Source organism: Nocardia inohanensis NBRC 100128, from assembly GCF_001612945.1.
Taxonomy (GTDB): Bacteria; Actinomycetota; Actinomycetes; order Mycobacteriales; family Mycobacteriaceae; genus Nocardia; species Nocardia inohanensis.
In genome coordinates this window covers 57672-114266 of sequence record NZ_BDBK01000015.1, presented here as the reverse complement: position 1 = coordinate 114266, position 56595 = coordinate 57672, and the positions used below count along the sequence as shown (strand labels likewise).

Genomic DNA, 56595 nt, shown 5'->3' with positions numbered 1-56595 from the left:
GCTGGTCACCCAGGACGGGCACCTGTTCCACGAGACCATTCGCGCCAATCTGCTGCTGGCGCAGCCGGAAGCGACCGAGGACGAGATCTGGGACGCGCTGCGGCGGGCCCGCCTCTACGACCTGATCAGCACCCTGCCCGACGGGCTGGACACCGTGGTCGGCGAGCGCGGGTACCGGCTCTCCGGCGGTGAACGGCAGCGGCTCACCATCGCCCGACTGCTGCTCAAGCAGCCGCGCGTGGTGATCCTGGACGAGGCGACCGCATCGCTGGACTCCACCTCCGAGGCGGCCGTGCAGGAAGCCCTGGCCGAAGCCCTCGACGGGCGCACCGCACTGGTGATCGCGCACCGGTTGTCCACCATTCGCAATGCCGATCAGATCGTGGTGCTCGAGCACGGGCGCATTGTGGAGCGCGGCGACCACACCCAGCTGCTTGCCGCGGGTGGCCGCTACGCCGAGTTGTATCGGACCCAGTTCGCCGACGTCAGCGAGCCCGCGGCGGCCTGAGCCCCGATCCCCGGACCCGACACGGAATTTGCCGAACCGGCAAAAGAAGTGTCGGGTTTTCCCGTGCACTCGCTAGCGTCGAGGGCATGGGAGCACAGACGCATGAGCACGGACAGCATTCGCACGGGCATTCTCATGGGCACGGGCATTCCCATGGACACGGGCACTCCGGCGGGCACGGTCACACCCAAGACGGGATCGACTGGACCCAGCTGCTGGACAATCTGCGTCGCGACGATGCCATGGCCGCGGCCACCAACGCCGAGATCGCCCGGCGCTTGATCGCGCTGCCGAACGGGAGCGGCGGCCGGCCCACCGTCGTGGACGCCGGCGCCGGAGCCGGTGGACAGAGCGCCGCGTTCGCCGCGGAACTCGCCGCGCGAGGCGGCGGACGGTTGATCATCGTGGATGCCACTCCCGAATTGCTGGACGTGGCAAGGGAAGCCGCCGAACGCGCCCTGGACGGGAACGACAGCGTGCGCATCGAGGCCATCCAGGCCGATGCCGCCGCACCCGACCTGGCCGAGCGGCTGCCCGCCGCCGACCTGGTGTGGGCCTCGCGCATGGTCCACCACCTGCCCGATCAGCAGGCGGGCACCGCCGGACTGGCCGGTCTGGTGCGCCCCGGCGGCTGGCTCGCCCTCGCCGAAGGCGGCCTGCCGATCCGTTGCCTGCCTTGGGAACTCGGCATCGGCCGCCCCGGCCTGCAAGACCGCTTGCTCGCCGCCCGCGACGCCGGTTTCGCCCAGATGCGCGCCGATATCGACGGCAGCATCCCCATGCCCTACGGCTGGAACATCGCCCTCACCCGCGCCGGCCTCACCGACGTCACCTCCTTCAGCGTCCTCACCGACCACCCCGCCCCGCCCGCCCCCGAGGTCCGCGAGAGCGTCATCGCCTGGCTGGGCTTCCTCCGCGACCGCGCCCTCGACCTCGACGAAACCGACAAGACCACCCTCGACGCCCTCCTCGACGCGAACGCCGACACCTTCATCGGCAACCGCGACGACATCTACATGCTCGGCGCCACAACCGTTTTCATCGGCCGACGCTGATCGTCGCGGATACGAGGCGCGCTCGCAAGGCCCGAGGAGGCTCCGAGGCGAAGTCCTCAGCAGGTCCGAGGGGGTTCGGGGGCGAAGCCCCTGAGAGTTTCGAGAGTTGATACTCCCCTCGTAATCGGGCCGTGCTCCAACCGTCACCGTGTTGTGGCCGCAGGGGCCGATCTGGCGGTCCGAAATATCCTGCTATACGGCATAATTCGTCTTCCCCGGGCAAAACCCTAGTCATGTCGTTTCATTCGCCGGGGGAGGAGTTTTCGGTGACCCGTACCAAGGAACAGCGGCACAAGCCCGCCGTCCGCGTCGACGATATCGAGCGGATGTTCGGTGCCCGGCGTAAACAGCCGGCCGACGTCCCACCACTGCGCTTGCAGGTGAACGGTGGGACGCAGCGCACCGGAAAATCTTGGTCGGTACCGAAAACCATTACCGCCGAAGCGGTTTCCGGAAAACTCGTCGTCGATTTCACCAATGCGCACTGCACGCGCCGGGAGATCGACCTGCGCGTCGAAGCCGGCGCGGGCGCGATCGTGGTGATCGTCCCGCGCGGCTGGCGCGTCGACCTGGCCAATGTGCGCAACGAACACGGTGGCACGGTGTCGAATCGGGTGAAGCTGCCGCGCTTCCCGGGCGCGCCGATGATTCACGTCGAAGGCGCGGTCGAGACCGGAACGGTCAAGGCGCGCTATGCGTATCGCTCGCCGCTGGAGTGGTTGCGCCGTTCCCGTTGAGCTCGCGCTCCACACTGCGCGTGGTGCCCTGCGCCACCGCGACCACCACCGCTTCGCCGTCCGCGCGCTCGGCGAAGATCTCGCAGCGGCAGACGGCCTGGCGACGGGTGGCATCGACCACGGTGGCTTCGGCGCGCAATCGCACGCCGTCGGCCGGGCGCAGGTAGGTGATGCTGAAACCGCCGGTGAGTACGTTCGCGCCCAGCACTGTTCCGGCCGCGTAGGTGAGCACATTGTCGGCGGCGTAGGCCAGCACGCCGCCGTGCACCAGGCCGAATTGCTGGCCCAGTTCGGGGCGGATCGGAATCTCCAGGGTGGCGCGGCCGTCGCCGAATGCGGTGAGCTCCGCGCCCACCAATTGGCTGAACGGTTGCGCCGCAAGCACTTTCCGCGCCAGGTCGAGGTTCAGTTCCAGCATCGCTATTTGCCCTTCTGTTCGTTTTCGGGCATGCGCAAGGCTTGCCAGGCCGCATCGGCCAATTGCGGAGCTACTTCACTGGGGGCCTTCACGAATTCCCCACCCAGCCAATGCCGGGCATATACCTGCGCCGGGCCGAGCCACAGCGCGTAGAGCAAATCGAAATCGAGTTCCCGGACCGCGCCGTAACCGGCGTGGGTGCGCCACCAGCGTGCGACGCCGCGCATGAATTCGCGGTTGGTATCGCTGTCGCGCACGCCGGGGGGCCGGGCCGAGGTGAGAACCTTTGCGCGGTATTGATTCTCGGTCACCCAGCGCAGATGTTCGGTCACCCCCGCCCGCACACCGTCCTCCGCCCCGGTGCTGTCGCCCACCGCGGCCCAGAAGTGCCGCTGATAGTCCTCGAGGGCGTTCACCCACACCTGCCGGTACAGGTCCGCCTTGTCCGGGAAGTGGTGATACAACGCGCCGACGCTCGCCCCCGCCGCATCGCGGATCTGCGTGAGTGTGGCATCGAGCGCCCCCTGCTCGGCGAACTGCCGCTCGGCCGCCAACAGCAACCGATCTCGAATCTTCATAACCAGAATTTAGTTCTGTTTCATGGACCGCGCAAGACATTCATGCAGACCATGCGGTATGACGGAGGGGTGGCGCGCTGGCTGTTGCACGTCGACCTCGACCAATTCCAGGCCGCGGTCGAGTTCCGGCGGCATCCCGAGCTGCGGGGCGAGCCGGTCATCGTGGGCGGCAATGGAGATCCGGGAGAGCCCCGGAAAGTGGTGTCGTGCGCGTCCTATCCGGCACGGGCGCACGGGGTGCGGGCCGGGATGCCCCTGCGAACGGCGGCGCGGATCTGTCCGGACGGGGTGTTCCTGCCGCAGGATCTGGCCACTTACGCGGAGGCGTCCGAGGAGATCATGGATGTGCTGCGGGGATTCACCGACCGGGTCGAGGTGCTCGGCTTCGACGAGGCGTTCCTGGCGGTCGATACCGACGACCCGGAGGCGCTCGCACGCGAAATCCGCAGCGCCATCGAGGAATTACAGCTGACCTGCTCGATCGGCATCGGCGACAACAAGACCCGCGCCAAGCTGGCCACCGGATTCGCCAAAGCCGTGGGGAAGGCCGGGGACGCGGACGCCCCCGAATCGGAAGAGCAGGGCACGGGGATCTTCCGGCTCACCGCCGGCAACTGGACCCAGCTGATGGCGCACCGCCCGACCAGCGCGCTGTGGGGAATCGGCCCGCGCATCGCGAAACGGATGAGCGCCCTCGGCATCGACACCGTCGCCCAATTGGCCGCCGCCGATCGCGACCGGCTGGCCGCCGAATTCGGCCCGAATACCGGCCCTTATCTCTGGGTACTCGGCCACGGTGCGGGCGACACCGATATCGCCGAACCCCGAGAACCCGTGGGCCACAGCCGCTCCGAGACCTTCCCCACCGACCTGACCGAACTCGCCGACCTCGACGCCGCCCTCACCCGCCTCGCCACCCAGGTCGCCGAAGACACCTTCGCCGGCGGCCGCGCCATCGGCCGGGTCGGCGTCACCGTCCGCACCAAAACCTTCTACACCCGCACCAAACAGCGAAAACTCCCCCACCCGAGCACTTCCACCGACGAAATCGTGCGGACCGCCCTCGAGGTCCTGCACACCTTCGACCTGGACCGCCCCATCCGCCTGCTCGGGGTCCGAGTCGAATTTGCGATGCTGTGAACACGTACACGACGGAAGGCACCCTCTCGATGAGCAGTTACGAGAACATCCAGTTCGAGCACGACGGGCCGATCGCACGGATCACGCTGAACCGGCCGGCGGCGGCCAACGGGATCGATCAGGCGCTGGCGGAGGAGCTGGTGCGGGCCGCCGAATACTGCTCGGAGGACCCGGCTGTGAAAGTGGTCGTGCTGACCGGGGCGGGGAAGTTCTTCTCGGCCGGCGGGGATGTGCGGGCGATGGCGGCGGCCGAGGATGCCGGGAAGTTCATCGAGAAGCTGGCGGACACGCTGCATCACGCGGTGTCGGCGCTGGCGCGGATGGATGCGCTGCTCATCGTGGGTGTGAACGGCACGGCGGCGGGGGCGGGCATGAGCTTGGCCGTCGCCGGTGATCTGGTGGTGGCGGCGGAATCGGCCAAATTCACCATGGCGTACACCAAGATCGCGCTGAGCCCGGACGGCGGGGCGTCGTACTACCTGCCGCGGGTCATCGGGTTGCGCAAGACCCAGGAGCTCATGCTCACCAACCGGACGCTGACGGCGGCCGAGGCGCTGGAGTGGGGTTTGCTGCATCGGGTGGTGGGCGATGCGGAGCTCACCGGCGCGGTCGAGGCGCTGGCGCAGGAGTTCTCGGCCGGGCCCAAGGCGTCCAATGCGGCGGTGAAGAAGCTGCTGCTGGTGTCGTCGCAGCACACGCTGGAGGAGCAACTGGCGACGGAGGCGGCGTTCATCACCCGCAATGCCGAATCCGCCGATGGGGCCGAGGGTATCGGCGCGTTCGTCGAGAAGCGGGCGCCGAAGTTCGCCTGAGCCGTCTTCGTCATTCCGGCGCGCTTTTGGCCGGAATCCACACGGTTCGCTGGGGTGTGGATCCCGGCTGAAACCATGCCGGGATGGCGGGGTTAGTTCTTCAGGAACTCCAGGATGTCCGAATTCACCTGCGCCGCATGGCTGATATAGAGGCCGTGCCCCGCGTCCGGGTACTCCTTCAGGACCGCGTGCGGGGCCAGTTTCACCGCTTCCCGGCTGGACACCTCGATCGGGATGGACTGGTCGGGGAGGCCGTGCAGCAGCAGCATCGGCACGGTGACGGCGGCGACGTCGGCCCGGTGATCGGTGGTGAACAGCGCGCGCTGCATGACATCGACCGCATACGGCGAGGCCGACAGGCAGCGCTTCATCTCCTCGTCGATGACCGCCGCGGAGACATTCACGCCCAGATGGGTGGCGAAGTAGCCCTGCGCGCGATCGGCGAACCACTTCGGCCGATCGGCGCGCAGCTGCGCGTTCGACGCCTCCAGCAACTCGATCGGCACCCCCACCGGATTGTCCGCGGTCCGGCACATGAACGGAATCGCCGGCGCCAGTAGGGCGATGCGCTGCACCCGGTCCTGTCCGTGCCGGTTCAGGTACCGCACCACTTCACCGCCGCCCGCCGAATGCGCGACCAGGATGACCTCGCGCAGGTCCAGGTGTTCGATCAACTCCGCCAGATCGTCGGCGCGGGTGTCGATGTCGTAGCCGTTCGAGGCGCGATCGGAGCGGCCGTGCCCGCGGCGATCCACCATGACGCAGCGGTAGCCGTGCTCCAGGAAGAACGGCACCTGGTACTCCCACATATCGCTGTAGAGCGACCAGCCCGCCACGAACACGATCGGGGTGCCGGTGCCGTAGTCCTGGTAGGCGAGGACGGTGTTGTCGGTGGTCTGGAAGGTCGGCATATCTGCTGCGCTCCTTGCTGTTTCGCTGTTGAGACCAACCTTCGCAGCGTTCGGGAACGAAAGCGATTACCCGTCGGGTAATGCCCCGCGCGCACCCCCATTACCGCAGGAAGACCACCCTGCCGCGAGCGCGAGTCATATGCTCGAACAATGGAGTTCCAGGCGATGGTGGCCCACGAAACCGACAAAGGCATCAGCCTGATCCGGGAGACGGTCGGCGACGACTTCCTCGGACCCGGCAGCGTGACGATCAAGGTGCACTTCACGAGCGCCAACTACAAGGACGGGCTCGGGATCACCCCCGGCGGCGGCGTTATTCGCGGCTATCCGCTGATTCCCGGCATCGACATCACCGGTGAGGTCTTCGCCTCCGACGATCCGGAGTTCGTGCCGGGCGAGCTGGTGGTGGCGCACGGTTACGACATCGGCGTCGCGCACCACGGCGGGTTCGCCGAGTACGCGCGGGTGCCGGCCGAATGGGTGGTGAAGCTGGACGGCCTGACTCCGCGGGAGGCGGCGGCGCTGGGTACCGCCGGTTTCACCGCCGCGATGAGCGTGCAGGCGCTGCTCGATCAGAACCTGACGCCGGAGGCCGGACCGGTGCTGGTCACCGGCGCGACCGGCGGCGTCGGCACGGTGGCCATCGACATACTGGCCGGGCTGGGCTTCGAAGTGGTCGCCTCCACCGGCAAGCTCGGAGCGACCGAACTGCTCACCACCCTCGGCGCGAGTTCGGTCATCGGCCGGCTGCCCGGCGAGGGTGAGAAGCTGCGCCCGCTCGGCAAGGCGCAGTGGGCCGCGGCCGTCGACAGCGTGGGCGGCGAATCACTCGCGCACATCCTGTCTGCGATCAAATACGGTGGTGCGGTGGCGGTTTCGGGCCTGACCGGTGGTCCCGCCGTGCCCACCACGGTAATGCCGTTCATCCTGCGCGGGGTTTCGCTGCTCGGCATCGACTCCGCGCATTTCCCGATCGCCGCGCGCCGCGAGCTGTGGGCCCGGCTCGCCAAAGACCTCAAGCCCCAGCATCTCTCGCTGCTGGAGAATTATGCGCCCATCACCGAAGCCGAATCGGTGCTGCGTTCCATCCTGGACGGGACACACTCCGGCCGCACCGTGCTCGGCGTGGCCGGAGAGTTCTGACCGGGCGGCGACGCTGCCCGGCGCCAGGGTCTAACCGACGGTCGCGCGAACCAGGTTGTGGTCGGATACTCCGGCCACATCCTCGACCACCGTGTCGCGCACCGAGATTCCGCGCACCACCACGTGGTCGATGTACTGCGACTTCGAGTCGCCGGTGCGCGGCCGGGTCGGAATGGCTTCGGACACTTCGGCAACCGTGAATCCCGGACCGAGCCCGGCGGCCACCATCCGGCGGTCAGCGTTGAAATCGCCCAGGATGACCGCCTTTTCGCCGTTTCCGGCCAGTTCCGCCAGCCGGGCGAACTGCGGGTCGCGGCGGCCGTCACCGGTGACGTGGGTGGCGGTGATCAGCACACCGTCCACCTCGATCGTGAGCGAACCATTGCCGTGATCGTTCGCGAAGACCTCGGCCAGGACCTCCCGGGATTCCCCGGCCACCACGAGCACCAGCTGTTCGGTGCCATCGGTGAGGGCTGCGGCGAGTGAGGGGACCGGGCGGCGGGGCTTCGGGACGCGCGGATATCGCAGGACGTGAAAGGCCCGGTCCGGCAGCGCCTGCCGGAGACTGGCCAGCTGATCACCGCTGACCTCCTGCAAGGCGATCACCCGTTCGGTTCGCTGTGCGATAGCGGATGTCACCGCCTTGATCCGGTCGGACTCGCTGGGCCAACGCTCCGCGACTTCACTCTGCCAATTGTTGGCGTGGGTGCGGTGCAGGACATTCCAGGTGGCAACGGTCAGCACGGGTCACACCCTACGAGATGACGAAGGGCAGTGCATGTTTCACATGAAACGAAATATGCACGGCCCGTTCGCTATTCAGTTGCTACTGTCGACTTCCTCAGGCGCTGGCCGCGAAGGCCGGGCGGTCGAGGTGTTCCTCGATGACCGGTTCGATGGCGTAGGCCAGGATTTCGGCCACGTCGGCGACGGGGCGGACATCCAGCGCGGCCAGGACTTCGGCGGGGACCTCGTCCAGGTCGGGTTCGTTGCGGGCCGGGATGAAGACGGTCTTCAGGCCGGCGCGCTGGGCGGCGAGCAGCTTCTGCTTGACGCCTCCGATGGGCAGTACGCGACCGTTCAAGGTGACCTCGCCGGTCATACCGACATCCGCCCGGACCTGGCGGCCCAGGGCCAGCGAAACCAGGGCGGTGACCATGGTGACGCCTGCCGACGGGCCGTCCTTGGGGACCGCGCCGGCCGGGAAGTGGATGTGGATATTGCGGTCGAGGACCTTGGGCTCGATACCGATCTCCTCCAGGTGCGAACGCACGTAGGTGAGGGCGATCTGGGCCGATTCCTTCATGACGTCGCCCAACTGACCGGTGAGGGTCAGCGAACGGTCGCCTTCGGCGGCATTGGCCTCGATGTAGAGGACATCACCACCCGCGCCGGTGACGGCCAGGCCGGTCGCCACACCCGGGACGGCGGTGCGTTCCACCCCGTCGGGGGTGAAGCGCGGACGGCCCAGGAACTCCTTCAGGTTGTCCAACCCGATGGTCAGCGCGCCCGGCTCGGCTTCCGGCGGCACCTGCGCGCCCTCCGACAGTTTGGTCGCCGCCTTGCGCAGCGCCTTCGCCACCAGACGCTCCATCTGCCGCACGCCGGCTTCCCGGGTGTAGTTGGCGGCGATCTCGCGCAGCGCCTCCTCGGTGATCGAAACCTCCTCGGCGGTCAGGGCATTGCGCTCCAACTGCCGCGGCACCAGGAAGTCGCGGGCGATGGCGACCTTGTCGGCCTCGGTGTAGCCGTCGACGGTGATCAGTTCCATCCGGTCCAGCAGCGGGCCGGGGATGGTGTCCATGACATTCGCGGTGGCGATGAACAGCACATCCGACAGGTCCAGATCCAGGTCCAGGTAGTGGTCGCGGAAGGTGTGGTTCTGCGCCGGGTCCAGGACCTCCAGCAGGGCCGCCGCGGGATCGCCGCGGAAGTCCGAGCCGACCTTGTCGATCTCGTCCAGCAGCACAACGGGATTCATCGATCCCGCTTCCTTCATGGCGCGCACGATGCGGCCGGGCAGCGCGCCGACGTAGGTGCGCCGGTGCCCGCGGATCTCCGCCTCGTCGCGCACGCCGCCCAGGGCGACGCGAACGAACTTGCGGCCCAGGGCCCGTGCGACCGATTCACCCAGCGAGGTCTTGCCCACACCGGGCGGGCCGACCAGCACCAGCACCGCGCCGGAGCCGCGTCCGCCGACCACCTCGAGTCCGCGCGCGGCGCGCCGGGAACGGACGGCCAGGTACTCGACCATGCGGTCCTTGACCTCGTCCAGGCCGTGGTGATCGGCGTCCAGCACCGCGCGGGCGGCCGAAACATCGGTGCTGTCGGTGGTTTTCACCGTCCACGGCAGTTCCAGCACGGTGTCCAGCCAGGTCCGGATCCAACCGGATTCCGGGCTCTGATCGCTGGCACGTTCCAGCCGGCCGACCTCACGCAGCGCGTTTTCCCGAATGTCCGCGGGCAGGTCGGCGTTCTCGACGCGGGTCCGGTAGTCCTCGGCCCCGTCGGGTTCGTCCTCCCCCAGCTCCTTGCGAATCGCGTTGAGCTGCTGGCGCAGCAGGAATTCCCGCTGCTGCTTCTCCATGCCCTCGCGGACGTCCTCGCTGATCTTCTCGCTGACCTCGGTCTCGGCGATGTGCTGTTTGGTCCACTCGATGAGCTTGGTCAAACGGGTGGTGACCTCGGGAGTCTCGAGGACCTCCCGCTTCTGCTCGTTGCTCAGGTAGGGCGCCCACCCGGCGGCGTCGGCCAGCCCCGACGGATCGGTCATCTGGTTGACCGCGTCGATGACCTGCCAGGCCTCCCGGCGCTGCAATACCGAGATCACCAGCTTCTTGTATTCGTCGGCCAATTCGCGAGTCCGGCCGTCGGCGGCCGGTTCCTCGACGGGTTCGGCCTCGACCCACAGCGCGGCCCCGGGCCCGGTCACGCCGTGCCCGATCTTCACGCGGGCCTCCGCCTTCAATACGGCGGCGGGAGCCCCGCCGCGCATCCGGCCGACCTGTTCGATGGTCGCGACCACGCCGTAGGAGGCGTAGCCCTCGTCGAGGCGAGGCGCGACCAACACCTGGTTGACCTTGGCGGCACGCGCGGCATCGATAGCGGCCTGCGCGGATTCATCCAGCTCGATCGGCACGACCATGCCCGGGAGCACGATCGGATCGGTCAGGAACAGGACCGGCAGGTTCTGAGGTGTAGTCACGTCTTCGACCCCTTCCAAGGTTGAGCGTTACCCAGTCAACCCCCACCCCCGCCCCGTTGTTCCGCGGTCTTGTTCACCGGCAGCGAACACCCTCTCACCTGCGGAAATATTCAGGCGTGGGCGGTTTTACCGCCGTCTATGACCAGTTGTGCGCCGGTCAGGTAGGGGTGTTCGGGGGAGGCCAGGGTGAGGGCGAAGGCGGCTATTTCCTCGGGGGTGGCCAACCGGCCCAGGCCGGGGACATTGGAGCCGGCCCACTGTTTGAGGAAGACCTGACGGGCTTCGGCGGGGATGGATTCCAAGCCCGCCGCCCGCCAGACCAGTTCGGTGTCCGTGGTGCCGGGGATGAGGGTGTTCACCCGGATGTTGTCGGCCGCGTAGTCGAGGGCGGCGGATTGGACGAGGCCGACCAGAGCGCGCTTGCTGGCGGTGTAGGCGGCGCGGCCCGCGTCGGTGGCGAGGGCATTGCTCGACGAGGTGACCACGATGGTGCCGCCGCCGGCGCGGATCATGTGGGGGACTTGGTATTTCATGGCCAGGAACGAGCCGCGCAGGTTGGTGGCCAGGACTCGGTCGAAGTCTGCGGTGGCGTACTCGTGGAGTTTCTTCTGGATGGTGATGCCGGCGTTGTTGAAGGCGACGTCGAGGCCGTTGTAGCGGTGGACGGCGGCATCGACGAAATCGCGGACGTCGGATTCGATCTGGACGTCGGCGCGCATGTAGGTGGCTTCGCCGCCCGCGGCGCGGATTTCGGATTCGACTGCGCGGCCCAGGTTTTCACGACGACCGCAGAACGCTACCCGGGCGCCTTCGGCGGCGAATTGACGGGCCGCGGCCGCGCCGATGCCTGAGGTCGCGCCGGTGATGAGCACGACCTTGTGCTCGAAACGGCGACGGCCGGAGCTGGGGCGGGGCGGGTTGGAGTCCGCGCCGAGGGCGATGCCGCCCGCCAATCCGGCTGCGGCACCGGCTGCCAGGCCGCCCGCGGTCCAGCCGAGCAGGGCGCGGCGGCTGGGCTTCCGGTGGTCGGCGGTGGGCGGGCTGTCGATGTCGTTGCTCATGGCTTTCACTGTCGTGGCCGAGCGCGGCTGGTGGATCCGACCGCCGGCTGCACTTCGCGGCCTCGAGGTGGAGGCGTCTCCTACTCGGGGAGGAGATGACGGGTGGGCGCGACGGGCATCATGTGATTCGTGGAGTCATCGGGAATGAGCCGTGGGATCGAATGGCTGCTCGGCGCCCGATCGATACCGGCGCGACTGCTGGTGCTCGTCACCCTCGCCGCCGGATGCCTGGCGCTGCTGACCCGTACCGCCGATCCGATCGACTGGGCGATCGCGCTGACCTCGGTGCTGGTGACGGTCGGCGGGATCCGCTATCCGCTGCTCACCTCGCTGGCCGCCACCGGAGTGCTGCTGCTGGGCTTCGAATTCGGGCACACCGGGCCGGTGGTGGCGAAGGTGGGCGCGGCCATCGCGCTCACCGAACTCGCCGCGCGGACGAGTGGGCGCGCGCCGTGGTTCGCCGCCGTGGCGCTCGCCGGGGCCTATCTGACGCACCCCGGCGACAGCCTCGCGGCGACCGGGTACCGGGCGCTGGTGATGGCCGGATTGCCGCTGCTCATCGGGCATTTGCTGGGCACCGCACGGGCGAATGCCGCACGGGCCGAAGCACAGGCCCGGGAGATCGCGCAGCGGCGGGCATCCGAGGTCGCGGCCGCGCGGGCGGTGGAGCGCACGGCGATCGCGCGCGAATTGCACGATCTCATCGCCCATCACGTGTCCTCGACCGTGCTGCGGGTGGGGATCGCACGGCATGCGCTGCCCGATGCACCGGGTGAGGTGCTGCAAGTGCTCGACGAAATTCACTCCAGCGGACGGCAGACGCTGGTCGATCTGCGGAAGCTGGTGACGATCCTGCGGGATCCGAACGGCAATGACGAATCCTTCATCGCGCCTGCCGATTTGGCGGAGGCGCTCGATACGGCCACGGAGCGGGCGCGCGGGCTGGGTGTCGGCGTCGAGGCCGATATCGATCCGGATATCGCGGAAGTGGACGCCTTGACGGCATTGACCCTGCTCAGGCTGGCGCAGGAGGGGTTGGCCAACACCAGCAAGCACGCGGGCCCCGGTGCACGAGCGCGGCTCGAAGTGCGGATGTCCGAGGGCACTGTGAATTTCACCCTTCGTGATCGCGGTGGTCGAACGCGCGGCCATGAAAGCTCGTGGCACGGAGTGGGTTTGATCGGTCTGCGGGAGCGGGTCGAATTGCTGGGCGGGAGCTTCTCGGCCGGATCGTCCGAGGGCGGCTGGCTGATCACCGCGCACCTTCCGATGCGATCGCGGGTGGCGGCATGATCAGGGTGCTGGTGGTCGACGATCAGCAGCTGGTCCGGGCCGGATTGCGCATGCTGTGCCAGACCGCGGCCGATCTCGAGGTGGTCGGCGAGGCCGCGACCGGCGGCGATGCCGTGCGCATGGACGCCCTACTGCTGCCCGACGTGGTACTGATGGATCTGCGTATGCCCGGCATGGACGGGATCCGGGCTACCGAGCGGATTCTGGCCGCTCGCCCCGCCGCCCGGGTGGTGGTGCTGACCACCTTCGACGATGACGATCACCTCTATCCGGCGCTGGCCGCGGGCGCGTGCGGATTCCTGCTGAAGGACGCCTCGCCCGAGGACCTGCTGTCCGGGATACGCCGGGCCGCCGCCGGTGACCATCCCTTCTCACCGGAAGTGCTACGGCGCGTGGTGCATTCGGCCGTCACCGCGCGAGCCACCGATGAAACCCACTCCCCCACAGCACCGCCCGGGCTCACCGTGCGCGAACGAGAAGTGCTCGGACTGGTCTCGGCGGGTCTGTCGAACACCGAGATCGCCGATCGCCTGCACGTCGGCGTCACTACCGTGAAGACGCACATCACCAATCTGATGGCCAAGACCGGCGCTTCGAACCGCGTCCGTCTCGCCGTACTGGGGCTCGGCCGGGTATTGCCGTAGACGCTCGGTAGGGGTTACTGTCGGTCTCACTTTTCCAATCTGATTGGAAATCTGATTGAAAGTCCGGCAAAGGAGCTGGTCGTGGGCAACAGCCGGGGCAAACGGTCGCGGGCCGATATTCTCGCGGCGGCCGTGGAACTGTTCGGTGACAAGCGGTACGAAGAGGTCTCGCTGGAGGAGATCACCACCAGGGCGGGGACGGCTGTCGGGTCGGTGAACTACTACTTCGGCGGCAAGCGCGGGGTGTATCTGGAAGCCGTCGCGGCCGTTTTCGACGGATTCTGGGAGCAATTGCAGGATCTGCGCGGGCCCGTGCTCGGGCGATTGCAGCGCGGGATCGACATCGTGCTCGATTCGGCCGAGCAGCAGCCGCAGGTGTTTCTGAGCCTGATGGTCAATGTGCCCGACGAGGAGATCCGGGGTCTGCGGGATCGGTATCGCAATCGCATGATCAGCGCGTTCGTCATGGAAGCCGTGGAGGGGCCGCCGTCGCCGGTGCTCGATGCCGCCATGAGTTCGGGACTGGCCGCGATCGAGGATCTGATCGCGCGCTGGGTGCGCGACGGGCTGCTCGACCGGGAGCAATTGCGCGGGCTGATCACTGCCGCCTTTCCGGCGTTCATTCTGGCCGCGCTGCAACAAGATTCGGCACTGCGGCCATCCAAGCGGATGATCGCCGCCCTCTCCGGCAACGGCGATTCGAAGGATTCGTGATGACCGAACATCCCAGCGCGCGGGGGCGCGCCGACAATGCACTGGCCGCCGGACCGCTCGGGCAGGCCATCGACTGGGCGATCGGGCCGCGCGGACTGCGTGACCTGCGGCAATTGCGCAAGAGCGTGGACGGCCGGGTCGTCGTTGTTACCGGTGCTTCTTATGGGGTGGGTGAGGCGACCGCGCGCTTGTTCGCCGCCGCCGGGGCGACGGTGATCCTCGGTGCGCGCTCCATCGGACAACTCGAACAGGTGGCCTCCGAGATCCGCGCCGAGGGCGGTAAAGCTGTTGCACTGCAACTGGATCTGGCAGATGAGCAATCGATTGCGGACTTCGCGGAGCAGATCACCGAGGAGTACGGAGCGCCGGAAGTCCTTGTGCACAATGCCGGTAAGTCATTGCGGCGTTCGATACACCTGTCGTACAACCGCCCGAAAGACTTGGTGTCCACCACAAGTGCGAACTATCTCGGACCGATGCGATTGACACTCGCACTGCTGCCGGGCATGCGGTCGGCGGGCCACGGGCACATCGTGAACATGAGCACGGTGGGCGTTATGTTTCCCGTGGTTCCGAAGTGGGGTTTCTATTTGTCGTCCAAAGCGGCCTTCGACTGGTGGATTCGAGCGGTCGCCATGGAGGCTCGGACCGATGGGGTCACGCTGACCAGCATTTACGCCGGTCTCATGCACACCAGGATGAGTGCGCCGAGCCGGTGGATGGGGGCGCTACCCGGGCAGAGTCCGGAGCAGGCGGCCCGGGTGATCGCGAAAGCCGTTGTGGCCAAACCTCGTACGCTCGCACCGGCCTACGGCTACCTGAGCTCGGTACTGGTGCCGCCGCTGCGCACCCCGCTGGACATCGTGATCGGCGGTATCTACCGGAAGCTGGGCGACACCCAGGTCTCCCTCGACCGGGTACGGGCCGGAGGCGACCGTGCCGAATGACATCTCGTGGCTCGATGCCGCGCGTGCCGCCGCCACCTCGGGCCTGGTGCGAATCGGGGATGTCCGCCGGATACCCGAATTCGCCGCTGCCGCATGGCAGTACGGTCCGACGCCGGCGACCCTGCTGGCCGTGAACGCGATTCGCACGCCCGCGCACCCCGCCGTCATCGATGAACTGGGCGTGCTCACCTATGGGCGATTACGCATCCGCGCCGCCGCCATCGCCGCCGCGCTGTATGCCCGCGCGGGCGGCAAACCCCGCGTGGTGGCCGTCCTGTGCCGCAATCACCGCGGGTTCGTCGAAGGGATCCTCGCCGCCTCCCAGCTCGGCAGCGAGATCGTGCTGCTCAATACCGAACTGCCGCAACAACAATTGGAACGCATCCTCGCCAGGCATCGGCCCGAGGTGCTCATCCACGATGCCGAGTACGAGGACGCGATCAGCGCGGCGAACTTCCCGGGCCTGCGCATCACCGCCTGGACCGAATCCGCCACGACGGGCGCGACCCTGGACAGCCTCGCCACCGAAACGCATCCCGCCCCACCGCCGCAGCATTCGGCGGCGCACTTCACCATGCTCACCTCCGGCACTACCGGTGTGGCCAAAGGGGTTTCGCGGCCGATCCCACGCCGGGCACTGGTCGAACTGGCGGCCACCGCCATGGCCACCATGCGCCTGTCCCGCAAGGACATCGCATTGATCGGCCCGCCGTTCTTCCACGGCTTCGGCGTCGCCGCACTGGTCGGCGCGCTCACCGTCGGCGCCACCGTACTGTGCCATCGCCGCTTCGATCCCGCGGGCGCGCTGGCCGCCATCGAAAAGCACGGTGCCACCGTCTTCTTCGGCGTTCCGGTCATGCTCCAGCGGCTCCTGGACGTACCCGAGGAGCAGCGGAAACGGTATGTCACCCGATCGCTCCGGCTGGCGGTGACCGGTGCGGCCCCCATCACCCCCACCACGGTCTCCCGCTTCATCGATGCCTTCGGGCCGATTCTGCTCAACGGCTACGGGTCCACCGAAGCGGGCATCATCAGCATCGCCGCACCCGACGATCTTCGCCGCGCCCCGAAAACCGCCGGCAGACCCGCGATCGGGGTGTCCATCCGGATCCTGCGCGCCGACCGCACCCCCGCGCGGACCGGCGAGACCGGCACCATCTTCATACGGGGCGGCATCGGATTCCACGGCTACACACCGGATCCCGCCGGCGACCCGGCCGCCAAGGAAGTCGTCGACGGCCACCTCAATACCGGCGATATGGGCCATTTCGACGCCGCCGGTCGCCTCTATATCGACGGCCGTGACGACGACATGATCGTCTCCGGCGGCGAGAACATCTATCCCGGCGAGGTCGAGAACGCGCTGGCCACCCATCCCGCCATCGCCGAGGTTGCGGTAACGGGCATCGCGCACCCCGAATACGGCCAGGTGCTGCGGGCCTACCTGGTCACCGCCGCCGGCCGGGCCGAACCCAGCGCGCAGGACCTGAAGGACCATCTGGGCGCCGCCCTGGAGCGCTACAAGATCCCCAAGGAGTTCGTCTTCCTCGACAGCCTCCCCCGCAATGCCACCGGCAAGCTGTTGAAAACCCGGCTGCCGCAGCAGAACTGAGCGGTCACGGACGATGGTCGCGGCCTTGCCCGCGGCGATGAGTTCGAGTTTGTCCTCGAGGGTTTCGATCAGGGGACTGTCGGGGGCGGCTCGGCCGTCGGGGCGCGGATCGATGCGCCAGAAGGCATTCCAGTCCGGATCGGCGAGACGGGTCAGGGGTTCGTCGGCGATGTCGTCCAGGGTCAGCACTGCCCGATCCGCCAAAGGATGGGCGCGGGCGATGAGCAGGGCGCGGGGTTCGTCGTAGAGGACGGTGACGCGCAGGGCATCGGTGGCGAAGGGGAGGCGGGTGACGACCGCGTCGACGCGGTGGTCGAGCAGGGCCGGGCGGGGATCGCCGAAATCGAGGTGACGAGTGTGGATTTCGGCGTCGGGACGCAGCCGGGCCAGCTCCCGCACGGCGGGCGTGATGATGATGTTGGTGGACCAACGGACGGTGCTCTTACCTGTGGCGATGCCTGAGCGGTATTGCGTGCTGCGGAACGGGTCTTGGACACTCGGCACGGTTCGGATCGAGAGTGGAAGTACCGCCCCGCCGACTTGCCGGGCGGAATTCCACTTCTTTCGTACAGGAGCTCCACATGCGCGTATTCGTCACCGGGGCAACCGGTTTCATCGGTGCCGCCGTCGTGCGCGAACTGCTCGACGCCGGGCATCAGGTGCTCGGGCTGGCCCGTTCCGAAGCTGCCGCCGCGTCCTTGACCGCGATGGGAGCCGAACCGCACTCCGGGTCGCTGCGCGATCCGGAGAGCTTGCGCGCCGGGGCCGCCGCGTCCGACGGCGTCGTGCACCTGGCCTTCGAGAACATCTCCGCGAACACCGACCTGGTGGCCTCGTGCGCGCTGGACCGGCAGGCCATCGAGGTGATGGGCGATGCGCTGGCGGGTTCGGATCGGCCGCTGGTGATGACCTCGGCCGCCGCGCTGCTGCCCAAGGGCCGGGTGGTCACCGAGGACGATTCTCCCGATTCCAGTCCGCTCGGTGCCCTGCGCGGTGCGTCGGAGCAGGTCGCCTCGGCGCTGACCGAGCGCGGAGTACGGGCCTCGGTGCTCCGGCTCGCACTCTCCGTGCACGACGCCGGCGATCACGGATTCGTTCCCACGCTCATCGAAACCGCCCGGGCGACAAGGGTTTCCGGACACCCTGGCGACGGCTCCAATCGCTGGACGGGCGTGCATCGACTGGGTGCAGCCCGGGCTGCTCGCCGACCTGGAGCAGGGTCATTACTTCGACAGGGGTTGACGAGTTCGGCTAACTGCATTAGCTTTATGGCTATCGCAGTTAGCTTCACTCGCTAGGAGAGAACGATGACCGAGTACGTCGAGATCGAGGGCGGCCGCATCGCATACGACGAGATCGGTGCGGGCCCGCTGGTAGTGCTGTCGCCGGGCATCGGCGACCGGCGCCAGTCCTACCGGCACCTGGCCCCGCTCCTCGCGGCGGCCGGGTACCGGGTGGTCAGCGTGGACTTGCGCGGGCACGGCGAATCCAGCATGGACTGGGCTTCGGTCACCGGACAGGCAGCCATCAGCCGGACCGATGTCGCCCATGACCTGGTCGCGGTCATCCGGCAGCTGGGCGGCCCGGCAATCCTGGTCGGACACTCGATTTCGGGCGGCGCGGCCACCATCGCGGCGGCGCAGGCCCCCGAACTGATCACCGCCATCGTGGAGATCAATCCCTTCACCCTGGTCCAGAAGTTCGACGTGGTTGCGCTGCTCACCAATGCGCGCTTCCGGCGCGGCATGGTTCCGCTGCTGAGCACCATGATCTTCAAGAGCCTGAAGCAGTGGCGGAAGTACCTCGATGTGGCCTACCCGGCCAAGCCCGCCGATTACGAGCAGTACATGAGCGAGCTCGACGCCAAGCTGCGCGAACCGGGCCGGCTGGCCGAATTCATGAAGACCGGCAAGACCGATCCCGCCGACGCGCAGGCCCAGCTGCCGAACGTCACACAGCCCGCGCTGATCATCATGGGCGCCGAGGACCCCGACTTCCCGGACCCGGAAGCCGAGGGCCAGGCCATCGTCGACGCGCTGCCGGCCGGACTGGGCAGCCTGGCGCTGGTCTCGAACGCCGGCCACTACCCGCACTCGGGCAATGCCGAGCAGACCGCCGAACTGATCCTGCCGTTCTTGAAGGAGCACGCGGTTGCCTAGGGCCGGGCTGAGCAGAACCGAGGTGGTCGCCGCCGGCGCGCGCCTGGCCGACGAGGTCGGGTTCGCCAACCTGACCCTCGGCGGGCTGGCCGAAAAGGTCGGCGTGCGTACGCCTTCGCTGTACAAGCACGTGGATGGGTTGCCCGCGCTGCGGCACGAGATCGCGATCCTGGCGACCGTGGAATTGGATCAGCGGGTGCGCGATGCCATGCACGGCAAGTCGGGCAGCGCCGCGCTCGCGGCGTTCGCGAATGCCTTCCGCGACTTCGTACTCGAACGGCCGGGCCGGTACGCGGCGACCGTGGGCGAACCCTTCAGCGGGCCGGAGGATCCGCTGTATCGAGCCAGTGCGCGGGTATTGGAGTCGATGCGGGTGGTGCTCGAGGGGTACGGGATTCCGGAAGCGGAGATGGTGCACGCGCTGCGCACCCTGCGCTGCGCCTTCCACGGCTACGCCACCTTGCAGACCGCCGATGGCTTCCAGTGGAGCGATGACGCCCCGGCCAGCTTCGACTGGATGATCGGCTTCCTCGATCGCGGACTGAGCCGCTGATCTCTGTCGTGCACATGCACAAAGCGGGTCGCGCACCCTTTGCCACCTGTCAATGGTGCGAGCTCCGCGGCTGCGGTGAGCTGAAGCCAGCCGCCCGCAGTGTGATCGGCGGCACGATCAACGGTGATTCGGAGGATGTGATGACCAAGTCTCGGGGACGGCTGGCGCTCTTGGCGCTGGCGGCCTGCGTGACCGTGGGGAGCGCGGGGGTGGCGGCCGCGGACCCGGACTACCCGGCGACCTTCCCGGCCGACCAGAACCAGTTGCCGCAGTTGCCGACCGAACCGCAGCTCTACGATCTGCTGCCGATTCCCAGCCCGGACAACGATACCTGGTACGACGATCCGGCCGACCTCGCCGCGTACGCCCCGGGTCAGATCGTGCGCAGCCGCGACGTACAGACCCGGGTGCTCGGGATTCCGTTCCCGGTCTTCACCCGGCAGCTGCTGTACCGGTCCAATGACGTCCACGACAATCCGATCGTCACCGCGACCAGCGTGATCGTGCCGGGCATTCCGTGGCAGGGCAGCGCGCGGCCGGTGCTGTCGTTCCAGGAGGCCATCGACTCCACCGATTCGGCCTGCAATCCCTCGCACACCTTGCAGACCGGGACCATGAAAGAGGCCGCGCTGGTCATCTATTGGCTGACGCAGGGCTTCGCCATCAACGTCCCGGACTTCGACGGCAAGTTCAACACCTTCAATACCTATGCCGAGGGCAAGATGGTCCTCGACAGCCTGCGCGCCATGAAAAACGATGCGTCCCTGGGGCTCACCGATTCCGGCATCGCGCTGTACGGGTACTCCGGCGGCGGCTCCGGCTCGATCCGCGCCGCCGAACTGCGCGCGACCTACGCGCCGGATGTGCGGATTCTCGGCACCAGCATCGGCGGGACGCCCGGCAACCTGCTGGAGCAGGCCAAGTACGCGACCGTGGATGAGCCGGGCCTGACCGGGACCAGCAACTTCACCATGTGGCTCGGATTCGCCGCGCTGGCAAGGGAATACCCGGAGGTGTTCAAGCCCGAGGAGATCCTGACCGAAGAGGGTCAGCAGCTGGTCCGGGACGCGCAGAGCCGATGCTATGCGACGCTCGCCCTGTCGGGGGCGTACCGGCCGCTCAGCGCGTACTACCAGCCGGGCAAGTCACTGGATTCGTCGCCGGAGATCGTGCAGGTGCTCGAGGACAACAGCCTCGGCAAGTACATTCCGGACACCCCGATCCTGTGGTGGCACGGCATGTGGGACGAGCTGATCCCGCCCGTGCGGGTGGTGCTGCCGACCGTGCAGTCGTACTGGGATCGCGGCGCGGACCTGCGCTTCGCCACCGTGCCGGTGCCCGAGCACATTACGAACGCGGTGACCGGCTGGCTGCCCGCGGTGGCCTGGACCAGCGCCCTGCTGCGCGGGCTCGCGCCGGGACCGAAGTTCTTCGCGGCCTTCACGCCGCTGCCCGCCGGGTTCCCGGGTAGCTGAGAACTCCCGTGTTGCTGCCGGAATTGGGGGGATTCCGGCCCTAACGTGGACCGCACGGCCGATCACCAGGGGTTCCCTGTGGAGAGGAGCACGTGCGTGCAACTACGTCGCGGGAACGACTGGAAACAAGCGGGGGTGGTGCTCGGCGCGGTCATCGCGCTGACCGCGATCCCCGCCGCGCTGGCGCGAATGGCGCCGGTGCGCGAGGAGAGCGTCCCGGCCGGCACCGAGATCACGCTGACGGCGGCGGGCGAGGAGCCCGACAGCGTCGGCGTTCGGATCCGGGCGGACGGCTGGCGGGCGCTGCCCACCGGCGATCCCACCTCGGCGGTGCTGAACAGCCCGGACGGCGGCGTCTTGCTGATCACCGTGGTCAACGGCGTCACCGATTTCGGCGCGGCGGCTGAATGGCGGCGCAAAGTGCTGGGGCTGCAAGCCTTCCCGGTGGCCTTCGACGGCGGCGAGATCAGCAATCGAAACGGCTTCGCCGGTCCCACCTGCCGCGGTGAGAAGTACGTCGGGGTCTGCGCCATCCTGGGCAATCACAATCTGGCGGTCTCGCTCATGCTCACCGGGGAGCGCTCGGGGGCCGCGCTGGAGAACGTCATCGAGACGTTGCGGGTGGTGGAGTCGTGAGCTGGATTCAGCCGAAATCGCTGCTGTTCTGGGTGTATTGCCTGATCGTGTGTACCGGCGCGTTCGCGCTGCTGATCCAGCTGCTGCCGGTGGCGCGGGTGACCTGGGGCGGCCTGCTGGTCGGATTCCCGTTCACCGTGGCCACTTTCGCCATGATCGCGCTGGTTCTCTACCGGCTCGACATCCTGCGCGCCCATCACGTCATCGCGAAATGGCTTGCGCTGGGCTTCGTCTGGGGTGCGGGCGCCGGCACCGGAATCGCCATGTTCGCCAATGACAAGAACATGCGCTTCATCCAGAACGTGGCCGGCGACGGCTTCGCGCAGAACTGGCAGGCCCCGATCTCGGCGTCGATCGTCGAGGAGGGCATCAAAGGGCTGGGCGTGTTCGCGGTGGCCTGGTTGAGCCGCCCGATTCTCCAGCGCCCCATGCACGGATTGCTGCTGGGCGGGTTCACCGGGCTGGGTTTCCAGGTCGTCGAGAACATCACCTATTCGGCCAATGCGGGCGTGAATTCGGCGCAGGGCGCGGCGGGTCCGGCACTGCTGGTGGGGATTCTGCGGCTGATCACCGGGCTCACCTCGCACTGGATGTTCACCGCGCTGGCGGGTATCGGCATCGTGGTGGCGCTGGCCGCCTCGGATCGTTCCACCGGACAACGGTTCTCGTGGTTCGCGGGCTTCTATCTGCTGGGTGCGGCACTGCATTTCGCCTGGGACGCACCGCAACCGGAAGAGGCCGGATTGTGGAGCATCGGACTGAAGATGCTCGTGTACATCGCGCTGTTCTCGATCGTCTACCTGCGGGTGGTGGTGCGGGACGAAAGGCGCTGGTTCCGTGCGGCTTCCGAATGGGCGGTGAGTCAGCACCTGGCCCCGCCCGGCGAGCTGGACACCCTGATCACCCGCAGCAGCCGCCGGGCCGCCCGCCACGCCCGGCCGGGTCCGGCGGGACCGGCGCGGCGGCGGCAGCGGGAACTCGTCGAGTGGGTGCAGGTCGTCGGCACCCGCCAGCAGACCGAGACCGCCGTGGCGCATCACTCCGGCCAGGGCGAATTCCGGATGACCTGAACGAAGTCGCCGCGTTCGAAGCCGGGGACGAAATGGGCCAGGACGTCGGCCTTCACATTGCCGAAGGTGGTGGCGGGGCGATCCTTGATGCCGTCGGTGAAGGCGGCCAGGATGTCGTTCTTGAAATCCGGGCGCGGATGGGCCGCCACCACCTCGGCGCGCTGCTCGTCGGAGACCTCGGCATAGCCCAGGCCCAGCACATCCAGTTCGACGCCGCGGGTGACCAGGGCGATCTCGGGAGCCATGTGCAGCGGGATCTCCGGGGTGGTGTGCAGGGCGATGCCGGTCCACACCAATTCCGCACGCGCGCCTTCGATTCCGTGCGCGTGCAGGAAGCGCCGGGCCTCGTCCGCGCCGTCGATCTCGAAGCGCTGATCGGTGCGGCGGTAGCGTTCGGTCAGGCCGAGATCGTGGAACATGGCTCCGACGTAGAGCAGTTCCGGATCGAAGGCCAGGCCCGCGCGCTCGCCGTGCAGCGCGCCCCACAGGTACACCCGCCGGGAGTGGTCGAACAGCAGTGGCGAGGCCACATCGCGCACCAGTTCGGTGGCGGCGCGGGCCAGGTCGCTGTCCGGGATCCGCACTCCCGCAATCTTCTCCGTCATCGTCTCGGCCTTTCCGATTGTCGTTGCTGAAATCAGCTTCGTCCCCGGGGGTAGGCTCCAGCCATGTCTGAACCGACGAGAAAACCACAGATCCGGACATGACGCACCGGGTGGCCTTCGTGGTGTTCGACGGTTTCACGCTGCTCGATGTGAGCGGGCCGTCCGAGGTGCTGCACCAGGCGACCCGGCGCGGGTACGCCTACGAGACGGTGCTGGTCTCGGCGCACGGCGGCGAGGTCCGGGCGGCGGATGGGCTGGCGCTCAGCGGCACCCGCACCGCCGCCGCTGCCGGTCGCGTGGATACCGTGATCGTGTCCGGTGGCGAACGCCTTGCCACGCAGCCCATCGAGGACGAATTGCTGGCTGCGGCAACGACACTCGCCGACTCCGCCGGACGGGTGGCGGCGATCTGCACGGGCGCGTTCGTGCCCGCCCGGCTCGGCTGGCTGGACGGACGCCGGGCCACCACGCATTGGCGGCACGCCCGCACTCTGGCCGCCCGGTATCCGGAGATCCGGGTGGAGCCGGACGCCATTCACATCGCCGACGGCCGCTATCTGACCTCGGCGGGGATCACCGCGGGAATCGATCTGACGCTGGCCGTCGTGGAGCGCGATCACGGGGCGGCGGTGGCCCGCGATATCGCTCGGGAACTCGTCGTCTACCTGCAACGCCCCGGCGGGCAGTCGCAGTTCTCCGCAGCCCTGTCCACCCCGCCGGCACGCAGCGAGGTGCTCCGGAACCTCACCGCCGCGGTGCTCGCCGACCTCACCGGCGATCACGGCCTCACCGCCCTGGCCGCCCGCGCCGGGCTCAGCTCCCGCCACCTGACCCGCCTGTTCCAGGCCGAATTCGGGCTCACGCCCGCGCGCTGGGTGGAACTGGTGCGCCTGGATCGCGCGAAACAGCTGATCCTGGACGGTCATTCGGTGACCGCGGCCGCCGAGCGCAGCGGGCTGGGCAGCGACGAGACGCTGCGCCGCGCCTTCGCCCGCCATCTCGACACCACCCCGACCGCCTACCGGCAGCGCTTCGCGACCACCACTCCGTCATCCCGGCATGTTCTCAGCCGGGATCCACAGCTGTGACTGTGTGGATTCCGGCCAAAAGCACGCCGGAATGACGAAGGGCGGCGCTTAGAGTGGCGGAGGACGAGCACTGCCGCACGACCCCCGAGGAGCGATGACCATGCTGGCCGCACGACTGCATCTGGGAACGAACCGCCGACTGGAACTCGACGACGTGCCGATTCCCGAACCCGGACCGGACCAGGTGCTGATCAAGGTCGAGGCCGCCGGGGTGTGCCTGTCGGATGTGCACCTCATCGACGGCACGCTCAATCCGCTGTTCCTGAAGGGCGATGTGGTGACCCTCGGACACGAGGTGGCGGGCACCGTGCACGCGCTCGGACCGGACGTCACCACCGCGCGCATCGGCGATCGAGTGCTGTTGCAGGCGGGCGAGATTCGCGGCGCGGCCGTCTTCACCCGCGGGGTGGACTACGACGGCGGCTGGGCCGAATACACCCTGGCCCGGCTCGACACCCTGGTGCCGATTCCCGACGATCTGCCGTTCGAGCAGGCGTGCTTCATTCCGGACGCGGTCTCCACGCCGTGGGCCGCGATCACCGCCACCGCCGAGGTGAAGCCCGCCGAGCCGGTGGGCGTCTGGGGTGTGGGCGGGCTGGGCGCGCACGGCGTGCAGTTGCTGCGCATGATCGGCGCGGCCCCCATCATCGCGGTCGATCCGCTGCCGGCCGCCCGCGAGCGCGCCCTGGAACTCGGCGCGGACCTGGCCTTCGATCCGGCCGATCCGGATCTGCGCCGGAAGATCTTCGCCGCCACCGGAACCGGTCTCGCCGCCGCCTTCGACTTCGCGGGCGTGGCGGCGGTGCGGGAGCAGGCCGTGGTGTGCCTGGCGCCCGCGGGCCGGCTGGTGCTGGTCGGGCTCACCAACAAGCCCATCACCATTACCGGCGGCACCGCCTTCAGCTTCTTCCAGCAGCAGTTGCGCGGGCACTACGGTTCGCAGCCCGAGCACGTCACCGAACTGGTGAAACTGCAAGGGCTGCACCGGGTCGACTTCTCCCGCTCGGTCAGCGCGGTGGTCCCGCTCGCGGACGCGGCCAAGGCCGTGCACGCGCTGGACGCCAAGGAAGGCAATCCGATCCGGATCGTGCTGAAGCCCTAGGCCAGTCGCCGCTGGAAGGCGGTGCTCGACGCCCCGTTCGCGAGATCCACGGTCTGCACCCGCAGGTCGGCCGCGGACGGGGTCAGGTCCAGCACCATGAAACCGAGATCGTTGTAGTTCTCGTACAGTGCGGAATTCGGCGTCGCCTTGGACTTGTCGCCGCCGACGGATTTGGCGGCCGCACCCGAGATGAGCTGCCGGGTGCCCTTCGAGGCCGTGTCGGGATCCAGCACCTGCAACGAATGATCGTGCCCGGACAGGATGAACTGGCACCGGCCCAGCACGTGCTGTTCGAAGAACTCCTTCACGTGAATGCCGTTGATGGGGGCGATGTTCACGCCCTCGTACTCACCGGCGTTCCCGTGCGGGCCGTTGTTGAGGTACGGGTGGTGGGTGCAGGCGATCTTCCACTTGGCGGGCGATTCGGCGATGGCCCGGTCCAGCCAGGCCGCCTGCTCGCTCATGAACTGCCCGTCGGCCGCCCAGTAGGGGGCGAACAGCGGCGGCAGGTAGGCGGCGATGGGATTCAGGTCCAGCACGAAGAATTCGACGATGGGCTGCTCGTGCGGAATCCGCACCGAGTAATAGCGGGACGGCATGAACCAGCGCGCCGAGCGCTGGTGATAGGCCACCTCGTGATCGCCGCGCAGCAGCCAGCCGCCGTCGCCGGGCAGGACCGAGCTGTTGTCGTGGTTGCCCTGCACCATGATCCAGGGGAAGTCGAGGCCGTGATTGGGGTCCTCGAACTTGGCGCTGAACTGCGCGTCGTCATCGGCCCACGGGCCCTGCTCGTACACATTGTCGCCGAGGCCCAGCGCGAACGAGATCGGTTCGCGCGCATGGAAATCGCGGATGGCGTCGGCGACCTGCCATTGCGGCCGCGCGCCGGTGCCGGCGTCACCGGTGATCAGGATGCGCAGGTCGGTGGAGCCGGGGAAGGCCGCCTTGGTGACGGCCGCGGGCACGGTATCGGCCCCGGCGGGTCCCGCGGTGGCGGCCAGGGTCGCCATCCCGGCGACGGCTCCGGCGGCGGCGGCTCCGGTGAGGAAGCCGCGACGATCCACAGTCATCCAGATCTCCTGTTCCATTCTGGTCGATTGACCAGTATTCCCGGTTCCCCCGCGCCCCGCACCACGAGGCGAATGCCGGTTCACCCTACCCACCCGACACGCCGCGTTATCCGAGGCAGCGGACCTTTTGACAGGGGTACTTTGCGGTGAGAACGTGGTGTGTCCGTTTTCTCACTCACCGGGCTCGGCCACAGGGGGACGCTGCTATGACGATATTGGGCGCGGGAGTTTTCCTCGATTGGGAGGAGCTGACCGGCCAGTCCAAGCTCGTCGTCGACCTGATCAGCTTCCCGATCTTCAGCGGCATCGCCGGTTGGCTCACCAACTGGACCGGCGTACTGATGTTGTTCTGGCCGGTCTTCTTTCGCGGCGTTCGCATTCCCGGGCTCGATATCCTCTACCCCTACCTGCCCAGACGGGTGCAGGTGCTGCCGCTGTTCTCCGGCGACGGCAAGCGCTTCGGCTTCCAGGGCTTCATTCCGGCCCGCGCCGAGAAGATGGCCAGCATCTGCGTGGACCGGGCCATCATGCGGATCGGCAGTCCGAAGGAGTTCATTCACGAACTCGATCTGGAGGGCATCGCGGATTACATCGCCGAGGTAGGCCGCAAACAGGTGCCGGCCATGGTCAACCAGATCATGCTGCGCGAGAACCCGGATATCTGGAACGCGGTCCCGCAGGCCGTGCGCACGGTGCTCTACCAGCGGGTCGAGAAGGAGCTGCCGACGCTGGCGCGTAAGGCGTTCGAGCAGCTCGGCGACAATGTCGATCAGCTCATCGACATCAAGGACTTCGTCATCCGGTACCTGCGGGAGAACCCGCACATCCTCAAGGACCTGACCACCACCATCGCCGCGCCGGAGCTGAAGTTCATGGTGCGGATCGGCCTGCTGGGCGCGCCGTTCGGTCTGCTGCTGGCGCTGTACATGCATGTGCACCAGGACATTCCGGTCATCGGCTGGCTGCCCGGCTGGTTCGTGATCCTGACCGCGACCGCCCTCATCGGCGTGCTGGTCAATGTCATCGCCGTCAAGATGGTCTTCGAGCCGGGCGATCCGCAGCCGCGCTACAAGTACCTGTGGAAGCAGGCGCTGCTGGCCAAGCGGCAGCCCGAGGCCGCGGCCGATCTCTCGCACATTCTGGCCTACCAGGTGCTGACGCTGCCGAACCTGGCCAAGGAGTTGCTCGAAGGGCCGAACGGCGACAAGACGCGGCAGTTGCTGGAGCGCCTCATCTCCGCCGAGATCCATCGGCAGCTGGGCCCGACCCACACCGTGGTGCGGACCGTTTTCGGCAAGCGCCAGTTCGACAATCTGACCATCGGGGCGACCAGCGCGGCGGTGCAATTGGCCCCGACCCTGGCCGACGACCCGGAATTCGCGGCGGCCCAGGCCAAGAAGATCGACGACTTCGCGGCGCGCAAACTCCAGCAGCTCACCCCCGGTGAGTTCATGGAGATGTTCTACGCCTCGGTCGAGCAGGACGCCTGGCTGCTCTACCTGCACGGCGCGCTGCTCGGCCTGGTCGTCGGCGCGATCCACCTGACCCTGTTCGGCTGGTAGTCTCAGAAACAAGCACGCGTGCTTGCATTCTTCGGAGGGCGCTGCGATGCTGTGGGTCACGGACGTGACAGGAGTTTCGATGGCCGATTTAGAGGCGTTGCTCGCTGATTTCACCGCCGAGTGCGAGGAATTGGATCGGCTGATCGCGGAGCTGCCCGAAACCGATTGGACCCGGGACACTCCGGCGGCAGGCTGGACCATTGCCCATCAGATCGGGCATCTCACCTGGACCGATCGGGTCGCCGTGATCGCGGCGACCGATGCCGAGGAGTTCGGCGCGCAGGTGCAGGCCGCACTGCCCAAGATGCTGACCTTCGTCGATGAAGCCGCCGAGGAAGAGGCGCGCAAGCCCCCGGCCGAATTGCTCGCCGATTGGCGGCGGGACCGGATCGCGCTGGTCGAGGCGCTGCGCGCGGTGCCGGCCGGGACCAAGCTGCCGTGGTTCGGCCCGCCGATGAGCGCCGCGTCCATGGTGACCGCGCGGCTGATGGAGACCTGGGCGCACGGGCAGGATGTGGCCGATGCGCTCGGCGTGCAGCGCGAACCGACTGCCCGGTTGCGGAACATTGCCCATCTCGGGGTGCGGACCAGGAACTTCGCGTACCTGACGCACGGCAGAGAGGTGCCCGCCGAGGAGTTCCGCATCGAGCTCACCGCGCCCGACGGCACCGTCTGGAGCTGGGGACCCGAGGCTGCCGCGCAGCGAATCACCGGTCCCGCCTTGGATTTCTGCCTGCTGGTCACCCAGCGCCGGCATCTCGGGGATCTCGCGCTGGTGGTGACCGGCGACGATGCGGCCGAATGGCTCGGTCTGGCACAGGCTTTCGCCGGCCCGCCCGGAACAGGCCGGACGGCAGGTCAGTTCGCCTGACCTGCCGCCGCTCCCGGTCCTTCGGCCTTGATCCCCAATTCCCACAGGGGTTCGGAGCGAGCGAGCGCTAACGTGGGTGCGCCGTGCCTGGTGCCGACCGGACGCCGTTGGCCGGAAGATTCGATGGCAGTCGAGTTAGCGCTCGCCGCTAGAGGCTAATTACCCAGCCTTCAAAAGCCGGAAACCTCTTGATTCCGCGCACCCCGGCCTGTGATCCTGATCTCGATCGCGGCATCTGTTACCGCACGCCACCGTAACCTGGACGGGCGTACGACTTTCAATGGTGCGGGTCGTGGGCGTCGAAAGACGCAGGGGGACCAGGGGAGAGGGAAAGGAACGCACCAATATGTCGCATCAGCTGGCGACGCAGGCGCACCGGTCGACCCGGCGCACCGCCCAGGTGCTCCGCTACAGCGCTATCGTCACCGCCGGTATGGCGAGCATCGGTCTGACCGTCGCCGCCGGCTCCTACATCGCCAATACCATGGCCGGCACCCAGAATCCGGGCAAGGTCATCACCGCCGCACCCACCGCACGGCCGCCGCTCGCCGAACCCGGCGCACCCGGCGGCGCGCCCGTCACCGACAAGCCGGTGGTGAGCGCCGAGAACGTCGGTCTCGCCGCACTCTTCACCCATTACCCGTCCGAAACCACTGTGCCGCCCGAACTTCCGGTCACCGGCGGAACCACCGCCACCGCCCCGCAGCACAGCGGATACACCGGGCAGGTCCGGCTGGGCGACACCTACGTGGGTGCGCAAGTGGTTCCGGTACAGCGCAATTCGGTCAGTGTCACCGTGGACACCAATCTCTTCGCCACGCTCGCGGATTACCTGCTGCACACCCCGCTGGGTGAGAAGCTCGGCATCGTCACCGATCCGTCCGGCAACACCCAGCTCTGCACCGAGGTGGACACCCGGCGCGGCGAGGTCACCCTCACCCTCAGCGATCCGGCCATCGGACGCTACGGGGTGCAGGTGGCGCGGCATCCCGCGCCCGCCGACGTCGCCGCTGTGTGAGACTTCGGGGTGTGTACGACTACTGCGTGATCGGCGGCGGGATCGTCGGAGTGGCCACCGCTCACCGCCTGCTCGACCGGCATCCGGGCGCGAGCCTGCTGCTGGTCGAGAAGGCGGGCGAGCCGGGGGTGCACCAGACCGGTCACAACAGCGGGGTCATTCATTCGGGCATCTATTACGAACCCGGCAGCCTGAAGGCACGGCTGTGCGTGGCCGGGGCCGAGTGGACCAAGAAATTCGCGGCAGCGCACGACATTCCGTTCCGGGAGTGCGGGAAACTGCTGGTGGCGACCGATTCCGGGGAACACGCGCGGATGCTCGCGCTCTACCAGCGGTCGGTGACCAACGGCGTCGAGGTGGAGTTGCTCGACGCCGCTGAACTGCGGCGGCGCGAGCCTCGGATCACCGGGGTGGGGGCGCTGTTCGTGCCCGCCACCGGGATCATCGACTACGGGCGGGTGACCCGGGCGCTGGCGCAGCGGGTGCGGGACGCGGGCGGGGAGATCGCGCTCGGGGCGGAGATCACCGCCATCGACGAAACCGATACCGCGGTAACCGTTTCCGGACCTACCGGGCAGTGGCGAGCGCGGAACCTGGTGGTGTGCGCGGGGTTGCAGGCCGATCGGATGGCGCGGCTCGCGGGTTTGGACATCGAACTCCGCATCGTGCCGTTCCGGGGCGAGTACTACCGGCTGCCCGCCCATCGCAAGGATCTGGTGAGCACGCTCATCTACCCGATTCCCGATCCCGAATTGCCGTTCCTCGGTGTGCATTTGAGTCCCACCATCGACGGCGAGCTGACGGTGGGGCCGAACGCCGTGCTGGGATTGGCACGCGAGGGCTATCGCAAGGGGAGCGTGAACCTCCGGGATGCGCGAGAGATCCTGGGGTTCCGGGGTTTCCACCGGGTTGCCAGGGCCAATGTCCGAACCGGCATTCGAGAAATGCGGAATTCGCTGTTCAAGCGTGGCTATCTCGCGGAATGCCGGCGCTACTGCCCCGAGCTCACCGTCTCCGATCTGCTCCCGCGCGAGGCGGGCATTCGCGCCCAGGCGGTATTGCCGGACGGCACTCTGGTCCACGATTTCCTGATCGAGCGCACACCCCGATCCGTCCATGTCTTGAATGCGCCATCTCCCGCGGCCACCTCGGCGCTCCCCATCGCCGACCACATCGTAAGTAATTTGGACAACTGACCTATTAGCCAGTATCGCGGTTATCCATGTAATAAATAGGAGTCCTGTAGTACTTTTGTTGGCAGCCGTGGGACAGGGAGCAGCCTATGGGCCATTTCAAATACGCGAGTGATGTCGGTGCGCCGGTAGAGGTCGCGTTCACGTACACGGACAACCATCAGTTCGTGCCCGACTGGGCGTTCGCGGTCGCCGAGTTCGAACCCGTCGGGGACACCGACCACGGTTCGGGCGCGACGTTCGAGGCCACCCTGCGGGTCGGCCTCTGGCATCCCACGGTCGAGTGTGAGATCACCGACTACCGCCGCAACGCGGTCATCGAATACACGCTGCGCAGACGCCGGAAGGGGAAGCCGGCGTCTGCATGCTCACCCCTGTGCGTGATCACCCTGCGTTTCGACCCGCTGGGCTACGGCCGCGCCGTGCTGACCTCGGAAACCGAGTATCGAACACCACCGGGGCTCACCGGCCGCCTGCTCTCGAAGATGCTGGCCGCGGCCGTACAATCGGCGGTGCGGCGGACCGAGTCGCAATTGCGAAGGGAGATAGAGGAATTCCACGGAACGGATCTTGTCGGCCGGATTGCGTAGGGTAATCAGCATGATCATCGTGAGCACCGACGGATCGTGCCTGCGTAACCCGGGTGGGGCGATCGGCTGGGCATGGGTGAATCACGCCGGCGGCTCGGACAGCGGCGGTGCGTCCTCGGGCACCAATCAGATCGCGGAGCTACGCGCGTTATTGGAAGCGGTACGCGCGCATCCCGGCTCCGAACCGATGCTCATCGAGAGCGACTCCCTCTATGCCATCAAGTGCGCCTCCGAGTGGATTCACGGCTGGAAGCGCAATGGCTGGAAAACCTCCTCCGGCGGACCGGTCAAGAACCTGGAGCTGATCCAGCACATCGACCGCGCCATCATTTCCCGCTCCGGCCCCGTGCGTTTCCGCTGGGTGCGCGGGCACGTGGGCAACTACTTCAACGAGCAGGCCGACCAGTTGTGCGGCCAGGCCGCGCGCGCGGTGGCCGCCGATCCGAGCCTCGCCGAACCGCCACTGGAACCGTTCGATCCGATCACCGAACCCATTCCGGTGGAGCCCGTGACCGAACCGCTGCCGGTGGTCGCCCCGCCGGAGAAGACCACCGCCGCTCATCCCGCGCCGGCCACCCCGCGCCGCCGGGCCGCCGCCAAGGCCGCCCCGGCGGCCGACGCCCTCACCCTCTTCTGAGCCCCCCTCGTCATTCCGGCATGAGTTATGCCCGCTGCCATCGGGCAGCGGGCACGGAAGCTGTTGCGGGAAGGGCTAGTTGCCCGGTTTGGGCGTGGCGGGCGCGCTGGGCTGCACGGTGGTGCCCTGGGAGGCGCCGCCGCCGGTGAAGAGACCGCGGGTGGCGGGGGAGTCGAAGGCGGAGACCTTCCACTTGCCGTCCGACTTCTCCAGGGTGGCGATGCCGGGGACGGTGAGCTGATCCGGCTGCGGATTCACCGAATTGGTGCGGGTCTGGCTCAGGATCAGCACGACCTTGGCCTTGTTGTCGTCGCCGGACTCCCAGGCGCAGTGGATCTCGTCCAGGTTGGTCTTCACCTGGACGCTGACCATCAGCTCCTTGAGCGAATCGGTGGCGGTGCCGAAGTCCTTCTCCCACTGCCCCGTGGAGAGCGCCTTCACATTGTTGAAGTAGTCGTCCAGGTGCTTGGAGTCGTAATTCGAGATGGCCTTGCCGAAGTCACAGGCCGCCGCGGTGGCCTGGTCCCGGGCCTCGATCTCGTTGCCGCGGTCGCTGGACTTCTTCCACAGCACCGCGCCACCGGCGATGGCGGCCACGACCACCACACCGGCCGCGAAGGCCGCGATCATCGGCACGGCCGAACCATTGCCGTTCTTCGCCGCGGGCGTGCTGCCCTCGGCTTTCGGGGCCGCGGCGGGCGCGGCCGCGGCCGGCGCCTCGGACTTCTTGCTCAGATCCGGCTTGGCCTCGCTCGACTCCGGTGCGGCCGGAATCTTCTCGGTCGCGGCATCACCTGAGCTGTCGGCCTCGGCCCCCGGTTGAACGGCGTCGGCCTTACCGGCCTCTTCAGTTGTCTTGTCCTGGGCGGCGTCATCCGACATTGGATCGATCCCCACGCTTTCTCGGTGCGCTGCGGACGCACCGTATCGGTTCGGTCAGCGAGTATGCCGGACCTGTCACTTGATGGGCGGCAGGGTCCGCTCGTTCGGGTCGGCACCCGCCGGCGGCAGCGCGCCATTGTCCGGCACGTCCGGTCGCGGCGCATTGCCGGAGCCGCGGATCTGCTGATCCTGCGGCGGGTTGGTGCAGTAACCGGCCCAGCGCGGCAGCGTAGCCTCGGTCGCGGCCTCGTTACGCACCTTCTTGGTCGCGTAGTCGCAGAACGCGCGCGGCCAGATGTCGACGATCGTATAGAACTCGTTGTCGTGCGCGGGCACGCCCATCGCGGAGGTACCGACCACCAGCGAGGGGAACAGCGCGCGCAGCGCCGGAACCCGCAGCTGCGCGGCCTTGGTGATGGCCGCGAAGTTGGTGACCAGGCTGGTCATCGGGTCGGCGGTCTTGTCGAGCACCGCGCCGAGGGTCTGCATCTGGCCGGGGGCCGACTCCAGGATCTTCTGGAGCTCGGCATTGGCATCGTTGAACTGCTGGAACAGCACACTCGAATTCCGGGTCAGCGTACCCAGATCCGGCTGCGCCAGGGAAGTGGTGCCGGTGATGGTCTGGAGGTTCTTGATCAGGTTGGTGGTCTGCGGCAGCAGGTTGTCCAGACCGGTGGTGGCCAGGCTGATGCCGTTGATCAGCGACCGCAGCTGGTCCTGCCCGCCGGACAGCGCGGTGTCGAGCTCGTTCAGGATGACCGAGAACTTGTCCGGATCGACCTGGGCGATGAGCTCACTGGAGTTGTCCAGCACCGACCACACCGGGGTGGGCGTGCGCACCTTGTCCTTGTCGTACCGCACCACCGAGCCGTTGCCCAGGTAGGGCGCGCTCTCGGTATTGGGCCGGAAGTCGATGTACTGCTCGCCCGCGCCGGAGAGCGCGCCCACCGAGATGACGGTGTCGGTGGGGATGCGGTATTTGGTGTCGATCTCGACGGTGGCCGCGATGGCCGATCCGCTGTTCACCAGCTCGATATCGGTGACCTTGCCGATGCGGTAGCCGCGCAGCGTCACATCGTTGCCGGCCTGTAGACCGCCGGAGCGATCGAGATCGACCGTCACCGTGTAGGTTTCGCGCAGCGGATTCACCCGCATCACGCTCACCGCCAGGTAGGACGCGCCCACCAGCAGGATGAGCACCAGCGCGGTGTTCGAGACCAGATTCTTGTGGTTCTTCGCCCAGTTCATCGGTGGCTCCCCGTCACCCGGCCGTAAATGATCTGAAGCACCTGAATGAGGCTGCCCCCGAAGTCGTTGAGGTCCTTGAGATCGAAGAACTTGCTGTTCGCCGGATCGGTGAGCAGGCCGATATCGAGCATGCTCAGGGTCGCCGCGACCGCGAGGGTATTGCCCTTGAAGGAGGCGTCCACCGAGGGGCGCAGCTCGCTCATGGCATCGAGCGCGGGCCCGAGGGTGTTCTCGGTCTGCGCCAGCGCGTTCATCAGCTTGTGCACATTGTCGAGCAGGCCGGCCAGCTGATCGGAGGTGGTGTTGGCGTAATCGCCCAGGGCCGCACTGGTGGTGGAGACCTTGGTCAGCAGTTCGCCGATGGCCTGGTTGTTCTCGGCGATGGTGCCGATCATGCCGGGCAGGCTGTCGGCCACCTGGCCGAGCTGATCATGGTTGGCCTGGATGGTGTTGGAGAGCGCGGAGAATCCGGCCAGCGTGGAGTCGATGCGCTGGCTGTTCGCGTTGAGACTGCCGATCACCCCGGTCATTTCGGTGAGCAGGTGCGCGAGCGTCTCGCCCTTGCCGCCGACGATGGAGTCCAGTTCGGAGGTGAGCTTGGACAGCGCCGCGATGCCGCCGCCGTTGAACAGCAGCGAGACCGAGAGCAGCAGCTCCTCCACGGTGGCGCCGGCCGACGTATTGGTCAGCGTGTCACCGTTTTTCAGCGTCTGCGCGCCGGGTTCGGTCTTGGGCTTGGACACCGCCACGAAGACGTCGCCGAGCGGGGTGGCCTGCCGCAGCTCCGCCGTACTGCCCACGGGCAGTTCGATATCGGTGCGAATGTTCAGGTCGACATTGGCCTTGAAGTCCTTGGTCGTGATCTTGGTGACCACGCCGACGTCCGAGCCGCCGATCTTGACCTTGGCCTGGTCCGGCAGGTTCAGCGCATTATCGAAAACCGCATGGACGGTATAGGTATCGTCGCCCGCGCCGGGCTTGGGCAGCGGCAGGCTCTCCACCGTCACGCCACAGCCCGAGGCGGTCACGGTGACCGCCGCGATGGCGGCCAGCGCGATGGCGGCACGCCGCGCCCGGGTGCCCGCCCAGAGGTCTCGAAGGGATCGGTTGCTCATCGCGTCAGCCCCAACATCGCTGCGGTGAGCCCGAAGTCGGGGCCCATGTCTTCCATCTTTCCGGTGCGGCAGCCGTCGGCCTTCATCTGGATGCGCTCGCAGAACAGGCTGACGATCTCGCCGGAGAGGGAGGTGCCGATCAGGCCGTGCAGGCGGATGAAGTTGCCCTGCCGGTTCACCGACTTGTCCAGGTTCTGCATGAGCAGCGGTGCCACGTCGACGATCTCGACCACGCCCGCGGCATTGTCACGCAACTGCTTGGTGACCGCGGTCAGGCCGGTGAGGGTGCCGTTGAGCTGATCGCTGTACTGCGAGAACGCGCCGGAGGTGTTGGCCAGGAAGGCATTCAGCTGATCCAGCGTGGCCTGCAAGCCGGGCGCCTGGTCGGCCAGCAGCCCGGACATCTGGGTCATCTTATTGCTGAAATCGCGCACCGACTGGTCGTTCTCGGCCAGCATGGTGGTGAGCTCGTTCAGCTTGATGATGATGGTCGAGACCGCGTCCTTGTTGTCGGTACCGACCTTCAAGGCGCCCGACAACGCGTTCAACGTATCGCGCATCTTCGCGCCGTTGCCGTTCATCATCGGATACAGCACCCGGCCCGACAGCGGGCCGATGCCCTCCTGCCCCTCCTGCGGCTTCAACGCGGCGGAGAAGGCGTCGATGGTCTTGATCATCGTGTCCAGCTCGACCGGCGTATGAGTCTGCTTGGTGGTCAGGTGCGACTTGTCGGGCAGCGTGTCCCCGCCGGTATAGGGCGGGGTGAGCTCGATGTGCCGGTCGGTCACGATGGACGGCGAAACCAGCGCCGCCTCTACGTTCTTCGGCAGCTTGATGCCCTTGTCCACGGTCATGTGGACCTCGACGTACTGCCCCTTCGGCACGATCTTGTCGACCTTGCCGACCTCGAGCCCGAGCACGGTGATCGGGTTGCCCTCGAACATGCCCGCGATGTTCTCGAAGTCGGCGGTGATGTGCTGGGTCTGCCCGGCCGCGTCCTTGACGCCCAGCGGCACCAGCGAACACGAGCCGACGGCCAGCGTGGCCGCGCCGATCACGGCGGCCTTGGACAAGCGAGCGAGGTTGGCGCGCTTCAGAATCGATGCTTTCAACTGCATTACTGGCACCCCTCGTTCACCTGCGCGAAGCACAACCAGTTGTCCGGGAACAGCCACGGCAGGGCGACCTCGCCGTAGTTGCCGTTGCCGAACGCGTTGTTGAAGGTGCGCACGGACACCGGCATGATCGATAACAGCCGATCCAGGTTGTCCTTGTTCTTCTGCAAGCCCTCGGCCATGGTCTGGAGCTGGGTCAGCGTCGGACCGAACTGGTCATTGTTCTCCGCGCCGATCTGCTGCAATTGCTTGCTCAGCGTGGCGATATTGTCCAGCAGGTTCTTCAGCAGTCCCTGGCGCTCCATCACCCGGCTGGCGATGGCCTCACCCTGGGTGATGACCAGCAGCACCGAGTTCCGGTTGTCGCCGAGGATCTTGGTGACCTTGTCCAGATCCTTGAGCAGCTGATCGACCGAGTCCTTGCGGTCGTTCATGGTCTTGGCCAGCGCGCCGATCGAATCCAGTGCCTGCGAGGTGAGCTGCGGGGTGTCACCGAACTGCTGGTTGATCAGGTTCAGCGACTCGGCCAGCTTCTTCGTGTCGAGGGCCTCGAACTTGGGCGTGCCCTGCTGCACCACATCGGCCAGGTTGTACGGAACGACGGTGTTGTTCTTGGGGATTCGGTTCCCCTTCAGTCCGGAGCCGTCGCCCGGGGTGAGATCGACATAGCGCGCGCCGAGCAGCGTGGCCATCTTGATGCTGGCCTTGGCGTCCGGGCCGAGCTTCAGGTCGTTGTCGACCGAGAGCGAGATCAGCACGTGATCGCCCTCCAGCTCGGCGCCGGAGACGGTGCCGACCTTGACGCCGGAGACCGAGACCTTGTCACCGGTCTTGATGCCGGCGGTCTGCACGAACTCGGCCTTGATGGTCTGCTCGCCGAGGCCGATCTGCTTGTACAGACTGGAGGCCACGAGCAGGCCGACGATCACCAGCAGGCCGAGCGCGCCGAGCCAGAGGTGACGATTGGAATCGAAGCGGGACTTCAGTTTCGCGATCATGGACGGCACACCGCCGAGTGAGAGTTGCCGCCGATCTGGTTGAACAGACCACGCGGGAAGAGGACACCGTACAGGGAGACGTCGAGCGAACAGACGTACGCGTTGGCGTACGCGCCGTTCTGGGTGAACTTGCCGACGTCGGCGAGGATGGCGGGCAGATCCACGGCGGCCCGGTCCAGCTTCGCGCCATTGGCGATCAGCAGGGTCAGGGCATCGGTGGTGGAGCTCTGCGCCAGCGTCAGCTTCGGCTGGATCAGGCCCATCATGTTGGTCAGCGCGGTGGTGGCGTCGGCGATCTGCACCGTGGACGCCTGCAACGACTGACCCTGCGCGTACAACCCGCCGATCAGCGAACGAGTCTGGGTCACCAGGGTTTCCAGCTCGTCGCCGCGCTTGGCCAGCCCCGCCATCACGCCCGAGAGGTTGGTGATGACATCCGAGAGGATGGCGTCGCGGCGCTGGAAGTCGGTGGCCAGCTGCGCGGACTGGGTGATGAAGGCGCTCAGTGAGACCCCGTCACCCTGGAGCGCCTGCACGAAGGTATTGGACAGGCTGTTCACCTGCTCCGGCTGGAGCACCTGGAACAGCGGCTGGAAACCGTTGAGCAGACCGGAGATATCGAAGGACGGCTCGGTGCGCTCGATCGGGATCGAGGCGTTGTTCTTCAGCGGCAGATGGCTGCCGCCCTTCTTGTCCGGGGCCAGCGCGATATAGCGCTGCCCGATCAGGTTCTGGTACCGGACCAGCGCCTTGGTGTCGCCGTACAGCGTCTGGTCGTTCTGCACGATGAAGGTGACGTGCGCCTGGTTCTTCTTGTCCAGCTCGATCTTCTCGACCTTGCCGACGCGCACGCCCGCCATCCGGACGTCATCGCCCTCACGCAGGCCGAGCACGTCGGTGAAGGTGGCCGAGAAGGTGTTGGTCTTGCCATCCACGGTGCGCGCCAAGGTGTTCCAGATGACCGCGGTCACCAGCACGGACACGATGGCGAAGAGCGTGAATCCGATCAGCGGCTTGCGAATGCTCACTTGGCCGCCCCCTGGGAAACTTGCAACGTTCCACCCCTCAGGATCGAGCTCAGCAGCAGGTACTCACCCGCGGTCGGACGCCGGCCCAGCAGCGCGGTGATGGCGTCGTCGCCCGAGTAGGCGATGGCGCCCGCCTGCGGCACGGTCTGCTGCCCCGCGTCCGGCCCGGCCGGCGCGGCCGGCTGCGGAACCAGATTCGGGAACAGGTTCGCCAGCGGCGTGCCCGCGAAGGGGTTGCCCGCCTGCGGGTTCTGCGCGCCCGGCTGCGCCACCTCACCGGTGGTCAGCCCCGGAATCGCGGGCAGGCCCGGAATGCTCGGCAGCCCGGTGGTCGGCAGGCCGGCCGCCGAGGCCAGCGCCTTCGGCTTGAGCGCATCCGGCAGCGTGCCGACATTGGCCTCGGCCGGGGCGGTGGCGCAGCTGGGGGCCGCGAGTTCGCCGTAGCGCGGGCAATCGGCCTGGGTGTAGGGCTTGTAGGGCGTGAAGGTCAGGCCCATGTTCCAGATCATCTGCTTCTGCGAACCCCAGTGGAAGGTGGTGGCCAGCTTGCGCACCGAGTCATTCAGGTTCGAGATGGACTGCGGGATGGCGCTCGGGTCGTCGGAGAGCGCACCGAACAGCGCGCTGGTGCCGGTGGTGACCTCCTTGCCCACGTTGGGGTTTCGCGCGAACAAGGCGTTGATCTTGTCGACCGTGGCCGAGCTGCCCGCGAGCAGCGACACCAGTTCGGCGCGGCGATCGGAGATGGTCTGCGCGGTGCGCACCGAATCCGCCAGCACGCCCATGAGTTCCGGCGCCGACTGGTTCAGCGCGTGGAAGGAGCTGGAGAAATCGGTCAGCATCACACCGAGATCGGGGATGGAGTCGTCCACCGACTGCAACCAGCGGTCCACCCGCTCCACGCTGGAGCCGGGCATGCGGCCGGAGCCGTCGAGCGCGTAGGAGAGCGTGCCCAGCACCCGGCCGAACTGGATCGGGTCGATCTTGCCGAGGATATTGCGGACCGTGGTGAGGGTGTCCTGGAGGGCGATGGTGCCCTTGGACTTGTCCTCGGAGATCTGCGAGCCCTCGCTCAGGTGCGCGCCGTCGGGTCCGTTGTAGACCAGCTCCACCGAGGTGACGGCGAAGAGGTTGGAGGGCACCACGCGGGCGGTCACGTTCGCCGGGACGCCGGAGCTGTACTCCGGCTTCATCTCGATGTGGACCTTCTGTAGCTCGCCCTTGGCGGCCACCGACACGTCCTTGACCGCGCCGACCAGCACGCCGCGGAACTTCACGTCCGCGTTCTCGGGCAGCCCGTCACCGGTGGTGGTCAGATTGGCTGTGACATTGACCTTTTCGACGAAGTAGCCCTTGTACCGGGCCATCAGGAAGCCCAGGATGATGGCGAAAACCGTCAGCCCCGCGACACCCGCGATGAGCAGCTGACGCATGGTCGGGCCACGCCCGCTCGGATCGATGATCATGGTGTGCGCCCCCTATCCCGAGATCCGGATGCCGGGGTTGACGCCCCAGATCGCCAAGGTCATGAACAGGTCCGCGAAGACGACCGCGATGATGCAGAGCTTGATCGCGCGGCCGGCCGCGACACCCACGCCCTCCGGGCCGCCCGAGGCGAAAAACCCGTAGTAGCACTGGATGAACGTGGTGATCGCGACGAAGATGATCGCCTTCAGCAGTGAGTACAGCACATCGTGCGGCACCAGGAACTGATAGAAGTAGTGCTGGAAGGTGCCTGTCGCGGTGCCGCCGATCAGCGCCACGGTCAGCGAGCAGGAGATGTAGGCCAGCGGCAGCGCGATGCAGTACAGCGGCAGGATCGCGATCATCGCCGCGATCATGCGGGTGCTCACCAGATACGGAAGCGGCCGGATGGCAACCGATTCCAGCGCGTCGATCTCCTCCGAGATGCGCATGGCGCCCAGCTGCGCGGTGAAGCGGCAGCCCGCCTGGGCCGCGAAGGCCAGCGTGGCGAGCATCGGGCCGAGCTCACGGGTGGTGGCGAAGGCCGAGATGGCGCCGGTGAGCGGGCTCAGGCCGAGCAGGTTCAGCGAGGTGTAGCCCTGGATGGCGACGGTCATGCCGCCGAACGCCGACAGGATCAGCACCACGCCGATGGTGCCGCCGCCGACCACGAGATTGCCGTTGCCCCAGGTGACATCGGAGAGCAGCCGCCAGACCTCTTTGGGGTACTGCTTGACCGCCAGCGGCATGGAGCCGATCGAGCGCAGGAAGAAGAAGACCTGGTGGCCGATCCGCGCCAGCCAGTCGCGTGGGGAGGAGGCGGCGCCCCGGAGTTTCTGGAACGGCCGCAGCAGCGGCGGAACATACGTTGCTGACACGGCTTCAGACCATCTGTGGGGGGAAGAAGGAGTTGTACAGCTGCGTGATGATCAGGTTGACACCGAAGAGCATCACGGCGGACATGACGACGGCGGTGTTCACCGCGTTGGCGACACCGCCCGGGCCGCCCTTGGCGTTCAGTCCGGCGTCGCAGGCGATGATGGCCGCGAGCAGTCCGAAGATGAGCGACTTCAACAGCGCCACAAAGAGATCCACCGTGATGGCGAACGACGCGAAGGTGCCGATGTAGGAACCGGGCGTGCCGCCCTGGGCGAAGATATTGAAGATGTAGCCGGTCAGGAAGCCGACGAAGACCACGAAGCCGCACAGCAATACCGAGACCAGCATGGCGGCGCCCAGGCGCGGGGCCACCAGGCGGCGCATGGGATCCACGCCCATCACCTTCATGGCGTCGATCTCCTCGCGAATGGTGCGGGAGCCGAGATCGGCGCAGATGGCCGAACCGACCGCGCCCGCGATCATGAGCGAGGTGACCAGGGGCGCGCCCTGCTGAATGATGCCCAGGCCATTGGCCGCGCCGATGAACGAGGTCGCGCCGACCTGTCCGGCGACCGAGCCGACCTGAATGGAGACGATGACGCCGATGGGAATGGCTACCAGCAGAGTCGGCGCGGCTGCGACATTCGCCATGAATGCGCACTGCCGGATGAACTCGGCGAAGGGGAATCGTTTCCGGAAGATCGCGATGAAAAGCTCGGCGATCGCGGCCACGCCCATCTGCATCATCCGGCCGCCGGTCTCCAGCGACCGTTTGGGATGGTCCTGCCAGTAGGCCCTGCCCCAGTCCACGGCCGATTTCATCCGCGACTCCGGTGGGCTCCCCTGCCCATCGAGGCTCTTGGTCAACTGCACTGACTACCCCTCTCGACGCCGGTTACCCGCCTCCGGCGACTGTTTGCTTGACGCACCTTACTACGGAGTTAGGAAAAACACATCACGCTCTGTGGTTCCGGTCATAGAGCCGGATCACTTTCCCTGAAACGTTGTGAACAGCCACATCACGGTTGGTTTACAAGCCAAAGAAGCAGGCAGATATCTAGAACTTGTTCTAGTTTTACGAGATTGGCAAGATTGTGAAGACCTACTCGGTAACAATTTGCAGGAATGAATTTATCGTAAATCGATAGCCGATGCGCATTATTCCCATAACTCCTATCCAAGTCGGTATCGACGCGAACGGGCCCGCGACACCCCCGCAATCCGCAGACCCCGGGCTAACGACACGAGTTGGGCAACATGTGGCAGTACAAGCTGAAGCCGGGACCGAATACTGACAGGATGAGTACCCAGCAAGTTGATAGGTAGATCAGCTTCCGACATCTGGAGGGTCATGATCAGGAAACTCGCCGGTGTGGCCGGCGTTTTCGCCGTCGCTTTGAGTACCGCGCTGGTCGGGAGCGCGGGCACCGCGAGCGCTGACGCTCCGGCGGTCATCGGCGGCGGCTCCGGCATCATCATCGACGACATGTTCGAGTGCACCGTGACCACCATCGGTCACGACGGCGCGGGCCGCCTGGTCGGTCTCACCGCCGGGCACTGCGGCGATTCGGGAGCCAAGGTGTACGCCGAGGCCTCCCGCGGCTCCGGCCAGATCGGCCGGTTCGTGTACTCCAACCACGACTTGGACTACGCGGTCATCGAATTCGACGCGAGCCGGACCATTCCGGTCAATCGCGTCGGCAATGTGACCATCACCGGGGTCGGCGGCCCGCCGGGATTCCCGATGATCGTCTGTAAGGAAGGCCGGACCACCGGCAATACCTGCGGCATCTCCTGGGGCGACGTGTTCGGTTCGAACGTCGAGACCTGGAGTCAGATGTGTGTGGTGGAGGGCGATTCCGGCGCACCGGTCGTCGTCGGCTCCACGCTGGTCGGCATGGTCAACGCCTATCTCGCCATCGCCTGCTTCGGTCCCGAGGTGGGGACCAATATGAGCAGCATCATGGCGGATATCAACGGGCGCGGTGGCGTCGGTTCGGGGTACTACCCCATCTAGACCGAGGGTGGGAGAGGCTGCGATCCGGTTGGATCGCAGCCTCTTTCATGAATACCGGCGCGTCAGAGCGCCTGGAGACAGACCACGACCTTGCGGGATTCATAGGCGTAGCCCTTGTCCCCGGAGGTGCAGTCGTCGATCGAATCGGTATCGCGCAGGATCGAGAGCACCTTGACGCCTTCGGTCGCGTTCGAGCCGGTGCAGGAGATGCGGTGCGGGTCGTCGCCGCCGAGATCCAGGCAGTCGCCGATGACCCAGTCGATATCCAGGCAGATGGCGCCGGTCTCGACGCCGTTCGTGGTCTCGTAATACGCCTGGTCGATATCGGTGGGGCACTGGGCATTCGTCTTGGCCTTGGCCACCACCTTGTAGTTGGCCTCCTTGCTGCCGCAGGTCTGCTTGTCGATGACGGCATTGTCGGTGGTGCCACCGAGCTTCACGCAATCGCCGATGTTCGCCTTGAAGTCGGTCTTGCCGCCGCCGTTGGGATTCGAGGGCCGGGTGCTCGGCTTGGCCGAGGGCTTGGCCCCGCCGCTCGGGGCCGCGGACGGCTTGCCGGACGAGGTGGGCAGTTGGCCACCGGGGGCGGCCTGCGGGTTTCCGGTGATGGTGGTACCGCAGCCGGCGAGCAGCAGGGCGGCGGCGGAGATCGCGGGGAGCGCGATCCGGGCGGAGATCCGCTGGCGCAACACAACAGTCCTAAGATTTGAGAAACGAATAGCTTTGACTTTGCGCCATGCATATCACACGTCCTCGAACCAGCGCCCAGCTCGATTCGTATAGGAGAGGGTGACCACGGCCCGCGAATCCGCCGATCCCAGTACACCGGTCCAGCTCCGGGAACCGCGGCTGGCGGTACTGCACGCGCTCGCCGCCGGGGCCGACCTGGAGCGCTACCTGGCCCGGCGGCGGCAGCGGGACGGCGATCCGTTCCTGGTGCGATTCCCGGGGCTGGGGTCGGCGGTGTTCACCGGGACGCCGGCGGGGGCGCGGGAGGTGTTCCGGGCGCCCGTGGAGTTGCTGACGCCGCCGCTGCCCAATCCCATCGAGCCGATGGTGGGGGCGGCATCGCTCATTCTGGAGGGGGGCGGGCGGCATCGCAGCGATCGGGCTCTACTCGCTCCGGCATTCCACCGGAATCGAATCAGCGCCTACGGCAAGATAATTCAGGACGCGGCCCGAGCGGAATTACAGGACGATCACGACGGGGGCGCATGGCGGCCGGGACGGCGGGTGGATGCGCGGTCCGCGGCACGCGCCATAACCATGCGGGTGATTCTGGCGGCGGTGTTCGGAATCGAGGATCCGGAAAAGCGAGCCGAATTCACCATTGCTACAACAGAATTCCTGAATTCCTACGGCACCACACTCTTTCTGATTCCGGCATTGCGGCGCGACCTGCTCGGAGTTACCGGGTGGGAACGTTTCCGCGCCGCGCGGGACCGGTTCGATCGGCTCATCGATGCGGAGGTCGCCGCGCGGCGCGCGAATACCGTTGCGGGACAAGATATTTTGAGCCTGCTACTGGAGTCCCGATACGAAGACGGCAGCGCCATGAGCGATTCCGACCTGCGCGAGCAGTTGCGGACGCTACTGGTGGCCGGGCACGAGACCACCGCGACCACGCTGGTCTGGGCGCTCTACCGGCTGCACCGCACACCACAGGCGCTGGCACGGCTGCGAAGCGAGCTGGCCGCGGCGGGTGCGTCGATCGACCCGCTGGAGCTGGCGAAACTGCCCTATCTGGACGCGGTGTGCCAGGAGACGCTGCGCCTGCATCCGCCGGTACCGCTGGTATTGCGCAGGCTCACCGGTGATTTCACCCTGCGCGGCGCGACGCTGGTGGCGGGGGACACCATGGGCATCGCGGTACAGCTGCTGCACTCCGATCCGCGGGTGTGGTCGCGGCCGCAGGACTTCGAGCCCGGGCGGTTTCTCGAACGCCGATACGGCCCATTCGAATTCGTGCCGTTCGGCGGCGGGCACCGGCGTTGCGTGGGGGCCGCGCTGGCGGACCTGGAATTGCGCATCGTGCTCGCCACGGTGCTCGAGACAGTGCGACTGGAATTGTCTCCGCGTTTCGCGCGCGGGCGGACACCGATGACGGTGCCGCACAATATCGCCACCGGCCCGCGCGCGGCGATCACCTTCGAGGTGCGCGAACCTTGATGTGACGTCCGTGATTTCGATCACAACCGGGTTTGAGGAAGTAAACACTCCGGTCTCCGCGGAGAACGTGGGGGTGCAGAGGAATCGCCGACGCCATCGGCATATTCGCAGCGCACACATAGCCCGCTGACGGTGTTGTGACACATCGCACACCAGGGAGTCGGTATGCATAACTGCCAGAACAGGATTGGACCACCTCGCACCGCACTGTAGAAAGGGATGCGGAAGAACTGATTTCGCAAGTTTCGGGGTAACTCGCCGGGTACGCCCAAAATCGGGTTGCTCCATGACCGCCGCCGCGCGTTCCCGACTCCCTACGGCTCTCAGCCGTGCGCTGAAGTCGCGGAGAGGCGGCTTGGAGAGGATCGCTGCTGTGCGCTTGACCCGACGGAACCGGAAAACGGGACTGATTGCCTTCGCCGCGCTGGCGGCGACCGGAGCCGTGTTGGCAGCACCAGCATCAGCCGGCCCGCTGTGGCCGGGCGGCCCGGAGCTGCCGGGCGTGCCCTCGGCGGTGATGCCGCAGCCCGCGCCGGGCTCGCTGCCCACCGACCCGAACGCCAAGTCGCCGATTCCCCCGGCCAACTTCACCGCCCCGAACATCAGCCCCGGTGACGGGGAAGTGGTCGGCGTGGCCCAGCCGGTCATCATCAACTTCAAAGAGGCCGTGAGCGATCACGAGACCGCCGAGAAGGCCATCCGGATCACCTCCACCAACAAGGTGGACGGCCACTTCTACTGGATGGGCGACAAGCAGGTCCGCTGGCGGCCGGAGAACTTCTGGCCGGCCGGGTCCAAGATCACCGTCGAGGCCGGCGGCACGCACGTCGCCTACGAGGTCGGCGACGAGTTCATCGCCACCGCCGACGACACCACCCACGAGATCGTGGTGACCCGCAACGGCGAGGTCGTGAAGACCATGCCGACCTCCATGGGCAAGACCGGGCACGAGACCCCGAACGGGACCTACATCGTCAGCGAGCGGAATCGCAAGATGATCATGGATTCCTCGACCTACGGCGTGCCGACCACGGCGCCCGAGGGGTACAAGCTCGAGGTCGAGTACGCCACCCGCATGTCCAACAGCGGCATCTTCGTGCACGCCGCGCCGTGGAGCGTGGGGCAGCAGGGCAAGTCCAATACCTCGCACGGCTGCCTGAACGTCTCAACCGCGGACGCCAAGTGGTTCCAGGAGAACGTGAAGAAGGGTGACCCGGTGATCGTGAAGAACACCCAGGGCGGAACCCTCTCCACCAGCGACGGCTGGGGCGACTGGAACTAGCCTGTTCCGCCTCCCCGGGACTTCAGCGCGCGGCTGAGAGCCGTCGCCGGTCTCGCATGCGGGCCGGCGGCCAGGTGCGACCCTGATTCTGGACGTACCCGGTGAGTTACCCTCTCGTCCCGAAATCAGTTGTCACCTACCGACACACGAAGGACGTCCTCGGCCGATGCCGAGGACGTCCTTCGTGTTCGTTACCTGTTCATACGATTCCGTCACGAAAGAGACTGGGCGACCGTACTATTCGCGCATGTCCGCGCCAGCTGCGGGTGAACCTGGTGAACATACGGTGGCGGCTGCCCGCCCACAGTTCAACGGGTTGGCATCCAGACGTCACCGGCTATTCGCTCGCAACCGTCAGGCTGCGCGGGTGCGATCGAGCCCCGAACGAGTACTACCGCAGCCACCCGGTCGGGGCTGGCGTGGACGGCCATGGCAGGACTATGCGCTGTTCACCATCCTGGTGCTGCCGAACCTGATCCTGTTGTCGGTCTTCGTATATCGGCCGCTGATCGACAATATCCGGCTGTCGTTCTTCGACTGGAACATCTCCGACAGTGAGTCCACCTTCGTCGGGTTCGACAATTATGTCGAGTGGTGGGGACGCAACGATTCATGGCAAATCGTCCGCAATACAGTGATTTTCACGCTGGTCGCCGTCATCGGCAGCATGGTGCTGGGCCTGGCGCTCGCCCTGCTGCTGGATCGCAAGCTGTTCGGGCGCAATGTGGTCCGGTCGGCGATCTTCGCACCGTTCGTCATCTCGGGCGCGGCCATCGGCGTGGCCTTCCAGTTCGTCTTCGACCCGACCGTGGGCCTGGTGCAGGACGTCCTGCACAAGCTCGGCGTCGAGGACGTGCCGCAGTTCTACAAGGACCCGAACTGGGCGCTGTTCATGGTGACCGTCACCTACCTGTGGAAGAACCTGGGCTACACCTTCGTCATCTACCTGGCCGCCTTGCAGGGCACCCGACAGGATTTGATGGAGGCGGCGGAGATCGACGGCGCGAGCCGCTGGACCACCTTCACCCGGGTGCTGCTGCCGCAGCTGCGGCCCACCACCTTCTTCCTCTCCATCACCGTGCTGCTGAACTCGCTCCAGGTCTTCGACATCATCTACACGATGACCCGCGGCGGGCCGCTCGCCACCGGCACCACCACCATGGTCGTGCAGGTGTACCGGGAATCCTTCGTCAACTTCCGTGCCGGGTACGGGGCGACGGTCGCCACCATCATGTTCGTGGTGCTGCTGACCGTGACGCTGCTCCAGGTGCGAATCATGGATCGGGCCGAGCGGTCATGAAGTTCAAGCGCGGCGACAGTGCTTTCTGGGCAGACGTTTTCGGCTACCTCGCCATGGTGTGCGTGCTGATCATCGTCGGGGTGCCGCTGTTCTGGATCATCATCAACTCGTTCAAGGAACACGACGACATCTACGTGCAGCCGGCCGTGTACTGGCCGCACGTGTGGCATCCGGAGAACTATCGCGAGGCCACCACCACGCTGCCGTTCTGGACCTTCCTACGGAACTCGCTCATCGTGACCGGCGTGGTGGCGGGGGTGAAGTTCGTGCTCGGTGTGCTCAGCGCATACGGGCTGGTGTTCCTGCGGTTCCCGGGGAAGAACGTGCTCTTCCTGGTGATCATCGCGGCGCTCATGGTGCCGAACCAGATCACCGTCATCTCCAACTACGCGCTCGTCTCCCAGTTGGGCTGGCGAAACACGCTGGTGGGCATCATCGTTCCACTCTGCGGTGTGGCCTTCGGGACGTTCCTGATGCGCAATCACTTCCTGTCGCTGCCGAACGAGGTGATCGAGGCGGCGCGGATGGACGGCGCGGGCTGGTGGCGGCTGCTCACCCGGGTGGTGCTGCCCATGTCCGGACCGACCATGGTGGCGTTCGCGGTGGTCACGCTCGTCAACGAGTGGAACGAATACCTGTGGCCGTTCCTGATGGCCGACAGCTCCGACGTCGCCACGCTGCCGGTCGGGCTGACCCTGTTGCAGAACACCGAGAACCCGAGCATCACCAACTGGGGGCCGGTGATGGCCGGCACCCTGCTCACCATGCTGCCGATCCTGATCGTCTTCCTCGCCTTGCAGCGTCACATGATCAAGGGCCTCACCTCCGGTGCGGTCAAGGGCTAAGTCCCAGAAGGAGATTCACAGTGTCCGAATCGCGATTCCCGAATCTGTCTCGTCGCGGATTCCTCGGGCTGGCCGGAGCCACCGCGGCCGGGCTGGCGCTCACCGCCTGCGCGGGCACCGGTGGTGGCGGCAGCAAGCAGGGCGGTGACGGCAACAAGCTCACCTTCTGGTCCAACCACCCGGGCACCTCCAAAGACCAAGAGCTGGAACTGATCAACAAGTTCCAGGCCAAGTACCCGGAGATCAAGGTCGAACTGGTCGACGCGGGCAAGAACTACGAGGAGGTGTCGCAGAAGTTCAATGCGGCGCTCTCCGGCGGCGACCTGCCCGACATCGTGGTGCTCTCGGATGTGTGGTGGTTCAATTACGCGCTCACCGGCAAGATCGAGCCCCTGGACAGCCACTTCGGTTCCGCCGGTGTGAAACTCGACGACTACGTCGATTCCCTCGCCGCCGACTACCTGTACAACGGCAAGCATTACGCGCTGCCCTACGCGCGCTCGACGCAGGTCTTCTACTACAACAAGGACGTCTGGTCCAAGGCCGGTCTGCCGGACCGCGGCCCGAACTCCTGGCAGGAATTCGACGAGTGGGGCCCCAAGCTGCAATCCGTCGTCGGCGGCGGCAAGTTCGCGCACGGCTGGGGTGACGCCAAGAACTACCTGGGCTGGACCTTCCAGGGCCCGATGTGGACCTTCGGCGGCGGCTACTCCGATCAGTGGAAGCTGAAGTTCAACGACCCCAAGTCCATCGAGGCCGGGAACTTCCTGCGCACCATGATCAACGACAAGAAGTACGCCACCATCAGCCCGCAGGTCGCGGTGGACTTCGGCACCGGCGTGGTGGCCTCGGCCATCGCCTCCACCGGTGATCTCAAGGGCATCAAGAAGAGCGCCGAGGGCAAGCTGGAGTTCGGCACCGCCTTCCTGCCGCACCCCAACGGCGCGGGCGCCACCACCGGCGGTGCGGGGCTGGCCATTCCGTCCGGTATCTCGGACGCACGCAAGGAGAACGCGCTCAAGTTCATCGAGTTCGTCACCAATGCCGCCAATACCGCCTACTTCTCGCAGGCCACCGGGTACATGCCGGTGCGCAAGTCGGCATTGCAAGACCCGACCGAGATCGAGTTCCTGGCCAAGAACCCGAACAACAAGACCGCCATCGAACAGCTGGCCGTCACCAAGTCCCAGGACTACGCCCGCGTCTTCCTGCCCGGCGCCGACCAGATCATCGGCGGCGGTATGGAGCAGATCGGCAACCAGAACCGCGACGTCACAGCGGCTTTCGCGGATATCACCACGCAGCTCCAGTCGATCTACGACAAGCAGATCGCCCCCAAGCTGCCCAAGTAATACCGCCGACCTGACCTAGCTAGGAGACCCGCCGCATGGCGACTGTGCAGTTCGAGGGCGTATCCCTCACCTACCCGGGTGCGCCCGCCCCGGCCGTGTCCGACCTGAACCTCGATATCGCCGACGGTGAATTCCTGGTCCTGGTCGGGCCGTCCGGCTGCGGCAAATCCACCAGTCTGCGCATGCTGGCGGGTCTCGAAGCGGTCAGCACCGGCAGCATCCGCATCGGCGGCCTGGACGTGACCGGGCTGGCTCCGCGCAATCGCGATGTGGCGATGGTCTTCCAGAGTTATGCCCTGTATCCGAACATGACCGTCGCCGAGAACATGGGCTTCGCGCTGCGCAATGCCGGAATGTCCAAGGCGGACACCCTGGTTCAGGTCAAGGAAGCCGCGGCCATGCTGGAGCTCGAGGACCTGCTCGACCGGAAACCGGCCAAACTCTCCGGCGGCCAACGCCAGCGCGTGGCCATGGGGCGCGCCATCGTCCGGCGGCCGCAGGTGTTCTGCATGGACGAACCACTGTCCAATCTGGATGCGAAACTCCGCGTGAGTACTCGCTCGCAGATCGCCGCCCTCCAGAAGCGGCTCGGCACCACCACGGTCTACGTCACCCACGACCAGGTCGAAGCCATGACGATGGGCCATCGGGTGGCCGTGCTGAAGGACGGGCATCTACAGCAGATCGCCGCTCCCCGTGAGCTTTACGACAACCCGGTCAACACCTTCGTGGCCGGCTTCATCGGCTCGCCCGGCATGAACCTGCTCACCGCCCCCATCGAAGCCGGCGCGGCGGTCCTCAACGACCTGCGAATCCCGGTGCCGCACCAAGTCTCCGGCTCACACGTGGTGATCGGCATCCGCCCCGAATCCTGGGAACTCACCACCGACCCCACCAACGCCCTGGCCGTAGAGGTCGAACTCCTCGAAGAGCTCGGCGCGGAATCGTTCCTCTACTCCCACGGCATCACCGATCAATGGTCCAGCCAATCCGGCCGAGTAGTGGCCCGAGTGGACCGCCGTCTCCGCATCACGCTCGGCGAACGCCTCTACCTCACCCCGAAACTGGACGAAATCTTCTTCTTCGACGCCGAAACCCAGCAACGCTTGTCCTGAACCTCAGGGCAGGGGGCGCGCCTGCGCGAGAATCGCGTCCACGGTCTGCTCGACCGTGAGATCCGAAGAGTCCAGCCACAATCCGATCGCCGGCGTGGTCTCGCGCAGTCCGGTATCGAGATCTTCGACGGTATAGGCCCCGTAGGCGTTCTTCGCCCGCCCGGCCTCCCGTGCGGCGACCGCTTCCGGCCGGGGAGCCAATACGACCACATAGCGCGGCCGAGTCCGGATCCGGTCGGCGAACCACGGCAGGAACTCACCCAGCACCACATCCTGCACGACGGCCGTAAAACCCTCGGCCGCATAGGCATCCGCCGTCTGCGCGGCCAATCGGTAGCGCAACCGCAATTGCGCCAGCGCCGCCTCCGGCGGATCCGGCCGCATCTCCTCCCGCCCGCTCACCACGAACCGGCGGAAGGCATCGCCGCGGATATGCGCCGACTTCGGCAGGCGCTCCGCGAGCGCCTGCGCGACAGTCGATTTCCCGGCGGCTTGAATGCCGGTGATCAGATAGACGGCTCCGGCTACCAAATCTTCACGCGTTCGGCCGGGTCCAGGTAGAGGGCGTCGCCGGGTTTGACGTCGAAGGCTTCGTGGAAGCCGTCGAGGTTGCGGACCACGCCGTTGCAGCGGAATTCGGGCGGGGAGTGGGGGTCCACCGCGAGGCGGCGGATGGCCTCTTCCCGGCGAGCCTTGGTGCGCCAGACCTGGGCCCAGCCGAAGAAGACTCGTTGCAGGCCGGTCAGGCCGTCCAGTTCCGGGGATTCCTTGCCGTTCAAGGAAATCTTGTAAGCCTCCAGGGCGATGGAGAGGCCGCCGAGGTCGCCGATGTTCTCGCCGATGGTGAATTCGCCGTTGACGGTGTGGTCGTCGGAGAGGTCCTTGGGGGAGAAGGCGTTGTACTGGTCGATGAGAGCCCTGGTGCGCTTGGCGAATTCGGTGCGGTCGGACTCGGTCCACCAGTCGATCATGTTGCCGTCGCCGTCGTACTTCGAACCCTGATCGTCGAAGCCGTGACCGATCTCGTGGCCGATGACCGCGCCGATGCCGCCGTAGTTGGCGGCGTCGTCGGCGTTCATGTCGAAGAACGGCGGCTGGAGAATGGCCGCGGGGAAGACGATTTCGTTGAGGCCGGGGTTGTAGTAGGCGTTGACCGTCTGGGGGGTCATGAACCATTCGTTGCGGTCCACCGGGCCGCCGAGCTTGTTCAGGTCGCGGTCGTGTTCGGCGGCATAGCCGTTGCGGTAGTTGCCGACCAGGTCGGCGGGGTCGATGGTGATGTTGGAGTAGTCGCGCCACTCGTCGGGGTAGCCGATCTTGGGGGTGAACTTCTCCAGCTTCTCCAGCGCGGCCCGGCGGGTGTCGGGGCTCATCCATTCCAGGTCGGAGATGTTGCGGCGGTACGCCTCTTGCAGGTTCTCGACCAGCTCGACCATGCGGGCCTTGGCCTCGGGCGGGAAGTGGCGGGCCACATAGAGTTTGCCCACCGCCTCACCGAGGAGGTCCTGGACGAGGGAGACGCCGCGCTTCCAGCGTTCGCGGTTCTCGGGAGCGCCGGTGAGGGTGCGGCCGTAGAAGTCGAAGCTCGCCTCGACCAGGTCATCGGTGAGGTAGGGGGCGCGGGACTTCACCACTCGCCAAGCGGCCCAAGCCTTCCAGTCCTCGATGGACTCGGCCGACCAGAGCTGGGCGAAGGTGCGGACGTAATCGGGCTGGCGGACCACCAGTTCGGCGAAGAGTTCGCGGCCGGTGCGGTCCGAGCCGGCGGCCAGGGCGGAAGTCCAGGAATCCCAGTCGAATTCGGGGTTCTCGGCGGCCAGCGCGTCGAAAGTGGTGAGGTTGTAGCTGAGTTCGGCATCGCGGCGGCGGACCACGTCCCAGTGGCCGGTGGCCAGCTCGGCCTCCAGGTCGAACACGCGCTGCGGGTCGTACTCCAGGTTCGCCAGCTCGAACATGCGGCCGATGTGCGCCAGGTACTTCGCGCGGATCTCGGCGTATTCGTCCTTGTGATAGTAGGACTCGTCGGGCAGGCCGATACCGGACTGGGTGGCGTGCACCAGGTAGCGCTGCGAGTTCTTGTCGTCGGTGTCGACGTAGAAGGCGAGCGCGCCGCCGACGCCGGTGCGCTGGAGCCGGCCGATGAGCGCGGCGAAGTCCGAGCTGTTGGCGACCGCGGCGATGGCGGCCAGCTCCTCGGCGATCGGCGTCAGGCCCGCGGCGGCAACCGCCTCGGTGTCCATGAAGGAGTTGTAGAGGTCACCGATCTTGCGCTCCTCGCTGCCCGGAGCGGCGTCGGAGGCGGCGGCTTCCTGGATGATCGCCTGCACATCCCGCTCCGCCTGGTCGTACAGCGTGCGGAAGGCACCGTCGACCGCCCGGTCGCCCGGTATCTCGTAGGTATCCAGCCATTCGCCGTTGACGTGCGCGAACAGGTCGTCCTGCACCCGCACACCGTCATTACGGAACGACAGGTCAAGTCCGGAGGGAGCGTTCAGCTGCGAAGTCACGCAACCCAGTATGCCTGCGGAACGCGACAACTGATCTCGCACGATTCCGGGTAACTCACCGGGTACGCCCAGCATCGGCTCGGCACCTACCGCCGGTCCGCATGCACAGCGGTCGACGGCTCTCAGCTGTGCGCTGAAGTCCCGGAGAGGCGGACAGGCACCCGATTGAATTCGCCATCTTGCGCGCCGGCCAGAAAGGCGTCCCATTCTCCAGGGGTGTAGACCAGGGTGATCTCACCGTGGCGCAGTTCGGTGTGCCCGTCGGGGCGGAGGCGGGCGGTCAGGTCGACCGGGTCCGTGCCGCAGCCGAGCACTACGCCGAGGAAGGACATCCATTCGGGTGCCGTGACGGTGATAACGGGCTCTGTTTCGAGACGGCGTTCCGGATCGCGCCGGAACTTGCTGTCGCGAATGAGCACCACGGCACCGTCGAAACGTACCTCGACACACTGATTTCCATTATTGGTGCGGGTCGATGTGAACCAGCCGGTGGATTCCGGCTGATAGTTCGCGGTGTTGAGCATGGGCGGTAGTTTACCGTCGGACACGCGTCTCCTACCCTTGCGAATAATGTTTGATCATCTCCAAAGACTCTGTCCGGCCCAGTGATTGGTCGAGCGCGCGCACGAATGCGAAACTCAAATCGCGCACCTGGTCCGGATCATCCACGGCGCCGCCGAAAACAGCGCTCTCCACCCAGCCGAAAGTCGGCAGGTTTTCCGATGCGAAATCGAGCAGGTGGAAACTCGAGCCGCCCAGAATCGCCCCGTGCGAGGCGCTGAACGGAATCACCCGCACCGAAACCGAATCCAGTTCCGCCAGCAGCTCGGCCAGGTGCTCGAGTTGCCGGCGCAAAACTTTGGGGCCGCCGATCTGTTGCAGCAGGGTGGCCTCGCCGACCACGGCGGTCAGCTCCACCCGATCGTGCGCCGCGCGCAGGCGTTCCTGACGGCGCATGCGCACCGCCACCAATTGCTCGACCTGCACCGGCCGGATCATGACATCGGCGCTGATCAGCGCTCGCGCGTACTCCTCGGTCTGAAGCAGGCCGGGGACCACCAGACTGTCGTAACTGCGAATGGCCTCGGCGCCGAACTCCATGCCGTAGTAGCGCTGCAACTCCGCGCCGATCAAGGCCGAGGACTTCGCCCACCAGCCGCGTTCCTTACTGGCGGTGAGCAATTCGAGCAGCTCCTCGCGCTCCTCACCATCCACCTCGAGCAACTCCAGCACCGGCCCGATGGTGTTGGCGGTGAGCACCCGCCGCCCCTTCTCCACATGCGACCAGTTGGCCGGAGTGAAGCCGGCCCGCTTGGCGAACGTGGCCGAATCGAAGCCGCGTTGTTCACGCAGCTCCCGCAGGCGCAGCACCAATTCCCAGCGGGCGACGGTCGGCGAGACCCCGACGGCCCTGCGCTGCTGGGGGTTCGGGGGCGAAGCCCCTGCGAGCCCCCGGGAGTTGGGTTGACCCATAGCAAGGGACTCTACTCCCGAAATCCACCGGCGTGTGACTATTGTCATACCGATTGCGGAGCCTTAGGGTCATTAGCAGGAGGTTCGCCATGAGCGCGCTGGACCCGTCTTCGTACTCCGCCACGCAGGAAGCGCTGGCGCGGTGCCGCAGTTACCGCAAGGAAAACGGTCTGTACGGGGTGGTGGATTCGGTGCTCGGTCGAATCATGTTGGAAGTCGGGGCGGTCGGCGCCGTGACCATGCCCGCTGACCTCGGCAAGCGTGTGCGCGACCGGTTGCTGGCGCAGCACCGGTGCGGACCGGTCATCGCCCACCCGCGCTCGGGGCGATGGACGTTCCTGACCGGTCCGACCGACGATTCGTATCTCGACAGCGCCTTGTTCTCGGACCTGTTCCGGGACTGCGCCGCGGTGGCGCTGCCCGGTAGCCAAATCGTCCTGCCCTCACCGACAGACGAGCACGCCGCCTATCGAACCTGGATTTACCCGCCGGACGGGGACTTTCGTCCGGAACTCGCGGAGGTGCTGGCCGCAACCCGCGAATGCCGCCCGGCGGCAAGCTGATTCAGTTCCCAACTGAGTATTGGGTCTGGGGGCCAAGCCCCAGGCCCCCTTACGTCGGCACCGGCGTGAAGGTGATGCTGAACCGATCCTCGACCCGCTGCTGGAAATCCCGCTCGCACTGGTCGATCTTGGACTGATTGCCCTTGGCGTCATTGATGCAACTGATGTAGTCGGTGGTCCCGGTCTCGGAGAACACGAACCACACCAGAATGCCGACGATGATGCCGCCGATCAGGCTGATGGCGCCCATCACCAGACCGCCGATGGCCATCCCCTTGCCGTCCGCGGTCCCGGCGCGCACCTTCGACAGCGCGATCAAACCGAAGATCAAGGCCAGCAGGCCGAAGATGATGCCGAGGATGGTGAAGATGACGGTCCAGAAGCTGAGAATGCCCAGAATGCCCAGGACCAGCGCGGTGATCGCGAGTCCCTTGCTCTTCGGCGGTTCCTGCCAGTAGGGGCTGCCGCCCGGCGGCGGGTAACCGCCCGGGGGCGGTGGTGGTTCCTGGCCGTACTGTCCGGGAGGTGGGTACTGTGCCATGCCCAGATGCTATTGCCCGCCGAGGCGAGCGTGCATTTCCCACACCAGGATTTCGGACGGGATATTCGCGGTCACCCGCTGCCCGCCGCTGCGCACCATCCGCACCGCGTCCCCCTCGTACAGCGGGCCGACACCCTCCATGTCGACCTCCCCGCGCGCCACGAAAAGATGCAGGTAGGGCGCTTCGGGTAGTCGAACCTCGGCCGGTTCGGCGGGTCCCGCCAGGCGGGCCACATGCAGCGCGGAATGACTGCTGTTGATGGCGATGGCGGTCCGGTCGCGATAGCGCGGCAGC

At 66.8% G+C, this 56595-nt stretch carries 57 protein-coding genes and 1 pseudogene (2 of these 58 running past the window's edge); 33 read left to right on the top strand and 25 right to left on the bottom strand.

The window, feature by feature from the left end; genetic code table 11:
* The 3 genes from NI1_RS27570 to NI1_RS27560 all read left to right on the top strand — a co-directional run.
* Positions 1-508: the final stretch of an ABC transporter ATP-binding protein gene (locus NI1_RS27570; RefSeq protein WP_174564528.1), read on the top strand. The gene continues 1373 nt to the left of window position 1, outside the view; only the last 508 of its 1881 coding nucleotides appear in the window; its start codon lies off the left edge, out of view; it ends in the stop codon at positions 506-508.
* 86 nt (positions 509-594) lie between these two features.
* A complete protein-coding gene (locus NI1_RS27565; RefSeq protein ID WP_084523803.1) occupies positions 595-1563 on the top strand; it encodes a class I SAM-dependent methyltransferase in 969 nt (322 codons plus the stop codon).
* Positions 1564-1829: 266 nt separating this feature from the next.
* Positions 1830-2300, top strand: a complete 471-nt coding sequence (locus NI1_RS27560; RefSeq protein WP_157535371.1) for a hypothetical protein — start codon at positions 1830-1832, stop codon at positions 2298-2300.
* Here NI1_RS27560 and NI1_RS27555 read toward each other — a convergent pair.
* Both NI1_RS27555 and NI1_RS27550 read right to left on the bottom strand, forming a co-directional pair.
* Entirely contained in the window at positions 2245-2718 is a 474-nt protein-coding gene (locus NI1_RS27555; RefSeq protein ID WP_067826230.1) for a PaaI family thioesterase, read from the bottom strand. The genes NI1_RS27560 and NI1_RS27555 overlap by 56 nt on opposite strands.
* A 2-nt stretch (positions 2719-2720) precedes the next feature.
* A complete protein-coding gene (locus NI1_RS27550; RefSeq protein WP_067826228.1) occupies positions 2721-3296 on the bottom strand; it encodes a TetR/AcrR family transcriptional regulator in 576 nt (191 codons plus the stop codon).
* Between the two features lie 69 nt (positions 3297-3365).
* Between NI1_RS27550 and NI1_RS27545 the strand changes: the two genes are divergently transcribed.
* A complete protein-coding gene (locus tag NI1_RS27545) occupies positions 3366-4436 on the top strand; it encodes a DNA polymerase IV (RefSeq protein WP_067826417.1) in 1071 nt (356 codons plus the stop codon).
* Between the two features lie 29 nt (positions 4437-4465).
* Positions 4466-5248 carry an enoyl-CoA hydratase/isomerase family protein gene (locus NI1_RS27540; RefSeq protein ID WP_067826416.1) on the top strand — a complete coding sequence of 261 codons (783 nt, stop codon included), beginning with the start codon at positions 4466-4468 and terminating at the stop codon, positions 5246-5248.
* Positions 5249-5340: 92 nt separating this feature from the next.
* Here the strand turns inward: NI1_RS27540 and NI1_RS27535 are convergent, their stop codons facing one another.
* Complete coding sequence (locus NI1_RS27535; protein ID WP_067826226.1) at positions 5341-6159, bottom strand: alpha/beta fold hydrolase; 819 nt, start codon at positions 6157-6159, stop codon at positions 5341-5343.
* Positions 6160-6309: 150 nt separating this feature from the next.
* Here NI1_RS27535 and NI1_RS27530 point away from each other — a divergent pair, with 150 nt between their 5' ends.
* A complete protein-coding gene (locus NI1_RS27530; RefSeq protein ID WP_067826224.1) occupies positions 6310-7302 on the top strand; it encodes an acrylyl-CoA reductase family protein in 993 nt (330 codons plus the stop codon).
* 30 nt (positions 7303-7332) lie between these two features.
* On the opposite strand, the gene NI1_RS27525 is transcribed toward NI1_RS27530, so the two are convergent.
* From NI1_RS27525 to NI1_RS27515, 3 genes are all read right to left on the bottom strand, one after another.
* The gene (locus tag NI1_RS27525) at positions 7333-8046 is read right to left on the bottom strand and encodes an endonuclease/exonuclease/phosphatase family protein (protein WP_067826222.1); all 714 of its coding nucleotides are present in this window, start codon (positions 8044-8046) and stop codon (positions 7333-7335) included.
* Between the two features lie 97 nt (positions 8047-8143).
* Positions 8144-10447, bottom strand: a complete 2304-nt coding sequence (gene lon, locus NI1_RS27520; protein WP_067826415.1) for an endopeptidase La — start codon at positions 10445-10447, stop codon at positions 8144-8146.
* A 170-nt stretch (positions 10448-10617) separates the two neighbouring features.
* Entirely contained in the window at positions 10618-11568 is a 951-nt protein-coding gene (locus NI1_RS27515; protein WP_067826220.1) for an SDR family NAD(P)-dependent oxidoreductase, read from the bottom strand.
* Between the two features lie 144 nt (positions 11569-11712).
* Between NI1_RS27515 and NI1_RS27510 the strand changes: the two genes are divergently transcribed.
* The 5 genes from NI1_RS27510 to NI1_RS27490 all read left to right on the top strand — a co-directional run bounded on the left by NI1_RS27510 (position 11713) and on the right by NI1_RS27490 (position 16778).
* On the top strand, positions 11713-12861 hold the full coding sequence (locus NI1_RS27510; protein ID WP_067826218.1) for a sensor histidine kinase: 1149 nt from the start codon (positions 11713-11715) through the stop codon (positions 12859-12861).
* The gene (locus tag NI1_RS27505; RefSeq protein WP_067826213.1) at positions 12858-13505 is read left to right on the top strand and encodes a response regulator; all 648 of its coding nucleotides are present in this window, start codon (positions 12858-12860) and stop codon (positions 13503-13505) included. The genes NI1_RS27510 and NI1_RS27505 overlap by 4 nt, the downstream gene beginning before the upstream one ends.
* An 81-nt stretch (positions 13506-13586) precedes the next feature.
* On the top strand, positions 13587-14219 hold the full coding sequence (locus tag NI1_RS27500; protein ID WP_067826211.1) for a TetR/AcrR family transcriptional regulator: 633 nt from the start codon (positions 13587-13589) through the stop codon (positions 14217-14219).
* Positions 14219-15166, top strand: coding sequence for an SDR family NAD(P)-dependent oxidoreductase (locus NI1_RS27495; RefSeq protein ID WP_067826208.1), 948 nt, complete (start codon positions 14219-14221; stop codon positions 15164-15166). The genes NI1_RS27500 and NI1_RS27495 overlap by 1 nt, the downstream gene beginning before the upstream one ends.
* The gene (locus NI1_RS27490) at positions 15156-16778 is read left to right on the top strand and encodes an AMP-binding protein (RefSeq protein ID WP_084523797.1); all 1623 of its coding nucleotides are present in this window, start codon (positions 15156-15158) and stop codon (positions 16776-16778) included. The genes NI1_RS27495 and NI1_RS27490 overlap by 11 nt, the downstream gene beginning before the upstream one ends.
* A gap of 54 nt (positions 16779-16832) precedes the next feature.
* Here NI1_RS27490 and NI1_RS39560 read toward each other — a convergent pair.
* Positions 16833-17177: pseudogene (locus tag NI1_RS39560) on the bottom strand (substrate-binding domain-containing protein); the annotation flags it as partial.
* A 182-nt stretch (positions 17178-17359) separates the two neighbouring features.
* Between NI1_RS39560 and NI1_RS27480 the strand changes: the two are divergent.
* The 6 genes from NI1_RS27480 to NI1_RS27455 all read left to right on the top strand — a co-directional run bounded on the left by NI1_RS27480 (position 17360) and on the right by NI1_RS27455 (position 22671).
* Positions 17360-18076 (top strand): NAD-dependent epimerase/dehydratase family protein, encoded by a 717-nt coding sequence (locus NI1_RS27480; protein ID WP_067826206.1) that lies wholly within the window; start codon positions 17360-17362, stop codon positions 18074-18076.
* A 9-nt stretch (positions 18077-18085) separates the two neighbouring features.
* Positions 18086-18937 (top strand): alpha/beta fold hydrolase, encoded by an 852-nt coding sequence (locus NI1_RS27475; RefSeq protein WP_067826205.1) that lies wholly within the window; start codon positions 18086-18088, stop codon positions 18935-18937.
* The gene (locus NI1_RS27470) at positions 18930-19490 is read left to right on the top strand and encodes a TetR/AcrR family transcriptional regulator (RefSeq protein WP_218026835.1); all 561 of its coding nucleotides are present in this window, start codon (positions 18930-18932) and stop codon (positions 19488-19490) included. Before NI1_RS27475 ends, NI1_RS27470 begins: the two co-directional genes overlap by 8 nt.
* A gap of 140 nt (positions 19491-19630) precedes the next feature.
* Complete coding sequence (locus tag NI1_RS27465) at positions 19631-20965, top strand: lipase family protein (RefSeq protein ID WP_067826408.1); 1335 nt, start codon at positions 19631-19633, stop codon at positions 20963-20965.
* 96 nt (positions 20966-21061) lie between these two features.
* On the top strand, positions 21062-21601 hold the full coding sequence (locus NI1_RS27460; RefSeq protein ID WP_157535370.1) for a hypothetical protein: 540 nt from the start codon (positions 21062-21064) through the stop codon (positions 21599-21601).
* Positions 21598-22671, top strand: a complete 1074-nt coding sequence (locus NI1_RS27455) for a PrsW family intramembrane metalloprotease (protein WP_067826199.1) — start codon at positions 21598-21600, stop codon at positions 22669-22671. Before NI1_RS27460 ends, NI1_RS27455 begins: the two co-directional genes overlap by 4 nt.
* Here the strand turns inward: NI1_RS27455 and NI1_RS27450 are convergent.
* Positions 22638-23276 carry an HD domain-containing protein gene (locus NI1_RS27450; RefSeq protein WP_067826198.1) on the bottom strand — a complete coding sequence of 213 codons (639 nt, stop codon included), beginning with the start codon at positions 23274-23276 and terminating at the stop codon, positions 22638-22640. The two genes, NI1_RS27455 and NI1_RS27450, sit on opposite strands and share 34 nt — an antisense overlap.
* 98 nt (positions 23277-23374) lie before the next feature.
* Here NI1_RS27450 and NI1_RS27445 point away from each other — a divergent pair, with 98 nt between their 5' ends.
* Positions 23375-24364, top strand: a complete 990-nt coding sequence (locus tag NI1_RS27445; protein ID WP_067826196.1) for a GlxA family transcriptional regulator — start codon at positions 23375-23377, stop codon at positions 24362-24364.
* A 94-nt stretch (positions 24365-24458) separates the two neighbouring features.
* Complete coding sequence (locus NI1_RS27440) at positions 24459-25466, top strand: zinc-binding dehydrogenase (RefSeq protein WP_067826194.1); 1008 nt, start codon at positions 24459-24461, stop codon at positions 25464-25466.
* Here NI1_RS27440 and NI1_RS27435 read toward each other — a convergent pair.
* Complete coding sequence (locus tag NI1_RS27435) at positions 25463-26536, bottom strand: metallophosphoesterase (RefSeq protein WP_067826407.1); 1074 nt, start codon at positions 26534-26536, stop codon at positions 25463-25465. The genes NI1_RS27440 and NI1_RS27435 overlap by 4 nt on opposite strands.
* 206 nt (positions 26537-26742) lie before the next feature.
* Between NI1_RS27435 and NI1_RS27430 the strand changes: the two genes are divergently transcribed.
* The 6 genes from NI1_RS27430 (at position 26743) to NI1_RS27405 (ending at position 32407) form a co-directional block, all read left to right on the top strand.
* Entirely contained in the window at positions 26743-28098 is a 1356-nt protein-coding gene (locus tag NI1_RS27430; protein WP_067826192.1) for a DUF445 domain-containing protein, read from the top strand.
* A 79-nt stretch (positions 28099-28177) separates the two neighbouring features.
* A complete protein-coding gene (locus NI1_RS27425; RefSeq protein ID WP_067826191.1) occupies positions 28178-28969 on the top strand; it encodes a TIGR03084 family metal-binding protein in 792 nt (263 codons plus the stop codon).
* 346 nt (positions 28970-29315) lie between these two features.
* The gene (locus tag NI1_RS27420) at positions 29316-29987 is read left to right on the top strand and encodes a hypothetical protein (protein WP_067826189.1); all 672 of its coding nucleotides are present in this window, start codon (positions 29316-29318) and stop codon (positions 29985-29987) included.
* Between the two features lie 11 nt (positions 29988-29998).
* Positions 29999-31183: an L-2-hydroxyglutarate dehydrogenase gene (lhgD, locus tag NI1_RS27415; protein WP_067826188.1), complete on the top strand. Its 1185-nt coding sequence runs from the start codon at positions 29999-30001 to the stop codon at positions 31181-31183.
* Positions 31184-31269: 86 nt separating this feature from the next.
* Positions 31270-31770, top strand: coding sequence for an SRPBCC family protein (locus NI1_RS27410; protein WP_067826186.1), 501 nt, complete (start codon positions 31270-31272; stop codon positions 31768-31770).
* Between the two features lie 10 nt (positions 31771-31780).
* Positions 31781-32407, top strand: coding sequence for a ribonuclease H family protein (locus tag NI1_RS27405; RefSeq protein ID WP_067826184.1), 627 nt, complete (start codon positions 31781-31783; stop codon positions 32405-32407).
* Positions 32408-32482: 75 nt separating this feature from the next.
* On the opposite strand, the gene NI1_RS27400 is transcribed toward NI1_RS27405, so the two are convergent.
* The 9 genes from NI1_RS27400 to NI1_RS27360 form a co-directional block, all read right to left on the bottom strand.
* Positions 32483-33289, bottom strand: coding sequence for a hypothetical protein (locus NI1_RS27400; RefSeq protein WP_067826182.1), 807 nt, complete (start codon positions 33287-33289; stop codon positions 32483-32485).
* A 75-nt stretch (positions 33290-33364) separates the two neighbouring features.
* Positions 33365-34537, bottom strand: coding sequence for an MlaD family protein (locus tag NI1_RS27395; RefSeq protein ID WP_067826180.1), 1173 nt, complete (start codon positions 34535-34537; stop codon positions 33365-33367).
* Positions 34534-35652 (bottom strand): MCE family protein, encoded by a 1119-nt coding sequence (locus NI1_RS27390; RefSeq protein WP_067826178.1) that lies wholly within the window; start codon positions 35650-35652, stop codon positions 34534-34536. Before NI1_RS27390 ends, NI1_RS27395 begins: the two co-directional genes overlap by 4 nt.
* On the bottom strand, positions 35649-36770 hold the full coding sequence (locus tag NI1_RS27385; RefSeq protein WP_067826176.1) for an MCE family protein: 1122 nt from the start codon (positions 36768-36770) through the stop codon (positions 35649-35651). The genes NI1_RS27390 and NI1_RS27385 overlap by 4 nt, the downstream gene beginning before the upstream one ends.
* The gene (locus tag NI1_RS27380) at positions 36770-37765 is read right to left on the bottom strand and encodes an MCE family protein (protein WP_067826174.1); all 996 of its coding nucleotides are present in this window, start codon (positions 37763-37765) and stop codon (positions 36770-36772) included. The genes NI1_RS27385 and NI1_RS27380 overlap by 1 nt, the downstream gene beginning before the upstream one ends.
* A complete protein-coding gene (locus NI1_RS27375) occupies positions 37762-38793 on the bottom strand; it encodes an MCE family protein (RefSeq protein WP_067826172.1) in 1032 nt (343 codons plus the stop codon). The genes NI1_RS27380 and NI1_RS27375 overlap by 4 nt, the downstream gene beginning before the upstream one ends.
* On the bottom strand, positions 38790-40259 hold the full coding sequence (locus NI1_RS27370) for an MlaD family protein (RefSeq protein ID WP_067826170.1): 1470 nt from the start codon (positions 40257-40259) through the stop codon (positions 38790-38792). The genes NI1_RS27375 and NI1_RS27370 overlap by 4 nt, the downstream gene beginning before the upstream one ends.
* Before the next feature lie 12 nt (positions 40260-40271).
* A complete protein-coding gene (locus NI1_RS27365; RefSeq protein ID WP_067826168.1) occupies positions 40272-41135 on the bottom strand; it encodes an ABC transporter permease in 864 nt (287 codons plus the stop codon).
* Between the two features lie 4 nt (positions 41136-41139).
* Positions 41140-41958: an MlaE family ABC transporter permease gene (locus tag NI1_RS27360; protein WP_067826166.1), complete on the bottom strand. Its 819-nt coding sequence runs from the start codon at positions 41956-41958 to the stop codon at positions 41140-41142.
* A gap of 529 nt (positions 41959-42487) precedes the next feature.
* Between NI1_RS27360 and NI1_RS27355 the strand changes: the two genes are divergently transcribed.
* A complete protein-coding gene (locus NI1_RS27355) occupies positions 42488-43153 on the top strand; it encodes a chymotrypsin family serine protease (RefSeq protein WP_067826164.1) in 666 nt (221 codons plus the stop codon).
* Positions 43154-43215: 62 nt separating this feature from the next.
* On the opposite strand, the gene lppU is transcribed toward NI1_RS27355, so the two are convergent.
* Positions 43216-43845 (bottom strand): LppU family putative lipoprotein, encoded by a 630-nt coding sequence (lppU, locus tag NI1_RS27350; RefSeq protein WP_067826162.1) that lies wholly within the window; start codon positions 43843-43845, stop codon positions 43216-43218.
* A gap of 97 nt (positions 43846-43942) precedes the next feature.
* On the opposite strand from lppU, the gene NI1_RS27345 reads away from it, so the two are divergent.
* From NI1_RS27345 to NI1_RS27320, 6 genes are all read left to right on the top strand, one after another.
* Positions 43943-45322 carry a cytochrome P450 gene (locus NI1_RS27345; protein ID WP_084523795.1) on the top strand — a complete coding sequence of 460 codons (1380 nt, stop codon included), beginning with the start codon at positions 43943-43945 and terminating at the stop codon, positions 45320-45322.
* A 286-nt stretch (positions 45323-45608) separates the two neighbouring features.
* On the top strand, positions 45609-46604 hold the full coding sequence (locus tag NI1_RS27340) for a L,D-transpeptidase (RefSeq protein ID WP_084523792.1): 996 nt from the start codon (positions 45609-45611) through the stop codon (positions 46602-46604).
* A gap of 367 nt (positions 46605-46971) precedes the next feature.
* On the top strand, positions 46972-47904 hold the full coding sequence (locus tag NI1_RS27335; protein ID WP_067826158.1) for a carbohydrate ABC transporter permease: 933 nt from the start codon (positions 46972-46974) through the stop codon (positions 47902-47904).
* Positions 47901-48749: a carbohydrate ABC transporter permease gene (locus tag NI1_RS27330; protein WP_067826156.1), complete on the top strand. Its 849-nt coding sequence runs from the start codon at positions 47901-47903 to the stop codon at positions 48747-48749. The genes NI1_RS27335 and NI1_RS27330 overlap by 4 nt, the downstream gene beginning before the upstream one ends.
* 20 nt (positions 48750-48769) lie before the next feature.
* Positions 48770-50101, top strand: coding sequence for an ABC transporter substrate-binding protein (locus NI1_RS27325; protein WP_067826154.1), 1332 nt, complete (start codon positions 48770-48772; stop codon positions 50099-50101).
* Between the two features lie 35 nt (positions 50102-50136).
* Positions 50137-51216 (top strand): ABC transporter ATP-binding protein, encoded by a 1080-nt coding sequence (locus NI1_RS27320; protein WP_067826152.1) that lies wholly within the window; start codon positions 50137-50139, stop codon positions 51214-51216.
* 3 nt (positions 51217-51219) lie between these two features.
* On the opposite strand, the gene NI1_RS27315 is transcribed toward NI1_RS27320, so the two are convergent.
* The 4 genes from NI1_RS27315 to NI1_RS27300 form a co-directional block, all read right to left on the bottom strand.
* A complete protein-coding gene (locus NI1_RS27315) occupies positions 51220-51747 on the bottom strand; it encodes an AAA family ATPase (RefSeq protein WP_067826150.1) in 528 nt (175 codons plus the stop codon).
* On the bottom strand, positions 51741-53723 hold the full coding sequence (locus tag NI1_RS27310) for a M13 family metallopeptidase (protein WP_067826148.1): 1983 nt from the start codon (positions 53721-53723) through the stop codon (positions 51741-51743). The genes NI1_RS27315 and NI1_RS27310 overlap by 7 nt, the downstream gene beginning before the upstream one ends.
* A gap of 122 nt (positions 53724-53845) precedes the next feature.
* Complete coding sequence (locus NI1_RS27305; protein ID WP_067826403.1) at positions 53846-54247, bottom strand: DUF397 domain-containing protein; 402 nt, start codon at positions 54245-54247, stop codon at positions 53846-53848.
* A gap of 31 nt (positions 54248-54278) precedes the next feature.
* Positions 54279-55196 carry a Scr1 family TA system antitoxin-like transcriptional regulator gene (locus tag NI1_RS27300; protein ID WP_084523788.1) on the bottom strand — a complete coding sequence of 306 codons (918 nt, stop codon included), beginning with the start codon at positions 55194-55196 and terminating at the stop codon, positions 54279-54281.
* Positions 55197-55285: 89 nt separating this feature from the next.
* On the opposite strand from NI1_RS27300, the gene NI1_RS27295 reads away from it, so the two are divergent.
* On the top strand, positions 55286-55759 hold the full coding sequence (locus tag NI1_RS27295; RefSeq protein WP_067826146.1) for a hypothetical protein: 474 nt from the start codon (positions 55286-55288) through the stop codon (positions 55757-55759).
* A 49-nt stretch (positions 55760-55808) separates the two neighbouring features.
* On the opposite strand, the gene NI1_RS27290 is transcribed toward NI1_RS27295, so the two are convergent.
* A complete protein-coding gene (locus NI1_RS27290; protein WP_067826144.1) occupies positions 55809-56300 on the bottom strand; it encodes a DUF4190 domain-containing protein in 492 nt (163 codons plus the stop codon).
* Positions 56301-56309: 9 nt separating this feature from the next.
* A protein-coding gene (locus NI1_RS27285) for a pirin family protein (protein ID WP_157535369.1) crosses the window boundary here: on the bottom strand, positions 56310-56595 show its 3' end. Its footprint extends 494 nt past the window's final position; the window shows 286 of its 780 coding nt (coding positions 495-780); the start codon falls outside the window, past its right edge — the gene reads right to left on this strand; the stop codon is at positions 56310-56312.

Coding starts and splice junctions, on each gene's coding strand:
- NI1_RS27515 (WP_067826220.1), bottom strand. CDS start 11,568: ATGAGCAACGACATCGACAGCCCGCCCACCGCCGACCACCGGAAGCCC.
- NI1_RS27320 (WP_067826152.1), top strand. CDS start 50,137: ATGGCGACTGTGCAGTTCGAGGGCGTATCCCTCACCTACCCGGGTGCG.
- lon (WP_067826415.1), bottom strand. CDS start 10,447: ATGGTCGTGCCGATCGAGCTGGATGAATCCGCGCAGGCCGCTATCGAT.
- NI1_RS27440 (WP_067826194.1), top strand. CDS start 24,459: ATGACCATGCTGGCCGCACGACTGCATCTGGGAACGAACCGCCGACTG.
- NI1_RS27495 (WP_067826208.1), top strand. CDS start 14,219: ATGACCGAACATCCCAGCGCGCGGGGGCGCGCCGACAATGCACTGGCC.
- NI1_RS27340 (WP_084523792.1), top strand. CDS start 45,609: ATGACCGCCGCCGCGCGTTCCCGACTCCCTACGGCTCTCAGCCGTGCG.
- NI1_RS27510 (WP_067826218.1), top strand. CDS start 11,713: ATGAGCCGTGGGATCGAATGGCTGCTCGGCGCCCGATCGATACCGGCG.
- NI1_RS27360 (WP_067826166.1), bottom strand. CDS start 41,958: ATGAAATCGGCCGTGGACTGGGGCAGGGCCTACTGGCAGGACCATCCC.
- NI1_RS27450 (WP_067826198.1), bottom strand. CDS start 23,276: ATGACGGAGAAGATTGCGGGAGTGCGGATCCCGGACAGCGACCTGGCC.
- NI1_RS27425 (WP_067826191.1), top strand. CDS start 28,178: ATGGCCGATTTAGAGGCGTTGCTCGCTGATTTCACCGCCGAGTGCGAG.
- NI1_RS27550 (WP_067826228.1), bottom strand. CDS start 3,296: ATGAAGATTCGAGATCGGTTGCTGTTGGCGGCCGAGCGGCAGTTCGCC.
- NI1_RS27465 (WP_067826408.1), top strand. CDS start 19,631: ATGACCAAGTCTCGGGGACGGCTGGCGCTCTTGGCGCTGGCGGCCTGC.
- NI1_RS27330 (WP_067826156.1), top strand. CDS start 47,901: ATGAAGTTCAAGCGCGGCGACAGTGCTTTCTGGGCAGACGTTTTCGGC.
- NI1_RS27445 (WP_067826196.1), top strand. CDS start 23,375: ATGACGCACCGGGTGGCCTTCGTGGTGTTCGACGGTTTCACGCTGCTC.
- NI1_RS27480 (WP_067826206.1), top strand. CDS start 17,360: ATGCGCGTATTCGTCACCGGGGCAACCGGTTTCATCGGTGCCGCCGTC.
- NI1_RS27355 (WP_067826164.1), top strand. CDS start 42,488: ATGATCAGGAAACTCGCCGGTGTGGCCGGCGTTTTCGCCGTCGCTTTG.
- NI1_RS27305 (WP_067826403.1), bottom strand. CDS start 54,247: ATGCTCAACACCGCGAACTATCAGCCGGAATCCACCGGCTGGTTCACA.
- NI1_RS27430 (WP_067826192.1), top strand. CDS start 26,743: ATGACGATATTGGGCGCGGGAGTTTTCCTCGATTGGGAGGAGCTGACC.
- NI1_RS27535 (WP_067826226.1), bottom strand. CDS start 6,159: ATGCCGACCTTCCAGACCACCGACAACACCGTCCTCGCCTACCAGGAC.
- NI1_RS27395 (WP_067826180.1), bottom strand. CDS start 34,537: ATGAACTGGGCGAAGAACCACAAGAATCTGGTCTCGAACACCGCGCTG.
- NI1_RS27555 (WP_067826230.1), bottom strand. CDS start 2,718: ATGCTGGAACTGAACCTCGACCTGGCGCGGAAAGTGCTTGCGGCGCAA.
- NI1_RS27505 (WP_067826213.1), top strand. CDS start 12,858: ATGATCAGGGTGCTGGTGGTCGACGATCAGCAGCTGGTCCGGGCCGGA.
- NI1_RS27530 (WP_067826224.1), top strand. CDS start 6,310: ATGGAGTTCCAGGCGATGGTGGCCCACGAAACCGACAAAGGCATCAGC.
- NI1_RS27435 (WP_067826407.1), bottom strand. CDS start 26,536: ATGACTGTGGATCGTCGCGGCTTCCTCACCGGAGCCGCCGCCGCCGGA.
- NI1_RS27380 (WP_067826174.1), bottom strand. CDS start 37,765: ATGATCGCGAAACTGAAGTCCCGCTTCGATTCCAATCGTCACCTCTGG.
- NI1_RS27290 (WP_067826144.1), bottom strand. CDS start 56,300: ATGGCACAGTACCCACCTCCCGGACAGTACGGCCAGGAACCACCACCG.
- NI1_RS27475 (WP_067826205.1), top strand. CDS start 18,086: ATGACCGAGTACGTCGAGATCGAGGGCGGCCGCATCGCATACGACGAG.
- NI1_RS27295 (WP_067826146.1), top strand. CDS start 55,286: ATGAGCGCGCTGGACCCGTCTTCGTACTCCGCCACGCAGGAAGCGCTG.
- NI1_RS27300 (WP_084523788.1), bottom strand. CDS start 55,196: ATGGGTCAACCCAACTCCCGGGGGCTCGCAGGGGCTTCGCCCCCGAAC.
- NI1_RS27410 (WP_067826186.1), top strand. CDS start 31,270: ATGGGCCATTTCAAATACGCGAGTGATGTCGGTGCGCCGGTAGAGGTC.
- NI1_RS27540 (WP_067826416.1), top strand. CDS start 4,466: ATGAGCAGTTACGAGAACATCCAGTTCGAGCACGACGGGCCGATCGCA.
- NI1_RS27405 (WP_067826184.1), top strand. CDS start 31,781: ATGATCATCGTGAGCACCGACGGATCGTGCCTGCGTAACCCGGGTGGG.
- NI1_RS27420 (WP_067826189.1), top strand. CDS start 29,316: ATGTCGCATCAGCTGGCGACGCAGGCGCACCGGTCGACCCGGCGCACC.
- NI1_RS27565 (WP_084523803.1), top strand. CDS start 595: ATGGGAGCACAGACGCATGAGCACGGACAGCATTCGCACGGGCATTCT.
- NI1_RS27385 (WP_067826176.1), bottom strand. CDS start 36,770: ATGCAGTTGAAAGCATCGATTCTGAAGCGCGCCAACCTCGCTCGCTTG.
- NI1_RS27390 (WP_067826178.1), bottom strand. CDS start 35,652: ATGAGCAACCGATCCCTTCGAGACCTCTGGGCGGGCACCCGGGCGCGG.
- NI1_RS27400 (WP_067826182.1), bottom strand. CDS start 33,289: ATGTCGGATGACGCCGCCCAGGACAAGACAACTGAAGAGGCCGGTAAG.
- NI1_RS27370 (WP_067826170.1), bottom strand. CDS start 40,259: ATGATCATCGATCCGAGCGGGCGTGGCCCGACCATGCGTCAGCTGCTC.